This window comes from Hungatella effluvii, from assembly GCF_003201875.1.
Taxonomy (GTDB): domain Bacteria; phylum Bacillota; class Clostridia; order Lachnospirales; family Lachnospiraceae; genus Hungatella; species Hungatella effluvii.
In genome coordinates, this window is sequence record NZ_QJKD01000003.1 from 1 (window position 1) to 57,671 (window position 57,671).

General features: G+C 50.7%; 47 protein-coding genes (1 of these 47 running past the window's edge). 7 read left to right on the plus strand and 40 right to left on the minus strand.

Annotation, left to right across the window (positions count from 1 at the left end; all coding sequences use genetic code 11):
- The first annotated feature begins 188 nt into the window (after positions 1-188).
- Complete coding sequence (locus DFR60_RS05940) at positions 189-650, plus strand: helix-turn-helix domain-containing protein (protein WP_110322083.1); 462 nt, start codon at positions 189-191, stop codon at positions 648-650.
- A 166-nt stretch (positions 651-816) separates the two neighbouring features.
- Here DFR60_RS05940 and DFR60_RS05945 read toward each other — a convergent pair whose 3' ends face one another.
- Positions 817-1,587, minus strand: coding sequence for a DUF975 family protein (locus DFR60_RS05945; protein ID WP_110322084.1), 771 nt, complete (start codon positions 1,585-1,587; stop codon positions 817-819).
- 1,129 nt (positions 1,588-2,716) lie between these two features.
- On the opposite strand from DFR60_RS05945, the gene DFR60_RS05955 reads away from it, so the two are divergent.
- Positions 2,717-3,460 carry a CD3324 family protein gene (locus DFR60_RS05955; RefSeq protein WP_110322086.1) on the plus strand — a complete coding sequence of 248 codons (744 nt, stop codon included), beginning with the start codon at positions 2,717-2,719 and terminating at the stop codon, positions 3,458-3,460.
- Between the two features lie 126 nt (positions 3,461-3,586).
- On the opposite strand, the gene DFR60_RS05960 is transcribed toward DFR60_RS05955, so the two are convergent.
- The 5 genes from DFR60_RS05960 to DFR60_RS05980 form a co-directional block, all read right to left on the minus strand.
- Positions 3,587-4,336 (minus strand): M15 family metallopeptidase, encoded by a 750-nt coding sequence (locus DFR60_RS05960; RefSeq protein WP_110322087.1) that lies wholly within the window; start codon positions 4,334-4,336, stop codon positions 3,587-3,589.
- Between the two features lie 153 nt (positions 4,337-4,489).
- Positions 4,490-4,912: a putative ABC transporter permease gene (locus DFR60_RS05965; RefSeq protein WP_110322088.1), complete on the minus strand. Its 423-nt coding sequence runs from the start codon at positions 4,910-4,912 to the stop codon at positions 4,490-4,492.
- A 54-nt stretch (positions 4,913-4,966) separates the two neighbouring features.
- Positions 4,967-5,557 carry an SOS response-associated peptidase gene (locus DFR60_RS05970; protein ID WP_110322089.1) on the minus strand — a complete coding sequence of 197 codons (591 nt, stop codon included), beginning with the start codon at positions 5,555-5,557 and terminating at the stop codon, positions 4,967-4,969.
- A gap of 326 nt (positions 5,558-5,883) precedes the next feature.
- Entirely contained in the window at positions 5,884-8,127 is a 2,244-nt protein-coding gene (locus DFR60_RS05975; protein WP_243004987.1) for a hypothetical protein, read from the minus strand.
- Positions 8,114-10,447: an efflux RND transporter permease subunit gene (locus DFR60_RS05980; RefSeq protein ID WP_110322091.1), complete on the minus strand. Its 2,334-nt coding sequence runs from the start codon at positions 10,445-10,447 to the stop codon at positions 8,114-8,116. Before DFR60_RS05980 ends, DFR60_RS05975 begins: the two co-directional genes overlap by 14 nt.
- Positions 10,448-10,639: 192 nt before the next feature.
- On the opposite strand from DFR60_RS05980, the gene DFR60_RS05985 reads away from it, so the two are divergent.
- Entirely contained in the window at positions 10,640-11,221 is a 582-nt protein-coding gene (locus DFR60_RS05985; RefSeq protein WP_002603254.1) for a TetR/AcrR family transcriptional regulator, read from the plus strand.
- Positions 11,222-11,289: 68 nt separating this feature from the next.
- Positions 11,290-12,447, plus strand: a complete 1,158-nt coding sequence (locus DFR60_RS31230; RefSeq protein ID WP_110322092.1) for a GNAT family N-acetyltransferase — start codon at positions 11,290-11,292, stop codon at positions 12,445-12,447.
- A gap of 225 nt (positions 12,448-12,672) precedes the next feature.
- Here the strand turns inward: DFR60_RS31230 and DFR60_RS05995 are convergent, their stop codons facing one another.
- The 13 genes from DFR60_RS05995 to DFR60_RS06055 form a co-directional block, all read right to left on the minus strand.
- A complete protein-coding gene (locus DFR60_RS05995; RefSeq protein ID WP_110322093.1) occupies positions 12,673-13,173 on the minus strand; it encodes a nucleotidyltransferase domain-containing protein in 501 nt (166 codons plus the stop codon).
- A gap of 72 nt (positions 13,174-13,245) precedes the next feature.
- Positions 13,246-13,839, minus strand: a complete 594-nt coding sequence (locus DFR60_RS06000) for a DNA-3-methyladenine glycosylase I (protein ID WP_110322094.1) — start codon at positions 13,837-13,839, stop codon at positions 13,246-13,248.
- A 5-nt stretch (positions 13,840-13,844) separates the two neighbouring features.
- Positions 13,845-14,450 carry a peptide chain release factor H gene (gene prfH / locus DFR60_RS06005; RefSeq protein ID WP_110322095.1) on the minus strand — a complete coding sequence of 202 codons (606 nt, stop codon included), beginning with the start codon at positions 14,448-14,450 and terminating at the stop codon, positions 13,845-13,847.
- Positions 14,451-14,460: 10 nt separating this feature from the next.
- Positions 14,461-15,534 (minus strand): RNA ligase RtcB family protein, encoded by a 1,074-nt coding sequence (locus DFR60_RS06010; RefSeq protein WP_110322519.1) that lies wholly within the window; start codon positions 15,532-15,534, stop codon positions 14,461-14,463.
- 405 nt (positions 15,535-15,939) lie between these two features.
- Positions 15,940-16,200 (minus strand): helix-turn-helix domain-containing protein, encoded by a 261-nt coding sequence (locus tag DFR60_RS06015; RefSeq protein WP_110322096.1) that lies wholly within the window; start codon positions 16,198-16,200, stop codon positions 15,940-15,942.
- Between the two features lie 8 nt (positions 16,201-16,208).
- The gene (locus DFR60_RS06020) at positions 16,209-17,108 is read right to left on the minus strand and encodes a hypothetical protein (protein WP_110322097.1); all 900 of its coding nucleotides are present in this window, start codon (positions 17,106-17,108) and stop codon (positions 16,209-16,211) included.
- A gap of 273 nt (positions 17,109-17,381) precedes the next feature.
- Positions 17,382-18,338, minus strand: coding sequence for a transketolase family protein (locus DFR60_RS06025; protein WP_207659503.1), 957 nt, complete (start codon positions 18,336-18,338; stop codon positions 17,382-17,384).
- Entirely contained in the window at positions 18,326-19,165 is an 840-nt protein-coding gene (locus tag DFR60_RS06030) for a transketolase (RefSeq protein WP_110322098.1), read from the minus strand. The genes DFR60_RS06025 and DFR60_RS06030 overlap by 13 nt, the downstream gene beginning before the upstream one ends.
- Before the next feature lie 15 nt (positions 19,166-19,180).
- Positions 19,181-19,834 (minus strand): fructose-6-phosphate aldolase, encoded by a 654-nt coding sequence (fsa, locus tag DFR60_RS06035; RefSeq protein WP_002603243.1) that lies wholly within the window; start codon positions 19,832-19,834, stop codon positions 19,181-19,183.
- A gap of 251 nt (positions 19,835-20,085) precedes the next feature.
- Positions 20,086-22,128, minus strand: coding sequence for a sensor histidine kinase (locus tag DFR60_RS06040; RefSeq protein ID WP_110322099.1), 2,043 nt, complete (start codon positions 22,126-22,128; stop codon positions 20,086-20,088).
- Positions 22,082-24,079: a hypothetical protein gene (locus DFR60_RS06045; RefSeq protein ID WP_146218580.1), complete on the minus strand. Its 1,998-nt coding sequence runs from the start codon at positions 24,077-24,079 to the stop codon at positions 22,082-22,084. Before DFR60_RS06045 ends, DFR60_RS06040 begins: the two co-directional genes overlap by 47 nt.
- Positions 24,063-24,770, minus strand: coding sequence for a response regulator transcription factor (locus DFR60_RS06050; RefSeq protein WP_167437528.1), 708 nt, complete (start codon positions 24,768-24,770; stop codon positions 24,063-24,065). Before DFR60_RS06050 ends, DFR60_RS06045 begins: the two co-directional genes overlap by 17 nt.
- 28 nt (positions 24,771-24,798) lie before the next feature.
- Positions 24,799-25,629: an MBL fold metallo-hydrolase gene (locus tag DFR60_RS06055; protein ID WP_167437529.1), complete on the minus strand. Its 831-nt coding sequence runs from the start codon at positions 25,627-25,629 to the stop codon at positions 24,799-24,801.
- A gap of 274 nt (positions 25,630-25,903) precedes the next feature.
- Here DFR60_RS06055 and DFR60_RS06060 point away from each other — a divergent pair, with 274 nt between their 5' ends.
- Complete coding sequence (locus DFR60_RS06060) at positions 25,904-26,647, plus strand: LytR/AlgR family response regulator transcription factor (RefSeq protein WP_110322103.1); 744 nt, start codon at positions 25,904-25,906, stop codon at positions 26,645-26,647.
- Positions 26,641-27,990: a sensor histidine kinase gene (locus DFR60_RS06065; protein ID WP_110322104.1), complete on the plus strand. Its 1,350-nt coding sequence runs from the start codon at positions 26,641-26,643 to the stop codon at positions 27,988-27,990. Before DFR60_RS06060 ends, DFR60_RS06065 begins: the two co-directional genes overlap by 7 nt.
- Positions 27,991-28,049: 59 nt before the next feature.
- On the opposite strand, the gene DFR60_RS06070 is transcribed toward DFR60_RS06065, so the two are convergent.
- The 21 genes from DFR60_RS06070 to DFR60_RS06170 all read right to left on the minus strand — a co-directional run bounded on the left by DFR60_RS06070 (position 28,050) and on the right by DFR60_RS06170 (position 57,142).
- Positions 28,050-29,573, minus strand: a complete 1,524-nt coding sequence (locus DFR60_RS06070; protein ID WP_110322105.1) for a hypothetical protein — start codon at positions 29,571-29,573, stop codon at positions 28,050-28,052.
- On the minus strand, positions 29,563-31,602 hold the full coding sequence (locus DFR60_RS06075) for a FecR domain-containing protein (RefSeq protein ID WP_110322106.1): 2,040 nt from the start codon (positions 31,600-31,602) through the stop codon (positions 29,563-29,565). Before DFR60_RS06075 ends, DFR60_RS06070 begins: the two co-directional genes overlap by 11 nt.
- Complete coding sequence (locus DFR60_RS06080; protein ID WP_110322107.1) at positions 31,592-33,418, minus strand: CHASE2 domain-containing protein; 1,827 nt, start codon at positions 33,416-33,418, stop codon at positions 31,592-31,594. The genes DFR60_RS06075 and DFR60_RS06080 overlap by 11 nt, the downstream gene beginning before the upstream one ends.
- 11 nt (positions 33,419-33,429) lie before the next feature.
- A complete protein-coding gene (locus tag DFR60_RS06085; RefSeq protein ID WP_110322108.1) occupies positions 33,430-34,434 on the minus strand; it encodes an NHL repeat-containing protein in 1,005 nt (334 codons plus the stop codon).
- Between the two features lie 4 nt (positions 34,435-34,438).
- A complete protein-coding gene (locus tag DFR60_RS06090; RefSeq protein WP_110322109.1) occupies positions 34,439-35,320 on the minus strand; it encodes a CPBP family intramembrane glutamic endopeptidase in 882 nt (293 codons plus the stop codon).
- Between the two features lie 40 nt (positions 35,321-35,360).
- Complete coding sequence (locus tag DFR60_RS06095) at positions 35,361-35,633, minus strand: STAS domain-containing protein (RefSeq protein WP_110322110.1); 273 nt, start codon at positions 35,631-35,633, stop codon at positions 35,361-35,363.
- A 36-nt stretch (positions 35,634-35,669) separates the two neighbouring features.
- Positions 35,670-37,268, minus strand: a complete 1,599-nt coding sequence (locus DFR60_RS06100) for a SpoIIE family protein phosphatase (RefSeq protein WP_110322111.1) — start codon at positions 37,266-37,268, stop codon at positions 35,670-35,672.
- A 9-nt stretch (positions 37,269-37,277) separates the two neighbouring features.
- Positions 37,278-38,090 (minus strand): hypothetical protein, encoded by an 813-nt coding sequence (locus tag DFR60_RS06105; protein ID WP_243004988.1) that lies wholly within the window; start codon positions 38,088-38,090, stop codon positions 37,278-37,280.
- A gap of 39 nt (positions 38,091-38,129) precedes the next feature.
- Complete coding sequence (locus DFR60_RS06110) at positions 38,130-39,221, minus strand: hypothetical protein (RefSeq protein ID WP_110322112.1); 1,092 nt, start codon at positions 39,219-39,221, stop codon at positions 38,130-38,132.
- A gap of 27 nt (positions 39,222-39,248) precedes the next feature.
- The gene (locus tag DFR60_RS06115; RefSeq protein WP_110322113.1) at positions 39,249-41,414 is read right to left on the minus strand and encodes a hypothetical protein; all 2,166 of its coding nucleotides are present in this window, start codon (positions 41,412-41,414) and stop codon (positions 39,249-39,251) included.
- A 128-nt stretch (positions 41,415-41,542) separates the two neighbouring features.
- Entirely contained in the window at positions 41,543-41,860 is a 318-nt protein-coding gene (locus DFR60_RS06120) for an Mbov_0395 family pilin-like conjugal transfer protein (protein ID WP_110322114.1), read from the minus strand.
- A gap of 82 nt (positions 41,861-41,942) precedes the next feature.
- Positions 41,943-42,974, minus strand: a complete 1,032-nt coding sequence (locus DFR60_RS06125) for a hypothetical protein (protein ID WP_110322115.1) — start codon at positions 42,972-42,974, stop codon at positions 41,943-41,945.
- 5 nt (positions 42,975-42,979) lie between these two features.
- Positions 42,980-43,288, minus strand: a complete 309-nt coding sequence (locus tag DFR60_RS06130) for a hypothetical protein (RefSeq protein ID WP_110322116.1) — start codon at positions 43,286-43,288, stop codon at positions 42,980-42,982.
- A gap of 11 nt (positions 43,289-43,299) precedes the next feature.
- Complete coding sequence (locus tag DFR60_RS06135; RefSeq protein WP_110322117.1) at positions 43,300-44,028, minus strand: type 2 periplasmic-binding domain-containing protein; 729 nt, start codon at positions 44,026-44,028, stop codon at positions 43,300-43,302.
- Positions 44,029-44,041: 13 nt separating this feature from the next.
- Positions 44,042-46,747 carry a VirB4 family type IV secretion system protein gene (locus DFR60_RS06140; protein WP_207659504.1) on the minus strand — a complete coding sequence of 902 codons (2,706 nt, stop codon included), beginning with the start codon at positions 46,745-46,747 and terminating at the stop codon, positions 44,042-44,044.
- On the minus strand, positions 46,744-48,672 hold the full coding sequence (locus DFR60_RS06145; protein ID WP_110322118.1) for an Mbov_0396 family ICE element transmembrane protein: 1,929 nt from the start codon (positions 48,670-48,672) through the stop codon (positions 46,744-46,746). Before DFR60_RS06145 ends, DFR60_RS06140 begins: the two co-directional genes overlap by 4 nt.
- A gap of 20 nt (positions 48,673-48,692) precedes the next feature.
- Positions 48,693-50,678 carry an Mbov_0396 family ICE element transmembrane protein gene (locus DFR60_RS06150; protein WP_110322119.1) on the minus strand — a complete coding sequence of 662 codons (1,986 nt, stop codon included), beginning with the start codon at positions 50,676-50,678 and terminating at the stop codon, positions 48,693-48,695.
- A gap of 17 nt (positions 50,679-50,695) precedes the next feature.
- Positions 50,696-52,261, minus strand: coding sequence for a hypothetical protein (locus tag DFR60_RS06155; RefSeq protein WP_110322120.1), 1,566 nt, complete (start codon positions 52,259-52,261; stop codon positions 50,696-50,698).
- Positions 52,262-52,279: 18 nt separating this feature from the next.
- Complete coding sequence (locus tag DFR60_RS06160) at positions 52,280-54,337, minus strand: type IV secretory system conjugative DNA transfer family protein (RefSeq protein WP_110322121.1); 2,058 nt, start codon at positions 54,335-54,337, stop codon at positions 52,280-52,282.
- Between the two features lie 134 nt (positions 54,338-54,471).
- Complete coding sequence (locus DFR60_RS06165; RefSeq protein ID WP_110322122.1) at positions 54,472-56,376, minus strand: sensor histidine kinase; 1,905 nt, start codon at positions 56,374-56,376, stop codon at positions 54,472-54,474.
- Position 56,377: 1 nt separating this feature from the next.
- A complete protein-coding gene (locus tag DFR60_RS06170; RefSeq protein WP_243004989.1) occupies positions 56,378-57,142 on the minus strand; it encodes a LytR/AlgR family response regulator transcription factor in 765 nt (254 codons plus the stop codon).
- Between the two features lie 220 nt (positions 57,143-57,362).
- Here DFR60_RS06170 and DFR60_RS06175 point away from each other — a divergent pair, with 220 nt between their 5' ends.
- Positions 57,363-57,671: the beginning of a CvpA family protein gene (locus tag DFR60_RS06175; RefSeq protein ID WP_110322123.1), read on the plus strand. 408 nt of this gene lie beyond the right edge of the window; only the first 309 of its 717 coding nucleotides appear in the window; the start codon lies at positions 57,363-57,365; the stop codon falls past the right edge of the window.

A 57,671-nucleotide genomic window follows, 5' to 3' on the forward strand; every position in this document is an offset into this window, starting at 1 on the left:
TTCTGCCGGGTTTCTAGACACAGCCACAAAATACGCTATTTCTTAAATTTTAAATTTCGTCACTTTGCCGATACTGATTTATGATACCTCTGAACAGTAACGATTTTTCAGATAATCGAGCCTTTCCTTCGACATTTATTTACATTTTTTTCCATTTCTGCTATAATCCAATAGGGAGGGCTGTACAAATGGTAAACAATAAAATAATAATGTATATGAAGCTAAAGGATATAAATAAAACACAGTTGTCAGCTTTAACAGGTATACCAGCTACCACTCTTAATCGTATTATTAATGGAACTGTCATTAATGTAAAAACCACTTACATGGAAAATATTGCAAAGGCGCTGGGAACAACGATCTACAATCTCTTTGATTTGCCAGAACTTAATCAGCCTCTCATTACTGCATTGAGACCTGAAGAAGCCGGAACCGTGGTTGAAAAGCTGTTATCCGAAGAAGAATCCCTGTTACTCTACTGGTTTCAAAACTCATCCCAGGATTCACGTGCCTCTATTTTAATGAAGGCCAGAAATGAATATTACGTTACCCAGAGAGAAATTAACGAAAAGTTATCAGTCGGCAAAACTTTTGTATCCGATACCGAAGATTATAATCAAATTGAATTTAATTTTAAGCATCCGAATTAAGCGGATGCTTTTTATTTTCCATCTTTTGTAATCTGCACAGGACAGACAGTTGCATATCCGGCAAAAAACCGCCTGATTGTACAAAAAGGGCGGGAAAGGAATTTTCTACCTCCCCGCCTCATTCGGAACAGAACAAATCCATCATGGCTTTCAAGCTATAATTCATTTACATTTCCCGGTAATACGCGTCGGCATATACATTCTGATCCGTCGGCTCCGAAGGCTGCGGCCCCATCACCTGATCCCGCAGAACCCAGTAAAGTTCCACAAATGTCATCTCATAGTACGGATTCACAAAAATACCGCCGATACAGCAAACCAGCATTCCCAGCAAATACCAGCCGATAAAGGACAGTTCCAGCACAAATGTATGAAACTTATTGCCAGCCATCATCTCTTTGCTGAGCTGGAACGCTTCGTGCCATTCCATCTCCGGATTATCCGCCAGCAGATAGGGAATCATGTAATATTCATAATGCTTATAGATACCGGGGATTACAAGCAAAAGCGTCCACAAACTTTCAAAAAGTCCCCTCAAAAACATGGTCTTCATAACATTCAGATAGTGCCCTCCGCCAAACGCGAAGAAAATACGTCCGACTCCGGCCGACTGCTGCATAATAGCGCTGTCCATGAAATAGCGCAGTTTACCGACCATTACGAGGTTGCTCACAAATATGCCGATCACAATGGCAATAGCCATTACAACGAGAATAACCCCTAAAATTATCAAAAAAATTGTCATGCTGTGCTCATCCCATACGCCGCTGCCCGAGTAGGAATTCTGGCTCGACCGGCTGCCTGCGCTGATACTGCCGCCTCCGCCGGAGCTTCCCGCTCCCAGTATTCCCGCAATGAAACAAACCAGAACACCGTACCAGTAAAACGGCTTCATATCCTGCTTTGCCCTGTCCTTTAACTCTGCTCTTGTCCACATACTCCATTCCTCCTCTGATCGCTGTCACTTTCTTCCAGATACCACTATCCTACCATACTTTTTAAGGAATTACCATTTCTGTTTCTTTACGATTCTCTGAACGGACTTCGACCGGCACATGAAGGACCATATGTTGGAAACTGCAAATCACACTCGAACGATCAGACAGAATACGCTCCATTATACTCATCTTATCCGGTAACCGCAGCAAAATCGATATGATACAGGAAATAGACATTTCTGCATTTTGACAGGCTTCTCCACTCACCGCCCTCACTTTTGGTATCCATTTCGCTCATTGTGTGTTAAAATCGTTTTAATCAGTACGATACCTGTCTTATCCGGTAATATACTGGAAAAAAAGTGAAAGGTGGGTCTCCGTATGTTTGGAGCTTATTTAAGCGTACAATTGGTTGGCGTCATTGCAGTTCGGAGTGAAGGCACTCATATGGCCTTAGGTTTACGCCTATAGAATGGAGAAGATAATATTGCCTGCATGCCGTGAAAGCATGTAAATTCCAATAAGGAGATCTTATGAAATCACAACTTACCTACCATTGTCACATGAAAGAATGGGAATTATTGAAACGCTTCTCTTCTCCGCAGACAGCACGTATGGACTCCTGGTACATAATCTGCCGTTACCACAATAAAAATTCAATTCCCGGAATCAGAACGATAAAAACTATAGAGAACGGAATCAATCGGTTTCACTGCACATTTCGTGTAGACTGCTCCGACTCTCTGATTGAATTAACCTATATAAGGGACAGGTTTTTAACGTTCATTCACGCGCTTATCCTTATAATCCTGGCCGGTATTTCATGTATTGGCATCTTCAGTTTTACGCTTCCCGGCTTTTTGGGCGGGCTATGCGGTCTAGCGGTTTGTGTCCTGCTGATTTTTCTTCAGAAGCAGTTGATAAAGCAGGCTTTTTTTAATATGGATAAATATATACAAACGTTTGTATTATCAGAGAAATCCTGACTTACCTTCCGGCAGCTTATCCTGCTCTTTATGCGTGCTGCCTCCCCTCGCAAGACCATAGGTAAAAAACACCTATACAAATTCGTTCTATATCAAATACAGCAATATTCCGATAGAATACTCTTGAAAGGAGATGATAGAATTGAAATACGATAACGGCAGAGATATCTTTCCCGAACGGCTATTAAAGCAAATACAGAAGTACGTATCCGGCAAGCTGGTCTATATCCCATCGAGTGACAAAAAACGTGCATGGGGTGAGACGTCGGGATATAAACAGTATCTCATCGAACGCAATCGTGACATCAAGTCAAAATTTAATGCGGGCGCCAGCGTTGAACAGTTAGCTGATGAATACTATCTTTCCTGTGAATCTATCAAGAAGATTATTTATTCCAAAAAGGAGGTATTCACTATGGAATACGAATGTACACTGTCGTCAGCGCAGAGTTTTGCAAAGAATGGCAAGCTTGAGGAGTGGGTTCATACCTATCTGTTATCCGACGGCCATAACAAGGATTTTTCAGACGGCTTAAAGCTTTTCGACAGATATTTTCTTGGACCTGTCAAAATGCCCTTATCGCTCTTGACCCGCTGCTGCGGCCCTGAAGAAAACATGAAATGGCGGATTAATGAGGAGTGGTTTGAGAAGCATGTAAACGAGCTTTCGGAGGTTCTTAAGAAAGAAACGGATATGCCCCCGTTAATCGTCCACTATCTGATCGAGGACGGCAAAACCGAGGGGGAATTCGAGTTAAATGACGGCAATCATCGACTCGAAGCCTATTCCCGCCTTGGAATCGAAGAATACTACGTGATTATCTGGATTACAGAGAAAAATGAGTATGACTTATTTCTGTCTGCATACTCCCAGTTTTTTAAATGACACCAGGAATCACTTTATAAACGGAAAAGCCAGGGAACATCTGAGTGTAATCACTCTCCTGTCCCATGATCTTTTACCTTTTAAAGGCGGCAGTTTCAAAAAACCTGCCGCCTCTCCCCCGGCTTCTCAGCCGCGGAGTGCTCCCCTTTCGTCTGTCTCCAGCGTAATCTTCCCGGTAGCCATTGCCCCGGTTCCATCAAAATAGTATGCGTTGTTATCGACCACCTGAAGGCCTGTAACCATGGCATTGTCCTCGCCTAAATAATACCATTTCTCTTTACTCAGCACCCACTGGCTGCGGTAGGCGTATCCCGATTCATTGAACCAGTACCATTTACCGTCGATCTTTTCCCAGTCATTTTTCGTATAGCTTCCGTCGTCATGGCGGTACCAGCGGCCGTACACATCTTCGATCCATCCTGTCGCAGCCTTTCCCGTAACCCATGTTTTCATAAATTCAGCGGGGTCTTTGTACAGCCGTTTGATCCCCTCCGTGGAGCTGCCCCAATCGGCCAGCTGAAAATGCGGCTTGTCCACAATCGATTTCCAGTTTCCGCCCCATATGAGGCCCAGCGATACACCTACCGCGCCGGCTTTTTCAAAAAAACCGCCGGACTCGTTATAGGCTCCCTGCCCGTCATTTCGATAGATGTCGAAGGCGGTTCCCCACTGATGAAACGAACTGTAAGAGCTTCCCGGCGCATTGGTCACTATACTGCCCGGTTTTGTGCGGCCCTGTGCGTAAAGCGCATCCTGCTCTGCTCTGGTGCGCAGCGTCTCGCCTATTTTAACTGCCAGTCCCTGTTTTCTGCACTCTTCCACCATGCTGGCGGCCAATACCTGCAGACGGGGATGGCACAATGTGATATCTTTCATCTGATTATCTCCTTTCCTCATGTTTCCGGCCAAAGGGAGGCAGACGTCTTCCACTGTTGAAAGCCGCCCCTTCCATGCGCAAACATAAGCGTTTCTAAGATATCATATGACAGTTCGCGGACAGTCGTGCCCCGGCTCACGTTAGCGGTCGTCTCATACAAGTCTGTAACGGGGCCGCGCCTCTCCGAAGAGCCAGTATCTCAGCCAGTCATCCAGAACAATCCCGGCAAGGCTGATCCAGAGCCATAAGAAGGAAAACTGCGGGCAGATCTGCCCAAGGATGTTACCGGGCAGTCCGCTGTAATCCCAGATATTCCACCCCAGCCAGATGTTGACGATACACCCCGTAATCAATTCAAAATATGTAATGATTGCCGCCCCCAGAAGCATCTGCTTCCACAGGGGCAGCGTCCACGGAAGCAGTTCATTGATCAAACCAAGGCAGATAAAACAGACGCCGCCCAGTATGAACATGGTCCAGTGACTCCAGCCCCGCAGTAAAATCTCTATGATATTATATAGAAGGCCCCCTGTTACAAACAGGAGCAGATATTTGCCCGTCTGTTTCACCAGCATGCCTCTCCGCCTCAGACTCTTTATAAAGGATATGCTTCTTTCTGCCGTAAATTGCTATAGAAATTTCAGCTCCTGCTGATCGTATTCCTGTTTCGTCTCCAGCAGCACCGGGGTCTGTTTCAGCATTCCGCTGAACTTTGCGTCATCCAGTACCCAGTCTTTCATCTGATCCGGCTCGACGATGAGCGGCATCCGGTCATGGGTGCTGACCATCGACTGGTTGGCTTCCGTCGTTAAAACCGTAAATCTCTTTTCGTCTCCAAACACATTGTAAAAACCGGCCAGGAAGATCACCGGAGCATCCTCCCTGTAAAATGTCACTTTCTCCTTTTTCCGGTTCCACTCATAGAACCAGGTACAGGGAATGATGATTCTCCGATGCAGAATGCTCTCGCGAAACATCTTCTTTTCCAGCACCGTTTCAGACCTGGCGTTAAAGATCACGCCCTTCCCCTGAAAATTAGGAAAGCCCCAGTGCTGCCATTCCAGCTTCATTTCCCGGTCCCCCGCCACCAGAACCGGCGCCTCATCTGTGGGATGAATATCCTTTCTCAACCGCTCCAGGCGAAGCTTGTCATTGACTGTTTCCACTAATTTTTCGATCTCCCGCGCCGTCTCGTCATCCACATAATATCGTCCGCACATATGATTCTCCCGTCCTTTTGCCCTGTTTTTACTGGTAGTATTCCATGTTTTCCTTAAAATACACTTCGAGGCCGCTGGTTGGGCCGCCACGCAGGATTGCCGCTTCATACGTGGTCTGGTCCTCCGAAACTGTATCGTATTTTTCCAAAAATAGTTCTCATCGTTTCCTGTTAATATATAAGTATGCTTTATATTTTATCAATTTTAATGCTTCAGTACACATCTGTCAAATGCAATGTCATACTATCCTTTCTGCCAGACTTAAACAATCATACAGAAAAGGCCCCGGCCGCTTTTAACAGCTCCGGAACCTTTTCTCACAACTTTTATTTATGAAACAGCGACGTAATCATATTCCAGATCCGCGTAAAGATACTGGCGATGCGATGGAACACATTTCCCTCCGGGTGGTAGCTCTCATCCACCTCTGCAGTGTTGCTCTTATCCTTTTCCTTGATTTCACCGGTGCGCAGAATGATCTGCACGGTGCGCGGGGACGGGTTCTTCTCCGATGTCAGGGATACCGGCTTTGCGTCCATATCGATATTCAAAATGGTGGTATCCTTTGTCGTATACTCATCCCATTTATCGTCGATCAGCGTTTTGATGGTATCCTTTGCATTTTTAAGCACGTCTGTCTGGTCCAGTCCGTCTCCCATTCCCTCCAGGGTTCCTGCAAGACCGTTTAGTGTTTTCTGGGTGCTGGCGTTTAAGGAATCACCCACCGTTTTCATCTGGTTTTCAAAGGAGGTGCAGAACACGGTCAGGGATTTTAAGCTCCTGGCAGCGGTGTCTGTCATTTTCCCCAGATCCCTCAGAGTATCCAGCGTATCCTCGTGATAGTAGTTGACCGTCTTGGTCAGGCTGTCTGCATCGGAAATGATATCGTCCAGCGTGTTGCACATACTGGCAGCCAAATGGGCCATATCCGCCGTATTCTGCAGCAATCCCACCGCATTTCCCTTCTGGGAGGCGGCTGCCTGCAAAAGGACTTCTGTCTGTCCGATCATGGTCTGTATATCCGTAATCAGCCCGGTGTTTCCCGCAGTGCCATGGAAGCCTTCGACGATCGCACCAACCGCAGCGGCGATATTACCCGTGTTTGGCTGGGAGGCAGTAGCGGTCTCATATAGTGCCTGAGACGCATATCTCATGAGCGCATCGATCTCATCGGTGGCCATACCAACCTCATTTCTTAAATAGGAAGCGACCTCATCCTCATCTCCCAGATTCACGCCTGCGCTCTCCATCTCGCCGATTAAATCTTCCAGGCTGTCCTCACTGAAATATTCCGCTTTTTTACCGCTCAGCCCGCCGGTCGATGCGGCCAGTCCGGCAAGTGCAGGCGCCAGTGCGCTCACGCCGCCATCCAGCTTTGCCTGCGACTGTTTGAAGGTCTCTAAATCTGCCTTTGTCTTTTCCATCAGCTGCAGAAATGCCTGTGCTCCCAAATCCACCTGGGGGCTGTTTAACATGGAACTGATTCCCCGTAAATCATCTCTTAAATCCCGCATGGTGGCCTTCATGTCCTCCAGATCCGGCGACAGATCGTCGAGATGGCCGGTCAGCTCATTTACATGGGAATTCATGGTATCGAGGAATTTTTCTGCCTCCTTCATATGCCCGGAAAATGGTTCAAACTGCTGGGACAATTCATTTAGGCCAGCCAGAGCCTCGTCAGCGTCGGCGTATACCTTACCCTTGGAGTCTGCGAAAAGCTGGCGGCTGTGATCGAGACCGCGCAGGCCGTCGGCCGTATCTTCCACACTCTTCTGCATGCCGTCAAATGTATCAAACACTGTGTCCAGGCTGTCGCTGATGGCATCCGCAGAGTCCTCAAGAGTCGTCTTCGCCTCACGCAGATCCCCCACCTTATCGAGCTGGGCTGCGGTCAGCGGAACAATGGTAAACACGACACCGCTGAAAGAGAAATCATTCGTTCCAATGCGGATAGAGTAGTGCTGCTCTTCTCCCGGAAGCGCGAAAAATATAACCGCGTTTAAATTGCCCATCGATTGGACCTGAGCGCCTTCCGCTTCCAGACTCATGTTTTTATCCATATCCACAACGGTTCCAGCCATGAGAACCATGTTATTGCGGTAATAATCCGATACCTGCTTATTCGGTGTCAGATCCACATTCACTTCCACCAGGCCAGCCGCGCCGTAAAGCTCTTCCGCCTTCTTCTCCAGTCCGTTTAAGCGGTAGCTCACCTGGATATTCCAGGGGAGCTCTTCCCTGGTGGTATCCGTGCCGCCTTCAAAATAGAAGCGATCCTCCGAATTTTCCAGGTTGAAAGTAAGCTTACCCTCCGAGTCCGTCACCGGTTCGGCGTGATCTGTCATATTGGTAATTCTGTTGTACGTGCCGTAATCGACAATCTGGCTGCTTCCATTCGTGGTGTAGCTCTTTACGACACTGCTCTCTTTTATCTCCCCATAGGGGTCCATGGTGATATAAAGCGTCTCATCGCAGACCGGGGTGTCTGCCGCTGCTCCCGCCTCCATGGTCGGGCCGCATGCAAGCACTGCTGCTAAAACAAACGCTGAAATCCGTTTACTCTTCCTCATGGCTGTCATCTCCCTTTTCCTTCTGATCTGACTCTCCGTTCTGCGCTGGAGTTATGTTTTCCTCTGGACTGCCTTTTCCCGCCGCGGGAGCCGGACGCTCTGCTGGTGTCAGGTTCTTCTCCGGCACCTCACTCTTCTTCGACGTCACATTCCTCGCCCCCGCCAGATTTTTCGCCGCCGCCAGACGTTTCCGCCTTCTCTCTTTCCGCGCATCCGCTTTCTCCTGCTGCCGCTTGATCTGCTTATCAAATGCGGACAGGAGGGCCGGAAGCAGGGACAGAACCAGTGTCACGCTCAAAAATGCCCCGCGCCCTACCAGACGCCCTACCTGGGAGATCGCCTGTATGGACGAAGTAAAGTACAAAAGGTATCCAACCACCATCAGAATACCGCCCGATGTCATGATGGACAGTGTGCTCTTGTTGACAGCGGCGACCGCAGCCTCCCGGCGGCCTTTTTCCTTACGAAATGCCAGATAGTTGTTTGTCATCAGAATCGAGTAATCGATGGTGGCCCCCAGCTGCAGGCAGCTGACGATAATGTAGCCGATATAGATCATGCTGTCCCCTATCACGTAGGGCAGCGTCATATTCAAATAGATGGCAACTTCGATGGGTACGATCACGAGAATCGGAACCAGGATCGACCGGAAGGTAATGAATACTACCAGCGCCACACCGGCCAGAGACAGCAGAGATACATGATTATAATCTTCCGTCAGAATATCCCTGATATCGATGGTTGTAGGCGTCATTCCAATTACGTAGGAATGATCGGGATAATACTTATGTACGACCTCCTCCAGTCTGGCACTGCACTCGAATGCATAGTCGCTCTCCTGCAGCGTATCCATGGAGATCAGCATTCTGGCGTAATCCTCATTGCGAAGCTGGCTGGTTAAATCCTCGGGAAGAAAGCTTTCCGGAATTCCGTTCGGCATGGTGCCCGACATGGAGATCACATAGTTGACGAAATCCAGATTCTCCAGTTCCTTCGCCAGTTCTTTTTCCGTCACACTGGAACCGTTCGGCACGATACAGATTGTCATATTGGACTTTTTAAACAGGCTGTTAATCTCCTGCGTGTCCTCATAGACCCGCGTTCCCGGCCCCGCGCCGATGGCGTCGTCTCCGTACAGGAACTTATTCATACTCTGGCCGAAATAACAGGGAACCGCTAACAGGGCCGCTAACAGGAACACCGGAACCCGGATCTTGTACATGGCCCGTGCAAATCCATCAAATGAGGCAATGAGCGGCTTATGCGCCGTCTTCACGATCTTGTCGTCAAACCGGAGAATAAGCGTCGGCATCAGCAGAAGTACGGTAAGAAGGCTGCATATGATGCCCTTTGCCAGGACGAATCCGACGTCCTTGCCAATGGTAAAACGCATAAATGCAATGACGATGAATCCCACGATCGTCGTCGCTCCGCTGGCGAGAATGGAACTGCAGGATTCCCTGATCGCCTCCACCATGGCCTCATGAATCTCCATGCCTCTGTTTTTCAGGGCCGTAAAGGTATGCAGCAGGAAAATGGAGTAGTCCATCGACACCGCCAGCTGCAGAATAGCCGCCGTGGAGAAAGTAAAGAAGGATATCGTTCCGAAGACGATGTTCGATCCCATATTCAAAACGATCGCCACGATCATTACGAAGATAAAGAGGAACGGCTCCATCCACGACGTGGTCGTCAGCGTCAGGATCAGCCATATGATAACGATTGACATGGCAATCGCCATGGTGATCTCCCTGGTGATCGAGGCCTCACGCTCCTTGCTGGACACTGCGCTTCCGGCAAAACAGCCCCGGTCCTTTCCGACGATCCGGTAGATCTCTTCGATGGCCGCATTGGTGCGCGGTTCTCCGTCTTTATCTTCAAAGACGATGTCCATCAGGGCATTCCCATCTTTATAGTAATCATCGATTGCCAGCAGATCGACGCCGATGAACTCCGTCATGCTTTCATTAAGGAACGGCGCTCCCATATAGACGTCGGTCGAGACGTCGGAGCCCAGTACCAGGTCCACCCCATCGACCGCGGATATCTCTTCCCGGATGCGTTTCGCCTCCTGTAAAGATACGTCCTTAACCATGATCCGTGCCATGCCGGGGTAACCAAACTCCGCTTCCATCACATCCAGCGCCTGTTTGGTCGGTGCAAAATCCGGCAGATATTTGCTCAGATCATAATTCACCCCTACAAACGGGAAACAAATGGCACAGAGAATCGTGGTTACCAGGAAAACCTTCTCAATGATCTTCCCGTGATACACAATAAACCGAATCACCTGATTGAAAATATCGCTGTTTCTTTTCATTATTGCCCACCTTTTGATTATTGTACAATCATTGACTTTTGAACATATGTGTATTATAATTCACTTGTCGGTATATTTCAATAAGCAACGATTCGCTGCTTTGTACGTTAAGCATCACTTATTTGCATTTGTGTTTAATATCAATCGAAACTGATAAATTTTGTTTTTAAACAGGATTGTGAGGAGAAGAATATGGAATCACAGAAAGAGGACCGGAGAATCCGCAGGACCCAGAAAATGTTAAAAGACAGCCTGATTGAGCTGATGACCGAGAGAGATTTTAAAAATATTTCCGTCAAGGACATCACGGAACGGGCGGATCTAAACAGGGGAACCTTCTACAATCATTACACCGATACTTACGATCTGCTGCAGAAGATGGAATCCGACGTGCTGGCTGATTTTCAGGATATGATTGATAATTTCCTGTGCAGTCCAAAGAACGGATCGCTGATGCCCATCCTGCTGCCTGTAATACAATATATTGAAGAAAACGTAAAAATTGCCAGAATTCTGTTTGAAAACAGTGCGTCCAGTGATTTCGTCAACCGCTTCCACCAGCTCATTTCTGACAACGGAACCGCCGTTTTCAAGAAACAGTATCCCGGAATCGACGATGTGACACTCTCCTATTTCATTGAGTTCATCACCTTCGGCCTGACCGGGGTCCTGCGCTGCTGGATCAACAACGGCATGAAAGAGTCCAAAGAAATGATCGCGGAAATCGCAGATAAATCCGCCGTACAAGTGGCGCAGAATCTCTGGGGGCATTAGGGCGTTAAGACGGGGTTAAAAAAAATTCACCCTTACACGACTAAAAACAGTAGAAAAAGGAGACACACATGGATAATACTCCTGTCATTGAAACCGAACGCCTGCGGCTGCGCCGATTTACAGAGCGTGACGCCGATGCGCTGTTCGCCATACTCAGCGATCCCGAAGTCAATCAGTTTCTGCCCATGTTCCCGCTGACATCGCTGGAGGAGGCCGGGCAGTATCTCAAAGAACACTATTTAAGTACTTACGGGCAGCCCAGCGGTTACCACTACGCGGTCTGCCTCAAAACAGATGATATCCCCATCGGATATATCAACGTCAGCGATGACGACAGCCACGACCTGGGATACGGTCTGAAAAAAGAGTTCTGGAAGAAGGGAATCATGACCGAAGCCGGCCGGGCGCTGATCCGGAAACTAAAAACCACAGATTTACCCTACATTACCGCCACTCATGACCGTGAGAATCCGGGAAGCGGCCGGGTCATGGAGAAGATCGGCATGATCTATCAGTACTCTTATGAGGAGCAGTGGCAGCCCAAAGATATTCTGGTGTTATTTCGGATGTACCAGCTTAATTTTGACGGAGACCAGGACCATGTCTACCAAAAATACTGGAACAAGTATCCGGTCCACTTCATCGAGAAGCTGGAAGACGGTGGCATGCCTGAGACATTGACAGTCAATCAGAAGGAATACCGGGTTATCCGCCTCCTGGGAAAGGGAAAAGGCGGCTACTCCTATCTCGTCACAGACGGCGCTCGTTCCTTCGTATTAAAGCAGATTCATCACGAGCCCTGCGACTACTACCAGTTCGGCGACAAGCTGGAATCGGAGCTGCGCGATTACAAAAGGCTTTTCGATATCGGAATCCCGATTCCGGAACTGTATGATGTCGATCGGAAAAATGAAAGGATTTTGAAGGAGTACATAGAGGGAAATACCATCTACGATCTGGTTCTGTGCGATCAGGTTAAGCCTTCTTATTTCCGCCAGATCGAGGATATGTGCGGCAGGCTCTACCCGGCAAACACGAATATCGATTACTTTCCTGCCAATTTTGTGGTTCAGAACGACGCACTTTATTATATTGATTATGAGTGCAACAATTATATGGAAGAATGGAATTTTGAAAACTGGGGTATCCGTTACTGGAGCCGGACTAAGGAATTTCTGGAATATGAACAGAGCCAAATATCACGCCGCAGGCAACGGGGTATTTGACCCTCGCGGCAGTCGTCAGATGGACTCGCAAGCGCGCCCACCAGACTGGTTGCCCGCGGGAATAAACAGAGGTGAATTTCCGCCCGCCTGCGGCAAGACCTTGGGCGGTTGCATTTTGTCCGTTGTGCCGTACATCTGCATCATAACGAAACAGCAGGCGAACGACGATCGATATTGTCGCTCCCTGCTGTTTTTTATCCTTTAAATTGCGGCATCAAGCCCGCTTTACGAGACATCGCTCATCAGTTCTTCAATATTTTTCATATCATGTTTATCCACTTCCCGCGGCTCATAGCCGGTATGAAAAATCTTTTGCCCTTTCACTGAGATGCACGGTATCTTTCTTCCATCTAAGACAGCACCGCCAAAATAATCGGCTTCAAATTCATACCAGCCGCCTTCTAAGTCGGCCTGTTTTGCTGTTCCGTCTTCCTTTAAAACGAATGGGTGAATATCGATATAACTCAATTGGGGATGGTACAGCTCTATACGGACAGGGCTCCAGTCTGTTACTACTTCATACCCCTTTTCTTCCAGCTTCTGCCGTAATTTTTCGGTACACGCAGCATCGAAATCGATGTCCACATCCCTGTGTTCTCTCGTCTGCCTGCCAACAAGCGCATCTACGCCCCAGCCGCCATCCAGCCAGTAACGAATTCCCAGCTGTTCTATCATATCAAGGACTTCAAATAAATCTTCCTGCGTTACAGTTTCCTTTTTTGCCATTCCAGCACCTCGCTTTTCATTTTCATTTTCATTCTATCGGTCTGTATCCCCAAAAACCTTCTGCCGTCTCTCTTACCGATACTCCCATTCCGTCTCTTTCAGCAGTTCTTCATACCTAAAACAGTCCGGATGGTGGTCATTGATGATGCCGCAGGCCTGCAGATGTGAAAAGACCGTGATGGACCCCATATACTTAAAACCCCGCTTTTTCAAATCTGTGCTCACCTGATCCGATAATTCGTTCCTCGCTTCCGCCTCGCCTTCCTGGTGCCTGCGGTAAACGTACGTCTTATAATTCGTAAAGCCCCAAAGATACCGGTCGAAGCTGCCGAATTCCACCACCACCTTCATAAATTGTCTGGCATTGTGTATGACTGCCGTGATTTTTCTTCTGGAACGGATCATGCCGGGGACGAGAAGGATTTCGGCGATCTCCTCCTCGCCAAACTCTGCAATCCGCTTAAAATCATAGTCACAGAAGCATTTCCTGAATATTTCCCTCTTCTGTATCATCATGTTCCAGTTAAGCCCGCACTGCATGACCTCCATAAGCATAAACTCAAAATGCTTTCTGTCATCATGAGACGGTACGCCCCATTCGCTGTCATGATACTGGATCATCGGTTCATTGATCAGGCACCAGCCGCATCTTGTCTCCTGTTCCATCTGTCTTATCCCCCATTTCTCTCCGTCTTAAGCCGGAACGCTCTTCCCTCGTATACTCGAACCGGATTTCCCCGCTCCAGTCTGGCATGTTCCATCCAGGCAAGGTTCTTTTCCCTTCGTCCGCTTTCCAGATTCATTTCCGCCAGAATTTCACACAGGCGGTTTAAGGCTATCTGCTTATTCATATGCTGGCTCCGGGCCTCCGTGGATACCACTGCGGTTCCTGTAGGAATGTGGATGGCGCGGACACCAGTCTCCACCTTATTCACATTCTGGCCGCCTTTTCCGCCGCTTCGGAAGGTCTCAAAACGAACCAGTTTCTCCTCCGTCACCCGGGGCACCGCCTCTAAAATACTCACATCCACATACCAGTTTTTCCGTTTATGCTCCGGACGGTACGGGCTCCTGCAAATCCACAGTACACTGCCCTCCAGGCTGGTAAAATCGTGTTCTGTCTCAAACACAATCGAGGAAAATCCCCCCCTTTTCTTTCCCTGTGTGAAGGAAAGCAGCCGGATATCGGGAGCCTCTTTCTTTAATTCCTCATAGAACAGGCCTGCCGCCAGTTCACATTCTGCCGGCCCCTGGCCGGAACTTATCTGTATTCTCATGCGCAGCCCCCTAACCCTTAAATGTGATAAGCGGCCGCAGCGTCGCAACAACAGTAATCAGTCCGTAATCCTCAAGGGAAGCGATCACCTGTTCCACATTTTTATAGGCCTCCGGCGCCTCGGCAAACAGTAAATTGGTATCATGGCAGACTACACGGCTCTTGAGCTTTGTGCTTCTGATGGAATCCCTGTCGTATTTCTGGTCTATCCTGCTCCTGCAAATACTTCTGGCCCATTTTCTGCCCGCGCCATGGGACACAGAGTCCAGGGAAACGGACGAGTCCGCAGCCGGTACACATACATAGGTCAGACTTCCCCTGGATCCCGGAATGACCACGGCTCTCTGCTTCGTCGATACACTTCCCTTCCGGTGAAGCCATCCATCCTCCGTCCGTTCCAGATAGTTATGACAGCTCTCCAAAAGCGGGGTTACATCCCTCTCCACACCCAGCCAGGCCAGCAGCTTTTTCGCAGTCACTATGCGATTCCTCCCGGCCCACAGAATCGCCGAGTCGTGTTCCTTCAAATAGTCCTCCGCCTCCTTCGAGCCTTCCGCCAGTCCTTCCGGCGAATAATACCGGTTTAATATCTCCTGCCCATATCCCCGGGAACCGCTGTGGATCAGTAACATAAGGCGTCCATGAAGCAGTCCCAGGCGATTGGCCTCCTCTTCTCTGTAAACGTGTTCCAGACACTGAAACTCTGCAAAATGGTTTCCTGTGCCGATGGTTCCCAAATCCCTGATGGGGCAAACTTCTTCATAAGGGTTGTCGCACGGAATATCGCTCAGCTCCCGAACCTGGTTAAGCCTCGATTCCCATTTATCCATACGGAATTTTTTCAGCTTCACTCCTGTGGAAAACAGACTCATCCCGCATCCGATATCATTGCCGATTAAATGGGGATAGAACCGCTCCCTGCTTAACACCGCCATTCCTACAGGAGTCTTTCCCGGATGCAGATCCGGCAGTCCTACCGTCTTCACCACACCCGGCAGATTCGCGACTCCATGAAGCTGGTCGATCGCCGCCTGTTCAATCCAGTTTTTACCGTTGCTGATCAATATGCAATTTTCTCTTTCCAAATCATAATCTCCTTTATGAGCCGACAGGACCATACGTCCCATTTCCCCAGAACCCCGAAAAATGGTACAAAAAAAACACGACAACAAGCCGTGCGTAGCAAAATAAAGCTATTATACGCCAGTCCCTGTCTATTCTATCGTTATCTTGTTTTCACCCTTTTCACTTCGTTTGCCAACATAACAACCACTCCTTTGCTCATAAAGGACTGTACGCCCTCTTTATTCTATGGATACTATAAAACGGATTTTCGGAAATGTCAATGACTATTTCCTTAATTTTTTTACTTAGGCTTACTGCTGGTTACCGTTTATTATCTGCACAGGAAATCCCGCACAGGTATTTGCGCAATGCAGTACTGGTACAGCATTCCTGAGTCGTTTCTGTGCGGGATCTGCGCGTTTTCGTCATGTATTCTTTACCAAATTTTTAATCTCCGGTATCGTCTTTCCGTTTTCCTTTAGCTTTCTGATTCGTTCTATCCGTTCCACAGTCTCGACCCGGAGATAGCGCCTTGTGAGATTCTCTTCCTCTTGCTCAAAAGGAAGCATGCCCTCTTCTGTATAATACTTCAGTGTACTGTACCGGCATCCGGTAAGCCTGGACAGCTCTCCGATCGACACATACTCAGAGCTGCTGATCTTTTCCATGCTTCTCTGTCTTGACATTCCATCACCTACCTGTAAACCGGAACCAGATTCGCCCCCTGTACCGGTATTTTGTAATAGACCCTTGTCATTGGGAATACGCGGTAATAATAGTTATCTACCTTTAAGAGCGTTTCTGAGCCATTCTTGACTTCTTCCACATAGTGGCCCTTTTCCGAGAGATAGGTCATCATCGCCAGACGCCTGTTCGCCACATTCGTTCCAAGAACAACGAAATCGATGAAAACAGCCTGCCTTCTGTCCAAAAATGGAAATAAGAGATTGACGCCCTCCATATACGGGTTTTTAAAGAAGTTCTTTTTTGCTCTCAGCAGCTTCTGCGACAGTTTTTCCGTCCACCGGTAAATGTCTGAATCCCAGACCACTCTGACAACCGGATCCTGCTCTGCCAGTTCAATCATACGGGCAGACAGTCTCTCCTGCTCTTGAACGGAAAATATATCATGGATACATCCGCTCTCGCGGAACAGCCACACCAGACATGCGCATTCCAGGGTCACCGCGCCGTCCTCCAGGATTTCAGCACGAATGCCCTCAACGATACGCTGGTATTCCGTTCCGTCGCTGCGGTAGGTTCTGAGGTCCATATTCATGCTGCTGTAGTTAATATCGCACGCCAGGATATCCGGTATCTCATCGAGGACGCCCTTGGCCTTCAATACTTCCGTCATCTCAGTCTCCCAACCGTGGGCTTCCTTCCTGCCGATGCCGCGAATCTCTTTAAATTCTGCTTCCAGTTCCTCTTTTACAGCCTCTAAATCCAGATTATCCGATAATATAAGCCTCTCCAGATGCTTTGCAGCCGCGATTCCGCGACAGACTGCACTCTTGGCCGTGGTTGTATGTATGGAATCCTGGCCATCCAGACCAACCAGAGCGTATTGCTGTGATAATGTATAGTCATTCATAGGGTATCTCCTTTCAGCTTACTACTTACTACTTATTACTTACTACTTATGTTATACCATTTTATTGTCATGATTTCAATGCATACCGTTTTATATTTTTCTTACAAATATATGAACTATACCCACTATATAGAAAAAGTCGTCTGGCTGGATCGTTTTTGCGAAAAAACTTCACTTTACTTTTACGCAAAAAGGCCGTGATACGGGAACCAACTCTTCCGTATCACGGCCTGCTGCTCATTTCCTATTGCTGTTCTTGTTCTGCTATTACTTTTAATACCACTTACTCTTAATCTGCTTATATATTCCCTCTGCATCCAACTCATACTTATGAATCAGCTCCGCAGCCGGGCCGGACTCGCCGAATACGTCACGTACGCCGATCTTAAAGACCGGTACCGGAGCATTCTCGGACAGGGCGTCGCAGACAGCGCTTCCAAGTCCGCCTATGATGGAATGTTCTTCCACAGTCACCACGCGTCCTGTTTTCTTCGCGGATTTAACGATAAACTCTTCGTCCAGAGGCTTAATGGTATGAATGTTGATCACTTCGGCGTCAATTCCGTCTGCGGCCAGAAGCTTTGCAGCTTCCAGTGCGTGGCCAACTTCCAGACCGGTAGCCACGATGGTCAAGTCGCTGCCCTCTTTTAAGACTACGCCCTTTCCGATCTTAAATTCATACTCCGGATTATCATTGATCACAGGCACAGCCAGACGGCCGAACCTCATATAAACCGGGCCCTCATACTCGGCCGCGGCCTTGACGGCGGCTCTCGCTTCCACGTCATCGGCCGGGCAGATCACTACCATGCCGGGGATCGTTCTCATCAGAGCGATGTCCTCGTTGCACTGATGTGTCGCGCCGTCCTCACCGACAGAGATTCCTGCATGAGTCGCACCAATCTTTACATTTAAATGCGGGTATCCGATGGAGTTTCTAACCTGTTCGAACGCTCTGCCGGCTGCGAACATGGCGAAGGTGCTTGCAAATGGAACCATGCCTGTTGCAGCAAGGCCGGCGGCAATGCCCATCATGTTGCATTCCGCAATACCACAGTCGATATGGCGTTCCGGAAATACCTTCTTGAAAACTCCCGTCTTTGTCGCGGCTGCCAGATCGGCATCCAGGACCACAATTTTGTCATTAAGCTTTCCCAGCTCCGCAAGAGCGCTGCCATAGCTTTCTCTCGTAGCGATCTTCTTTACGGATTGTTCTTTCATCTCTGGCATAACGCTTCACCTGCTTTCTCCAAATCTGCCATTGCTACCTGATATTGCTCATCGTTTGGAGCGGCACCATGCCAGGCTACAGCTCCTTCCATGAAGGAAACTCCCTTGCCCTTTAAGGTTTTTGCGATAATGGCGGTCGGCATTCCCTTTGTATTTCTTGCCTCTGCAAACGCCCGCTCGATCTGGGCAAAGTCATGGCCGTCGATGCAGATTACATGGAAATTAAATGCCTCGAATTTCTTATCAATAGGATAGGGGGAGCAAACCTCATCCACCGGGCCGTCGATCTGAAGTCCGTTGTTATCCACAATCACGACCAGATTATCCAGCTTTCTGTGACCTGCGAACATCGCAGCTTCCCAGACCTGTCCTTCCTCGATCTCCCCGTCGCCAAGGAGTGTATAAACACGGTAATCTTTCTTCTGCAGTTTCGCAGAGAGTGCCATTCCGACCGCAGCGGAGATTCCCTGTCCCAGAGAACCGCTGGACATATCCACGCCTGGAATATGCTTTCTGTCCGGATGTCCCTGTAAATAGGAACCGGTATGACGCAGTGTCTTCAAATCCTCTACCGGAAAGAATCCACGGTATGCCAGTGTGGAGTAGTATCCGGGCGCCACATGGCCCTTCGATAATACAAAACGGTCACGGTCGTCCTTTAAAGGCTGTTCCGGATCGATGTTCATTTCTTTATAATAGAGCCAGGTAAATAAGTCCGCTGCCGACAGTGATCCGCCCGGATGGCCGGACTTTGCGCTGTGAACCGCCGTCACGATGCCTTTTCGTATCTCATTGGCTGTTTTTTCTAGTTCCAGATAGTCGCTCAATCCCGTGTCCTCCTCTTACTCTCCGAATACTGCCTTATAATCAGCCTGGAATTTTGCGATTCCCTGATCTGTCAGCGGATGCTTTGTCATCTGCTCAATTACGCTGTAAGGAACGGTGGCGATATCGGCTCCGGCAAGGGCACAGTCAATGACATGGATGGGATTGCGGACACTTGCTGCGATGATCTCGGTTGTGATTCCCGCCACGTTGAACATTTCTGCAATGGTTTCAATTAAATCGATGCCTGGCATGGAAATATCATCGAGACGTCCTAAGAATGGAGATACATAGGACGCACCGGCTCTGGCTGCCAGCAGTGCCTGGTTCGCGCTGAATACGAGCGTTACGTTTGTCTTAATGCCTTCCGCGGTCAGCACCTTAACGGCCTTTAAGCCTTCTACTGTCATCGGAATTTTAACTACCATGTTCGGATGGATCGCAGCAATCTCACGTCCCTCTTTAATCATGCCTTCTGCGTCTGTCGTGGTAGCCTTCACTTCGCCGCTGATCGGTCCGTCTACGATGGAAGCGATCTCTCTGATAACCTCGTTAAAGTCTCTTCCTTCTTTTGCAATCAGAGATGGGTTTGTGGTTACTCCACAGATAACTCCCATATCATTTGCCTTTCTGATATCCTCCACTTTCGCTGTGTCAACAAAAAATTTCATCGCTGTTCTCCTCTTCTTTTTTTATTTTTGATTTAATTTCTTCCTTCGGTTTATGTATTAATTCAATTAATTAATATTTCTAGTTAAACAATACCACATTTTGGGAAAATGTCAACAGGAAATAAAAAAACATGCGGCGATTTGTTAACGTCGTTTTTTAATATCTGATACCAAAGACAGGTACTACACAATAAATCACAGTATGGATCCGCTGCAATTGAATGGATCTCTTTGTTAATACTAATAAAATATTACGTCTGATACTTCAGCACCACACGCACCCGAAAGCTGTCCTCCGAGCGGCTGATGGACACGCGGCCCTCGTACCGCGACGCTGCCTCCCTGATATGGGGCAGCCCGAAACCATGCGCTGTTTTATCTGCTTTGCCTGTAGCTCCCTCTGCCGGTGCGGCAGCTTCCTTACCACCGTAAGCGGCGGCGTTAGTACAGATTATCTCCAGCAAATCATCTGTCTGATCTATTTGCAGATGAATCCACCGCTCCTCCGGCGAGAGCTCACAGCAGCTCTCCCGCGCATTGTCCAGCAGGTTCATGAGTATCATCGTCAGATCATCATCCGCCACGGGAAGTGTCTTCGGCAGATCGCAAAGCTCCAGTTCCACGTATATTCCCGCCTGGTCCGCCTGGATTAAATGCGTAGTCAGAAGCGCGTCAATCAACGTATTAGCCGTATACTCCCGGGAATTCAAGTGACTCATGGTTTCCGTAAGACCGTTTAAATAGGCCGCCAACTGACCTAAGTCCCCTGTGTCGAGATAGTGGCGGATAAGCGTCAGACGGTGACGGCTTTCATGAAGAAGCTTTCTGGTATTTCTCACATACTCCTGCTGAGACGCCGCCTGCTCCGCCCTGGCCTCAAGCTGGATCTCAGCCAGCGCCTGTTTTGAACGAAGTTCTACGCTTTCTTTGTACAGATGTATCGTATCATACCACAGAATACCGGCCATCAGCACAAGGATGAACAGACCTGCAAATTCCACAAACCAGCCGGTATACACCGGTTCATAGACGGGCAGAAGCTTTCCCATTACCAGAAAACTGGCCAGAATACAGCTTCCTCCCATCATGGGGCCCGCATACTGCCTTTTCCGGCACAGAGACCAGATACCCGTCACAAGCAGCCAGGCAGCCGTCAGCCATTTCCAGGCAGCAAGAAGGTGCGAATAGTTCATATAAGACGCAGCTCTTGATACAGGAACCAGCGGCTGAATCAGTATGGATATCTGTACCGCTATTCCCACGGTACACAGCGGCCATACTGCCCTTTTTGGCAGGCGGCAGATCCTGCCCTGAATCCAGATAATCAGCAGAAATATTCCGTAATAGCAGAATCTCTCCAGAAGATACCATACATCTCCTGTAAGACGCAGCGCCTGAAACACCGGCCAGGCGGTACAGCCCGCCACACAGAGACAGAGTACTGCCACGGCTCCATACGGCCTGCGAAAATGGCAGCCCAGCCCCAACAGCAGACACAAAACTGCCATAGCGACAGCAACCGCCATCACGCCGCCGTGGATCAAAAGCCTCGCCGAGAAAACCGCCTCCACCCGCTCAGGGCTCCCGAAAGCCGGCGGATAGACCATACCACTGTAAAAATGAGACTCATCCGCCACCGCTGCTACAATCTCAATCCGGTCTTTTGCCCGAAATGTAACCAGGCTGCCGGCCGGCTCCGGTCTCTCCCTGTCCGCAGATATATCAAATGGATTCCATGCTTCCGAAGCATTTTTTGTGCCTTCCTTACCAGCGGCAGGAAACTTATCTTCTTTTGCAGCGCCGCCTCTGTCTGCATCTGTCTGATCGAATCTTACACTCTGCATCAGACGGCCGTTAATCCACAGGTTCCATTCGGAATAGATCTGGGTCAGCTCCAGAGCATATTCCCGTTCTTTTGAATCTGTGACTATTTCCATGCGGTAGATCCCAGTCCCGTGCGGGTCAGCATCAGGATCCCCCAGATCGAAGCCGCCATACTGCCCCAGATAGAGGCTGCAGTCCGGCATTTGGCCGGGTGATAGCGTCCTTCCGCGGTAAAACTCCCAGCCTTCCACCAGGAAAAAAAACGGTTCGTCTTCATACCAGTCCATATTCAGGTTTATAACGCCTTTTCCCGCAGCCGGACGAGGATACGTATATTTATTATCATAACGGTAACACCAGAGGGATACCAGGATGCCAAGCAATGTGACCCCGGTCAGAAAGAGCGGTAATGCTATCTTCTTTTTATTCCATTTTATCTCTCTTCCCTTTTCCAAACCTGCAGGAAACAAACATTGCACCTCCCCCTGTCAATACGACACCTGCTGCCAGAAACAGAAGACCCCGGACGCCTTCTTCCCGTACCACTCCAGCACTCCGGTTATCGGTATCTGTGCTGTCCGCCTCCATGATCTCCCCGGTCTCCTGTCCGGCGGCGGTTTCTTCAAGGATTTGAATGGCTTCCTTTTTTCTGTATCGAATGCTGCTTCCAGCTTCGCCATGCTCTCTGTTTCTATCAGCCGTGTTGTCTGTATTTTCACTGTTTTCTGTAACACTGATATTTTCCGTGTTATCTATATTTTCCGTTACATCGGTATTTCCTGTAACATCTGTATTTCCCGCTACATCGGTATTTTCTGTAAAACATGTATTTTCTATTTCGCCTATACTGCCACTATCGCCCGTGTTCCCCGTACCACCTGCACCGTTTATAGTTTCGTCATCCCCTTCACTTCCCCCAGTTATCTGGTCCGTACTGTTCCCGGGCGGCGGAATAATCTCCCCCCTGGGCGGATCTTCTCCCTGGTCATTGCGGTCGTCATGATCCCTGTCCCCGCCTCCATTTACGGAATCAAAGGCCGGCCGATACATCAAAACATTGGATACCCCCTCCATGGGGCCGCTTATCACAGTCATGCGGAACCAGTAGCACTTCTCAATATCCAGTTCCCCCAGTACCGCCTTCTTCGTCTCCAGTTTGTATTCTTTAAATTCCGATGCCGGCTGCCACGAATCCCCGCCATCTGTGGAATACTCGATCATAATCTGACTGACATCCTGTATTTCATTAAAAAACTCCAGACTTACATAGGCTCCCATCTCTCTGGCGCACTCTAAAAATGGTTTATCCTGATCGACAATGTGAATCGGCACCTTCTGCACCGGCAGTTCAATAGGAAACCAATCCGGAACCACAGGTGACAGACGGGCAGAATACCTGCCTGATTCTGATAAGTCAGACGGCAGCCCCGACCAGACGGCCGGAGCGTGATAGGTGAAGCTCTCAAAAGAGTCATCTGAAGCGATCAGACTAAAATTCAAACCACCCCTGTATATCTTAAGGTCCTCCAGCACTTTCCTGCTGCTGCCCGTCTCAATGCAGACGCCGTTCTCTTCCAGCCGGTCAAAGCTATACGCTTTTCTCTCAATGACCGCTGCCCTGGAAGGCATGGGATGAACTCTGCTGCCGTCTGCGGTAACCGGACCTTCCCCGGCTACGGCCTCCCCCTCCGCCTCTACCGAGCACAGCTTAAGGATAAGGGGCGCCCCGCACAGTATTCCCACCGACGCGTCTCCTTTTGCCTGAATTGCGGCGGAAAAAAGCTCCAGCGGCTCCTCTCCGGCATATACGATCGCGGCCGCCTTCTCCCCCTCTGCCGAGATTACCGTTTCCCATAGATCTAATTCGCTTCCGCGTTCCAGTTTTAAAGCTATGGTTTCCCTGCCCTTCGCTTCTATCCGAACTCCCTGGCGGACATCTAAAAAGCCCTCCACATGAATCAGCGGCCGGCCGCCGCCATTTCCACGCAGTGTGATCGAACCGCCGAAACCGGCGCAGCTGCCCTCTGGAATAAACAGGTTAAAATCACCCATCACAACCGTTACCGGCTGGATCGCCTCCACCCAATACTCCCCTTCCCACACAATATCAGACAGAAGCACAATGGGATTTCCGCTTCCCTCTTCGATGGCCCGGATCAGTTCTTCCCTGCTGCTGACTCCGTTCTTCTTATGGGCAATAGAAGGCGTGGCAGTATTATCTTCAGACGCCGTACCATTGGAAGGAGACGCAGGTTCTGCGGTTTGCCCTGCAGCCGTGCCGATTGGTTCCTCCGCCGCCATTGCCGCGCCGGCTCCTCCCGCTGCCTGAGACACCAGGCAGCGGGAGGCTGCAAGAGCCAGAGCAAATACCATTATGGCAGACGCTATAGCCGTCATCTTCACCTCAATCGTCCCCCTCATTGGAGACCACCAGACGGTAGCCTTTATTTTTAAATCCTTCAATGACAATCGGACAGCAGTTGTAAGTCTGTCTCATCTTTGACCGTATGTTGGAAATATGGACAAAAACGGTCCGCACATCCTCATTGGACTCCATTCCCCAGATCTCCCCATACAGTTCTGCCGCTCCGGTATACCGGTTTCTGTTGCGCATCAGGAATTCCAAAAGCCGGTATTCCTTTGGCTTCAGCATCAGATCCCATTCATTAATATAAGCCCGCTGTGTTTTCGCATCCAGAAACAGACAGCAGCCTTCCGCCGTCATCCTGCTTCCGGCCATCATCTCCAGGCGGCGCAGACTGGCCTCGATTCTGGCCTGCAGCTCCTCCACCCGGTAAGGCTTTACCATGTAGTCATCCCCGCCTGCCCGCAGTCCCTTAACGATCTGTTCACTTTCTCCCAGGCCGCTAAGGAACAGGATCGGCAGCGATGACGCTGCTTCCCGTATCTCTCTGCACAGATCCACTCCCGAACCATCCGGAAGCATGATATCGAGCACCAGCAAATCCGGCTTAAAGAGCTCCAGCTTTTTCCTGGCCTCATCGAGGCATCCGGCAGTCTCCACACTGTATCCGGACTTTTCCAGTTCCGTTCTGTTATAGGCAGCAATTTCCTCAGAATCTTCCACCAGCAAAATACGATATTTTTTCACAACTGCATTCTCCCCACTTTCAATATCTCTATAATCGGATTTCCATCCCTTCCTTGGCACACGAAGCGCGGGGCAGAACCTTCTTTAACTTGTTTTCCAGCGTCCTCAAATCTTCATCGCAGTACTCCCACGCGTAATGGGACAGCCAGACTTCCCTTACATTGCACTGTGCGGCAAGCCCGGCCCACTGCGGCCAGGCAGAATGGCCCCAGCCACGGTGGACTTCATAATCCTCCTGGCTGTACTGCGCGTCGCAGATCAGCAAATCAGCGTCTGCCGCAAAGAACAGCAGTTCGCGCTCCGTTTCCTGATCCAGTTCACAGTCCAGGGCGTATACGATCTTTTTTCCGTTTATAAAAATTACGTATGACACGGTTTGATCCGGATGGTTTGCCTTCACAGCCCTCACGGAAATATCGCCCGGCAGTTCAATACCCGTGCCGGCCATAATTCCCCGGCTTCCCGCGTACGCCGGACAGTCCCGCAGCCGTACCGGCCAGTAAGGCGGCCCAAACACGGCTTCCAACTGTTCCTCCAGTATTCCTCCGGTCCGTCCTCCCCCGTAGATCCATACCCGGTACTCAGGCCGGTAAATCGGTTTAAAGGAAGGAAGGCCGATGATATGATCGAGATGAAGATGACCGAACAGCAGGCAGATTTCTTTCCTTAACTCCGTCCTTCTCCCAATTAGCGCATCGCCAAAGGGAACAATCCCGCTTCCCGCATCCAGAATCAAAATTACGCTCTCTGTCTCTATTACAAAACAGGAGGTGTTGCCCCCATACTCCATTCGGTTGGTGTGAGGAGCCGCACAGGAGCCTCTGCTCCCCCAACAGGTCACATTTACATATTTTTCCATCACTGTCACTCCCAGAGTATATAAAACAGGAATCTCCTGATGAAAATCCTGTAAAAATTTACAGTTGCAGGCTGCATCTTTCTCATTTAAAATAATAGGTATCAAATTCCGCCGCATCCGGTTACGCTTATTGTATCATTTTTTCTTGTTTGGATAAGCGTGACTTCCGAAAACGTCGTTTTTACTTCCTAAAAAGACATGATTGATTCGTAAACCACACCAGTAAAAAAGGTATTCCCAAGCCTTGCCAACACGAAAAAAGGAGAGAACCCACATGATACGTCTTGCCGTCTGTGATGACGATCCCATATTCTTATCCCAGGCGGGAGAATTGGCCCGGTGCTTTCTTGATGCGCAGAAGATCCCCGCATCGGTTAGCTGCTATCCGGACGCCGAAAGCCTTTTGGAGGCTCGTACCCACTGTGATATTTACTTATTGGATATCCTCATGCCCGGGCTGGACGGCATTGCTCTTGTGAAAGAGCTGGAGAGGAAGGATCGGGATTTCTGCGTGATTTACTTAACGACATCGGCGGAATATGCCCTGGAGGCATTTTCCGTGGATGCGCTGCAATACCTTGTCAAGCCGGTAACAGAGCCGGCCCTTTTCGGAGCGCTTCAGAAGGCCCTTGCCCTCCTGAACGGCAGGAAAACGGATCTGCCGCCTCTTCTCGTCTCCACGCCGGATGGGGAAACGGCGATTGCTCTGTCGTCTCTCTGTTACGTGGAGCATCTGGACAAAGTGCTGTACTTTCATCGGACAGACGGAACCGTACTTCGCTCTTCCACCGGATCAATGAAGATTTCTGATCTCACAGGAAAGCTTTCCGGCCGCCAGAATTTCCTGAGTCCTCACCGGGGGTATCTGGTCAATATGGACTATATCCGCACCTTCTCCGCCTCTGGAATCCACATGGAAAACGGGGAAGTGATTCCGGTCGCCCGGGCCGGAGGCAGCGCAGTGCGGCGGCAGTACATGGATTATCTGCTTGGTCAAAAGGGAGGCGGGTTATGTTAAATGCATTTCTTCAATCGGCGCTGACTCTGCCGATCATGTGTTACCTGATGTGTTCTATGCTGGAGCTGCGGTATTCTTTAAAAAAGTCGGCAGCCGTGATGGTTCTTTTCATGGCTTTTATCACGCTCTGCGATGTGCTGTTAGCTTCCGGAAGCTTAAGCTATGCGGAGATTGTAGACTATTACCTGTTCACAACCACGCTGCCGGCGCTGATCTGCTTTTTTATTCTCTCGAAAAACCGGGGATTTTACTTCTTTTTCGCTTATTTAACAGCCTGCATCTTTGCTCAGATTTCCAATATTCTGGCTGCGATGGGAAGCTGGTTTCTTACAGGCGGAAGTGACACTGCAGCGCTGGTTATCCGTATCTTCTGTCTGCTCGGCATGGCCTGCATTGTGCGGAGGACTCTGCGCGGACCGTTTTTATTCGCCTCTCATTATTACACGAAAAAATGGGCCGTCTATATCGTGCTGCCGCTGCTTTTAATGGCCGGACAGGGCCTCTACACGGCCAGACCGGAACCGGCGGACACCAGCGGCATGGTTAAGCTGCCCTATCTGTCCTGGATCTTCCCTTCCGAGTTCGGCTATACCACACTTTTTCTCCTCGCGGTGCTGGCGGGATACCTTTTAATCGGCCGCACTTTTTATGAGGAACACAGATTCTATGTGGAGCGGCAGCAGCAGGAATCCTTCCGGTTTCAGGCGGCGGCTCTCGCCAAACGGTGCGACACCTACCGCAGGGCGCAGGAGAACACCCGAAGGCTCCGCCACGATATCCGCCACCACATCCAGATTCTCTCCGGTTTGCTGGCGGATGACAGAACCGAAGAGGCAAAGGACTATTTGGCACGTCTTTCTGATACGGCGGACGATTTAACAATCCGCCAGTACTGCAAAAATCCGGTGGTAAACTCTGTGCTGTCCGTGTTTGATGAACAGGCGCAGGCAGACGGGATCGTCACTGATTTTCAGGTGGAATTCCCGGAAAAAACGCCGGTCGACCCGCTGGAGCTTGGTGTAGTTCTGTCAAATGCCCTCGAAAACGCAATCCACGCCTGCCGGGAAGTAAGCCAGACAGACCGCGAGGTGAAGCTTGTCTTCCGTTATTTCGGGGACCGGCTGATCTTTCAGGTGACGAATCCCTACGCCGGAGATATTGTCTTTGATAAGAACGGAATCCCCATCACAAGGAAGGCCGGCCATGGAGACGGCTGCCAGAGCATCGCGGCATTTACAAAGAAATACCATTCCACCGTGGACTATCGGGCAGAAAACGGGATGTTTACCCTCTGCATCCTGGTAGATGACCTGTCTCAAGATACCGGACGGCAGCCTTTATAGTCTCCAAATAAACAGGCAGAAAGCCGGCCTTCTCCACTGGAGAGGCCGGTCACATAATGTTATTTTCCCGGTATACCCCTGGATCTGTCTTTCGTCTCCGTTTTGGATGTCTCCCGGTGGCCGCTGATCCCCCGCTCTCCGCTGAGTTTCGGGTGACTCTGTAATGGTTTCGGGGCGGAAGCGCTCTTCCAAGCCGCCTGCTTTCCTCCCTTCTCCAATTCGGACAGGGATATCCCCTTTTTAGCCGCCGCTTCCTTTTCTTCTCTTTTTCCGGCGGCCGGCGTATCTTTTGCGGATTCATTGAATTTCGCCAGCTTTTCGTTGAGACGCCGCTCACTCTCCCGCGTTAACGGTTCCCGGCCAGCCAGATTTTTCTCCATTCTGTCGATCATATCCGCTCTTGTCCGGATTCGGCCCGGTCCCCAGTCCAGCATCCGGTGAAGCCTTCCATGCTCCGTCTGCTTCTCCAGCCTGTCGTATGCGTGAAGATCCGGGTGAACCGGTGTCGTCACGGCCGTCAGCTTACCGGCCGCGTCCCTGTCGATATTTACCACGTCAATATGGGTTTTTCCGCTCATGACAGCCCCCATAATCTCCGCTTTCATCATTCTCTCCTGCTCTGCATCAGGCAGGCCCTTATACTTTTCTCCGAACAGCTCACCGGCACTTTTTCCGTTGATGTGAATCAGATCGAACTGATTGGCCCCGGCCGCCTCCAGCCGTTCCTGATAGTCGCCGTCGTTGTAGATGGCTCCCAGCGAGGAGTTAAACATATCGACTGCGTTCATCTTTATTTCCGGGGACACGTTTCCTGCTGCCAGCTGCTTATCCAGCCCATACAGGTTTGCCTGGTCCGGCGACAGGGAGAAAGTGATTTTCCTGTCCGGCGCACTGTGTTCCAGACCGGTTACGTAATTGTCGTACCGCTGGGCTGCGACACTGGCGGCTTTTGCGTTATCCGTGCTGGAGAGTATGGGATAAGGGACGACGCTGTCCAGCGTCTGATTAAAGCCGTTAAGCATCAGAACCTGTGTCATATACATGGTGGCTCCAACGGTGGCATACCGGTGCTTCATTTCAACCGCTTCCCGCGCCGCCGGACTCTGGTACCGGCCTGCGGCATAGTCCGGATTCTCCCTCAATTTCATGGGAATCGCCTGACCCCGGCGGAAATCCTCCACCAGCTTCATGAAATCCCGCTCGCTTCCGGTCAGCTTCCCCGGTTCCCTGCGCTCCCCATCCCTGCCGCTCATACAGCTCAAATCCAGTTTTCTGGGATCATAGGCATCCGCCTTGTTAAAAAGTTGGTCCAGGCTTTTCTTTTTTCGTTCCGGATCGCCGCTTTCCAGATCCAGAATAAATTCGCGTACGTAAGCCTTTTCTTCCTCCGGCGTTTTTCCCGGTTCTAAGTGTATCATCTCCGTTAAGTCACGCCGGTCGGATTTTCCCTCCGGATGGGGAATGGTCTGCTCAAATTCATCCAGATACCGTTCCAGCCTGATCTCAGACTCCCGGTACTGCCTCAACGCTGTCTTTAACTCGTCAGAAAATTCAAACAGTTGAAAATCATACTTATGATCCATTGCATTCCTCCTGTCTCTGGTTTCGCAAAGCTGATGACGGGGTCGCCCCGGGAATTCTATCCTCCGGCAAAGCCGCTGTTGACGGGGTCGCCATGCCCATTTGACGCTGCTGCTTTTCTTCCGCCTTCTTTTCCGCACCGGTAAACACGTCAATTGCCCATCCGTCCTCAGTCTCCACTCCATTAAGAATTCCCTCCGGCAGATTTTCCATATCATACACATGGGATTCTCCATTGACGTTCAGTTCCAGGCTGCCTGTTCCTGTGACAAACCTGGCAGAACCATCGTCTGTCCTTAAAACATCAGCTGCCAGATACAATTCGCTGCTGCTTAAGTTCACTGCGGCTGCGCCGCCGGCCCCGTACACGATTCCCCCAAGAAGGCGGATCCGGCTTTCTGATTCTCCTGTGATTCCATATCCGTCCGCACCCGCCGATACGGTGCCGCCCGTCATCTCAATCCGGCTCGCCCTCGCAATGATACCGCTTTCATAGGTTCCGCCGGATATCCTTAAGTCAACAGAGTCTAAACAGACCTCCCCGCCCACAGTCATCGTTTCATCCAGCAGGTACAGGGACTGTCCTTCTCCTGTCTGATCCTCTGCGCTGTCTCCGGAACCGGATGGCGACCGGTAAATAGTGAGCTGATCCTCTATCTCAATCCGGCCGCCCTGGCTGGTAAATTCCCCATCTTCCAGGCTCAGCATTCCGCCTACACGGATTGCTCCTGTGTTTTCCAGTTTTCCCCGGATCACCAGATCATGGTTCACCTCCAGCGTATTGGAGCTCCTGTTATAGAGAACGCCCTCACAGTAAAGGCTTCCTCCGGCCTTTAAAGCTCCGTCTACGGTAAGCGTTGTTCCCGGTTCCATGCGGAGCAGCACCGCTTCGCTTATCTCCAGTACGCCTCCGGCCGGAACCGTAATATTACTGTCACCCGGCAGCTCTGTCCCGTCATCTCCCGGACGGTATGGGATATTTATGATTACATCTGAATCCTGAAGCAGCTCGTTCAAACGGCTGGCCGGGACGATCTGATCCAGAATAACCGTATTCCTTACGGAATCTGTCCCTTCCTCCTGGCCGCTGCCCGAATCGCCTCCCCCGGAATCTCCATATACGTAATCCCGGTACGTTTTCTGACGGCTTTCTTCTGCTTCCTTCACTCTCTTAAGCTGCTTGGCAGCCTCAGCCTCATCTTCCGCCAGCCGCTCTGCGGCATGATCTGCCATCCACTGCGTATCCCAGCCAGCCGCCTCAAGCCTGGCGGCCAGCGCTGGATCGTCTGCAGCCTCGGTCAGAATATATCCCGGGATATCCGTGACGCCAAATGTATTCAGAAGTATGACCGGGGGGAGCGCACTCCCGTTTTCACTCCCTGCTGCACTTCCCTCTGCGCCTTCCGCCATAACCACGGCGCACTGGCCCGCAGAAATTTCCATGCGCTCCGTATCCCCTGTTACGCTGTTTCTGCCCAGCACCGATGCGCTTCCCTCCAGCATGTAAACCATGGTGGTGTACTCGTCTATCACCTTCACATACAGTACGGTGCCCCGTATTCCCGTTATCATCGTGGAGGTCCTGATCTGAAGCGTCTCATCCGCCTCCAGCGGCTGCTTTACGTCACAGAAAAGACTTCCCTCGTTTAACAGAAGCTCCAGCTTTTTTCCCTGCTTCCTGACCTGAGCGCTGCTTAAGGCGTCGAGCTTTGCAGCCTTTTCACTGTCCAGGGAGATTCCCGCATAGCTCTTTTCCCCGGTCTTCACGGTATAGCCGCTGTGAAGCTTCATTTCCTCCAGAATACCCAGTTCTTTCCCGCCTGCGGTTACTGTCACCTCGCCTTCAGTTCCCGCGAGCCGTATAGTGGATGCGCTTACACTGTCCTTTTTTGTCCCACCGGCTCCCGAAGCTGCAGTCTCGGCAAACGCCAGACTGGCAGAATTGCGGATGGCGGCAGATGGAATAAGCGGCCCGATTACCATGGCGGCGGCCAGAACAGCCGCTGTCCTTCTCATTTTCTTACCAGTCATGTGTCTTATCCTCCTCCATGATTCTCTCCAGACGGAGCACCTCGAAGCCCTCCGCTTTTCCCTTAAGTTTTATCCCGCCGCCCAGAGAGACGGCGGTAATCCGTCCCTTAAGTGCATTGGCAACGGCTCTCGAGATGTAGATCTCGCCTCCCGGAGCTTTGGATTCCAGCCTGGAAGCCGTATTGACCGTGTCGCCGATGGCCGTGTAGTCCATGCGGGTGCTTGCCCCGATGTTGCCTACGACCGCAGGTCCCGCATGAATCCCGATTCCGAAGGAAACCGTTCTTCCAAACCGTTCCTCCAGCTCCCTGCTCAATTCTTTTGCTCCCTCCGCCATGTCGAGCGCCGCTTTCACCGCATTCATAACGTAGTCCTCCTGCGGCAGAGGCGCCCCCCAGAAGGCCATAGCCGCATCCCCGATAAATTTATCCAGCGTTCCGTTCCATTTCATGATGCAGGAAGCGGTCAGAGTCAGGTAGCGGTTCAGGATCTCCACCACCTGCGGCGGGGTTAATACCTCCGACATGGCGGTAAAACCCCGTATATCCACGAAAAGGACTGCAATCTCGCATAGTCTGCCGCCCAGCTCCATCTTTTCCATTCCCTGCCTGACAATCTCGTCGACAATCTCCGGCGCCACGTACCGCTTAAAGGTGGACATCACCCTGCGTTTTTCTGACGAGGTCCGGACGTAATTGGCTGCCACTGATGCGATAAAAAACAGGGACGCCCCTATGGGAAAATAGGATACATGCAGTACGATTTTACATTCCCAGGCCGCTTTGGCCAGAATCAGAAAACCGCCTGTCACTGACAGCCAGACCGCGGCGGCAGGTATGACCTTTCTTCCCCGGAACCAGACAGCCAGTCCTGACAGGGTGAAAAAGAGAAGCGCCAGCTGGACGCCTTCTCCTGCCTCTCTCTTATAATCCGATTCCAGAAGGCAGTGGATGGCGTTGGCCTGGATTTCCACCCCGTACATGGGTACCGCGTGATCGGACGCCGTCATGTAATTATCTGCCAGTCCGGCGGCATACGGCCCCACCAGGACGATCTTTCCTGAAAAATACTCTGCGGGCACGGTTTCCGACAGCAAGTCGGCCACAGAGATATACTCGCAGTAATCTCCCGGCCTGCCGGAGAATTTTAAATACCAGAATCCCCTGGAATCGACAGGCGGCTCTTCCACCCGGATTCCCTTCCCCTCCCATTCCCGGTATTTCCGGGCGATAGCCAGGGCAAAGGAGGGAATCAGACGGCCGTCGGGCGACTCCACATAAAGAAGGCCATGGCGCACAATCCCATCCCTGTCATACATGGCGTTGATATGGCCCTGTCCGGTGACGCGAAAAAGCGCATCGTAGGACTGGTCAAAGGACTTAACTGAAAAATTGTCAAGGTAAAGCGTTCCATCCCCGCTCTCCGACATCTGAGAACCGAACGTGGCGGCTGCGGCCGTCACCACATTGCCCCAGACCCCGGCGGCTTCGGCCAGCCTTTCATCCCCGGCCTCCCCCGTCTCGCCGGAAAAGAGTACGTCAAGGCCGATGACGGCGGGCTTTTCCTCCGGCTGGTTTAAGTATTCCACCACCCGGGCCATCACGCCGCGCCCCCATGTCTGAAAGGGTCCGATCGTCTGCAGCGCTTCCTCGTCGATTCCCACGATAACGATTCTCTCATCCGTGGCCTCCGGTCTTTGGTAAAAGGAATCCGATAGGGCCATATCTGTCTGATAGAAGACGCCAAAGCCTGCGGCCGCGGTAAATACCGCGGCCGCCAGCACCCATGGCAGGTACGGTTTATACCATTTTTTCATCGCATATCTCCTCACCGGGGCAGAATGTATATTTTCCTCATAAAGCTGTCGCAGATGTACAGGCTCTCATCCTTTACCAGCAGTCCCGCAGGGGATACCATAGATGAATCCTGCCCTCCAAGAGTCGTGACGACTCCCCCGTCTGTACCCGGGTCCAGTTTTCTCACCACTCCATTTCCCGTATCCGACACGTACAGAGTGCCGTCCGGGGCGGCGGCCAGCTGTACCGGGGTCTGAAAGGAGGCCTCGCTGTATGAGCCGTTTAAATAACCGGCGGCTCCGTTTCCTGCCAGGACGGTGACTTCTCCATCCTGGATCTTCACGATCCTGTGATTGCCGGTGTCCGCCGCATAGAGGGCGCCGCCGTAATACACAAGGCCGGTAGGGCCGCTCAGCCCCCTGGCACAGGTCGATACCTGTCCGTTCGGTGTCATGACGCGGATTGCGTCATTTCCCGTGTCGGCAATATAGAGATTTCCTTCCGGGTCCGCGGCCAAACCGGAAGGCATGGAAAATAATGCGTGATTCGCCATCTGATCCAGAAAGCCTTCCTGCCCGGCGCCTGCCAGCGTCTTTGCTCCCTCCGGCGTCAAGTAACGCACCACATGATTTTCACTGTCCGATACGGCGTATCCATCCCGGTACGGAATGATGTCCCACGGGCTCTTCATCTCCATCGAGGACAACCGGCCATCCGCGTATCCGCCCGCCGGTTCCCCATAGAGTCCCTCCAGGCCGGAAGCTCCGGCATAGCGCAGAGTCTTTCCCTCTTTCTCCAGCCAGATTGCCTTATGGTATTGGTCGGCAATCATAAGACCGCCGTCTGCCGCTTCGGCAATCCCAAAGGGGAACGCGGCTGCCGTCTCTTTCCTGGCGTCCGGACCATATTTTGCACCAGCCGCCGGAGCTGACGCCGCTTTCGCTTCTGCCGCCGCACCCCATCCGGCGCTCAAAGCCGCCAGAACGATTCCCGCGGCCGCCGCACAGGCGGCTATGCTTCTGATTCTCTTTTTCACGTTTTCACTCCTTCTTTCTCCCGGCCCGCGGCAGATAGGAAAGCAGCTTTTCCAGGGAAAGCGGATACTTCCGCAGACACAGGGCAGCCGCACAGATTCCCACAGTCCCGTAACAGACAACCAGCACAGGCGAAGCAAATACCACCGCCGAGACCTCCGGACTCCTGTTGGCAAGCCAGATCGGAAGCGAGGTCACATTGTAGCCAAAATGCAGGGCGATCGCATATGCGATATTCTCCTCCTCAATGGATACGTGGCTCATTAATAGCCCCATAAACAGAGCATATAGAATCCAAAGAGGCGTGCCGTGGCAGACTGCGAACAGAATCGTGGACGCCAGGACGGCCGTCTTGGGATTGTCATACCCCTCCAGCATCCGGTTCAGCACGTAGCCGCGGAAAACCAGTTCCTCGACTACAGGAGCCAGAATGATCATGGAAACCACCGTAAACACCGTATCCAGCCTGTCATATACCTGTGAAGAAAGCTCATGGTAAGGTCCTTTCAAAAACTGCGGGAGCGGAACCACGGTCAAAACAGCGGACATAAACAGGGAAAAACCGATCCCTGTTACAGTCAGAAGCGCAAACTTTCTCCAATTAATCTGCTTCCAGTACAGGTTCGTCTCATCCCAGATGGTTATCTCCCTCTTTTTGCAGCCTCGCCGAAGGAGGTAAAAGGTCAGGAGAATCCCCATAGTCCGGCTGAACTGGCCGTTATTCCACCGAAAGGACTCCGGGTCCATCGTTTTCCCCATAAAAAGTGCCACAACACAGGAAAACAGTGCCGGAACCACCAGATAGAGGAGGAGGGGCTGGCAGGCATGGGCCGTCACCGTAATTACCTTCCATATTTTCTCCTGCCGGGTTAAAGTCTCATCTTTCATCGCTTTTCTCCGAATCTTACGTAATATTATCCTGCCTCCGCTACACTATATAAAAAACCCCCGCAAAACCGGTTACTTCGAAAATCTCCAGAATCTGCGGGCGGACTCCGGTAAAGAGAAGCTCTTTTCCCGTCTGGTTCGCCTTCTTCTGCGCGGATGCCAGCGCCCTCAGCCCCACTGAGCTGATATAGGTGGTATCCTCCATGTTGATAGTGATCGTCTCTTCATCCGTCTCCAAAAGCGCTTTCAGCTCAGCGTCTAACTCTCCCGCCTGTGCCATGCTGATCTTGACCGCTGTTTTCAGTTCTGTCATAACAACCTCGATTCCGCCGCCTTACACGGCTTTTAGTCATGAATGGATTTTCTTTCTTACGGTAAGAATATTACAGCCATCTCTGTATTCATATTCTACCTCGTCCGCAAATTTCTTGACCATATAGATCCCCAGACCTCCAATGGGCCTCTCGTCAAAGGGAATAGTCAGATCAGGGTCCCTCTTCTTTACTGGATCAAAGGGGATTCCCCAGTCCTTAAACTGCATTGTGAACTCTCCGGATCCCTGCTCCAGACAGCAGCCAAGAGACAGCTCGCCGCACTCCTTTTCATAGGCGTAGCTGGTGATATTGGTGAATATCTCCTCCAGCGAGATCTCCAGCTCCGTCATGACCTCTGGCGGACACTCCCCTTCCCTTAAGTATCTGTCCAGCTCCTCAATCAGGCCGTCCATATAATCCAGACTCGCCGGCACGGTCCGCAAAAGTATTTTCCTTGCCGGGGCTGTAAGACAGAGCATCGTAATATCATCCGTCTGGCCTGCGTTTCCCACAAACCTTTCCAGATCCCCGTAAACTCCGCCGGAAAATCTCTCTGCGTCCATTTCCAGCAGGCGCCGGTTTAACGTCTCGCAGAGCCTGTCATCCCCGAACATGGCCTCCGTCTCGTCTTCCGCCTCCGTCACCCCGTCGGTATATAAAAAAAGCCACGACCCTCTCTTAAATTCCACCGTCTGTTCCCGATACTTCTGTTCCTCCCATAAACCGAACACCAGATCCGAACAGCAGGCCAGCTGCTTGAATGGACCATTCTCCTGCGCCAGATACGGCCGGTTATGGCCGGCGTTTACAAAGGCCATGACTTCCCGATCCATGTCAATGATTCCCACGAATGCGGTGACAAACATTTCCTCGGGATTGTCCTCGCACAGACGGTTATTGACGCGGTACATCAGTTCAGGAAGAGCCATGTCAAGCATCCCGTAATTCTTGATGTGGGTCTTCGCCATGGCCATGAACATGGCTGCCGGCACTCCTTTTCCCGACACGTCGGCCATTACCACGCAGGCCCGGCGCTCCGAGATCAGGAACACGTCGTAGAAATCTCCCCCGACCTCCTTGGCCGGTTTCATGAACGCTGAAATCCGCACTCCCAGTTTTTTCTCGATTTCCGTAAAATCATGGCGCAGAAGCCCGGTCTGTATCCGCGCCGCGATCTCCAGCTCCGAATGGAGACGGGCCTGCTCCTCCACCAGACCGGTGGTCTTTTTATATGCCAGATTCAATAGCGCGCCGTAGAGCTTTTTATTCTCTCTGGCAGCCTCCTCAAACTGATCCTTCGACAGGTGGGCGCAGACTACCTCTGTCACCGCTTTTACCGTGGCGCCCCTCGGTTCATCCCGGATGAGGGCCATCTCCCCCACGATACTTCCGGACGTCATTGGAACGTTGATCGGTTTTCCGCCGCTGTCCAGGACATCGGCTTTCCCCTCTAAAATGAGATACATCCCGTCATCTCCCGGCTCCCCGCAGCGCATCAGCTCTTCCCCCGGCCGGAAGGAGACCTCCTCCATAGCTGACAGAAGCTGACGGCCGCCTTCCGTCAGCTTCCCATCTTCACCGGAAGAAAATATCGCGCGAACCGCTTCCATCTCAATCAGCTTCTCTGTCTCCATACGATCTCCTTAAGAATGGGGGCGGATAAAGTATTTGCCGTATCCGTCGCCCGCTTCAAACTTCACCTCGCAGTCCCCCACAGCCACATATGCAGTCCGGGAGACGCCATACGTGTTCTGGTCCTGCCAGCTGCTCACAATCGCCTCCGCCAGCTGATCCGGCGAGGAGCTGACGGATGAAAGGAGCGCCGCAAAAACCGCATAGTCGTAGGTGGCTGCCCGTTTTTCGTCTATGCTGTCCGGCTCCAGCCGGACACGGATGTCCAGCCGGTAGCCATTCGTCCCATAGTCCTTATAAAGTCCCAAGTACGTTGTTTTGCTCTTTCCCGCCTCTGTCTGCCGCTCCCGGTATTCCACTCCGTCATTCCCAATGGCCAGAAGGCGTTCCTTCCCGAATGCGGCTTCAAGCTTCCCCTTCAGTGATGCGAGCGCGTCTTTGGAGGCCGTCCACCCGTTACCGGAGACTCCCGCCGGGACAAACCTGGCAGGAACGGAAAATGTCACTCCCAGAATTTCTTTTTTCACCTCATACCAGGCGCCATTTTCGTCCACACGGTATCCATCCGGGGTCACTTCCCCCATGGCGCAGTGGCCGTCCTCGTATAAGTAATAGTATTTTCCCGAAACCTCAATCCAGCCTGTCTTGAAAGCCCCGTCAGCACCGCAGTAATACCACCGGCTGTCTGCCCCCAGGACCCAGGAGCCTTCCGTCTGCATCTGGTCTGGTCCCGCTCCACAGGCCGCTGCCGGTGAAAGGAGGCTGAGGGCCAGACACAGGACCGGTATCTTAAGCATACTGCCAAATCCTTTTGCAAACATCATTTACACCCTCTCTCTTTCTGAGCTTTCCCGAAGATTCTCCTACCGGCTCATGCCCGGCGCTTTCTTTTCTTCTTTTTTCTTCGGTTCCTGCTTCTTCTTTGACTCGGCTTTTTTCTTTGCTGCCTCCCCTTTCTTCTTTGCGGCCGCCTCCTGCTTCTTTGATACCCCTTTTTTCCCCATCTCCGGATTCTCTTTATCAAAGTTTTTTTTCACGGCCTTAAACTCCCTGCCCGACAGCTTTGTCAGAGGAATCTCTTTTCTTCCCACTACATTATTTAACGGCGCCTTACCTTCAATATAACCTTTGACTTCTTTATTTAAATCATTCAAATCCTTAACCAGGTTCATGGCTTTTTTGCTGTCTCCCGGTATCTGCTTCGCATTGCTGTTTAATTCGTACCGCGCGCACGCTTTTGTAAGCTCCTGATGCACCGACGCGACCTCCGGTGACTGCATATCTGCATTGCTGCCAGTGATATATACCATCTTGCCAAGAGAGGACACAACATTTTTATAATCCGCTGACGGGTTCTGCGGCGCGGCTTTGCTCATTTTCTCATACTGATCTCTGTACCTGCGTGCAGTGTCCCCTTTCACCGCGTTCCAGTCCGGTTTGGGAGTAAAATTCTTGCTTTTTTCTACGATCTCCTTAAACTCAGGATCGTCCTCCAGCTGTATTTCTTTCGAATTCTCTAAATTAACCTCATGCGCATGGGCAAAATTTACGCCTTTCTTTTCAGAGCCGGGCTTATCGAAAAAACGAATCGGCGCAATTTTCCCCCACATGACAGGGTCTCTTCCGTATATCTCCTGCGCCTTATTCGACGCTTCACTGTTTCGCTCCAGATTGACGCCGTGAAGATCCTGTATCATATTGAACCGTTCTTTTCCTCTGTCCGTCTTCCGCTCGCCCTCATGACTCTTTAAATACGTTTCACACGACTTGTTCAGCATTTCCTGAGCTGCCAGCATCTGCGGGGAAATTGCGCTAAAATCCTGATCCTGCAGCGCTACAACCTGCCTTAATGCCTCATATACATCTTTATACTCCTTTGACGACCGGTGAAATACACTTTTCATTCCCGTCATGTCAGCTAATGCACTGGAATATCTTTCCTCATATTTGTTCATGCCTTATTTCTCCTTTTCCTTATTTTCTCATTCCTCGTTTGGCGTTTCTATCGGTACCTTATGGATTGGCGAACTTTTCTTAATCTCATTTACGTCAAATGTATAGACTCTGGCCATGGCGATATCCATGGATTCATAGACCGTATCTGTCCGGTCAAAGCCGATGGCCGCCACCTTATTCTCTGAAACAGGCCATGCCTGGTAGATGGGCCAGTCGGATATCTGCCAGACGGTTCCCGGCGTTCCTGCGCCGCCGCTGTTTATGAAGTCCACTGGCTGATACAGCTGCATTCCATTGTGAAACGAGGTAAACAAAAATGATTCCGCCCCCGGTGTGCCCATCACAACAACATTCTCGCCGGTATAAATGCTGGGATTATCCTGTAACTCATATTCAGAAAAATCAAACTGCGCCGCATCCTGGCTGCCAACCTTCTTCATCTCCTCAAGCAGCGTCTCATCCTTTTTTCCTGTCCGGTATCTGGAAGCCAGATCAGCCGCGTTAAGCACCGCAGTCTGGTAATCGTATCGGGAACGATTGCCGGCCGATTTTAAATAGATCCGGTTATAGGCGAGATCGGACGCCATTACACAGGCTCCCGAATATACGGTATTTAAAAGACAGATATCATAGTCAGAACCGTCCTCAGATGCCGGAAAGGTAAGGGTGTCCTCTTCTTTGGGCCTCTCGGGGTCGATCCCCAGAATGCACTTGTTTTCGACACTGTATCCAAACAGGAAGGAACCATCCCATTTAACCGGACTTTTTATTATATCGGTTCCAATTGAAGGGGCCTTCACTGCATATACGTTAATAAAAGCGCCTTCCTCAAGTGTAAACTTTTGCTTCCAGTTGGCCTCCACGGAATCTGATGCTGTTTTCATGACTTCCGTTGTATACTCGTTCCCTTCGGAATCGGTCTCCGTAATGGTTTCCGAATATATATAGATGCGTTCCACCGTCTTTGCCGCCATAAGCTGGCTTTTTACCTCTCCAATCAGATCATATTGGGCCGTGGGGGAATCTTTCACAAAAATAACATTTTCCAGAGTTTCTCCCACACGGAGCGACTCTAAGCGTTTCACGCTGTCCGCATCCGGGTGTGTAGTTGGCACTCCTGTCTCACTATCAGTAAAGACCTCTTTGTCCGTGTCAACCCACTGCTTTAAATAGCCTTCATTTGTAATCATTTCCCCGCGCAGCGTTCCCAGATAGAAATCTCCCCACCGGTCAGGATACAGGGAAAGCACTTCCTCCCAGTCCTCCTGTGGGTCTCTTAAGCCCCCCCTCGCAGCCAGCTGTCTATAATATCTCTGCTGATTATCCCAGTTTAAATTATCCCGGCAAATCATCTGCGTCCCAGTGTCGACGGTAAGATATAGATAACTGAATAAGTAGGAATCCATGGTAATATCCTGTTCCGCGTCCTCAGCCTGCATATAGTCTTCTTTGATTAACGTAACAGGGATATAAAAACCATAGTCCCCATCCGTTATCACATCGGTTACCTCTGCATCATAGTACTCCCCTCCCACATCGAACACCTTATGGATGGTATCCAGCATATTTTTACCGCCGGCATCGTCGGTGAAGGAGAACAGCTTCTTCCCCTGGTTGTCGAGCAGAATCAGATTACCGTCCTCGTAGACACAAATCCTGTACTCTCTTCCCCTCTTAAACAGCTGGGCATGGAACGCCTTATTCCCGGTATCATCCGCGTCCGCCTTTATCTTCCGCTCCAGCAGCAGTTTAGCCTCGTGATTCTTGTAATTGTATCTGGCTACCGCATGAATCTGTGTATCGCTGTCCTCAGGCTGTGTTACGTAGGAATAGTAAAAGGTCCCGTTTATCAGCCCCAGTACATGAAACTGCTTCAGCGAATCCCGGTCCGCCGGATGCCCCTCAGGGAACCAGAAAGCACGCGGTCCGCTTACACCATCAAATCTGGCATCACGCGCTCCCTCTATTTTCTCGTTTAAGCTGTCCTTCGACAGCTGCGATTCCAGAACCACGGTTTCCTCCGGGATATCGTCTATCGTCAGGATATCCTCCGAGACCTCTCCCTCATTATAGACCGGAACATCAGTAAGCCCTTCCAAATCCTTCCCGCTGTTGCATCCTGTGAAAAAAACAGTAAGCGAACAGAGAATGAGAATACGGAACAGCTTTCCGGCACTTATTATCCTTTTCACAAGACGAAACCTCCTTCCGGCAAGTGAGCAGTCCCGAATACTCACTTGAATCCATCTGCGCAGCTGATGATCCGCTGCCTGAACACAGAAAGATTCCGGGACTGCTCTTAATTTTAGATACGATGCAATCAGCTGAGCGTAATATTGCTTTCCATCCAGGTTGTCATAACTCCCATTCCAAGCTTTAATGCAACAATCAGAACAAAGATGAGCACGAAACCGATGAGGGCGTTCTTTAAACTGTTTTTCGCCTTTTCCCTCTCCTGAGGCTCCTCTGCTTTCGCCAGTTTAGCCCCGAGAATAATGCAGTATATGCTGCCCAGCGCTCCCACAACAGCCAGCGCGGGATTGACCGCCATTGACAGCAGACTGACGATAGGGTCTACTACCTGCATAAATGGATTGCCCGCACCTCCCGATGCCATTAAAAACCAGTTAGTATACATGTTGTATTCTCCTTTCTCTTTCTCTTTCCCTTTCTTTTTTTGACTTTTTTCTTGGCGATCGTTTCGCCGTTTGCTGCTTTTATCATAAAAACCTCATATGGCGCCTCTGATAGATCAGAAAGCCAAGCACGCCGGCTACGCCTATGATGGTCAGTATAATTGTTTTTCTCTCAGGCCCTTTAACCCGGCCCTTCATCCTTAAAATGTAATATCTCGAATTCCCCGCTGCGTCCGAGACATAAAACTCATAGCGGCCCTCGGTACTGATTACATTAGAAACCAGAACTCCCTCGCTGCCGTTATAAAACGCCTGGATCGAAGCCCCCGGTTCGCTTACGGAAATCATGATCGGTTCCTTTACTACGTCCGTCTCCTGCTCCGGTGTAATAAAAAGGAATGGTGCTGTCGTATCCCTGGTAAACGACGCCTCACACGGAATCGTCCCTGTCTCCTGATCCAGCATCCTAACCGTGTAGGATCCGTCTCTGTGAATAAATTCCCACTCCGGATTTTCCGGAGCCCGATCCTCTCCGTCAAAGGTAATCCCGGTTATGTAAAATCCTTCCGGCGGAACGTACAGCGTCAGGCTGGAAACCACATCCGGAAGAATCTGAAACTCAAACGGAACACGGTAAGAATTCATGTCAGTCCCCTGGTATTCTTCAGGAAATACCATCATGCTGAATACGTAATTCCCAGGACTCGTGTAGACGCCGTCTTCTGACACCTTCTCCATCATTCCATTCCTGGTCACTGTGACATAAGCGCTTTTCATGGGGAGAAATGTTACTGGCCCGTCGGTCATTGCGCCATCAGGCACGCTGGCCCTGAAGTTCATTTGATTCGGCAGGGTGTAGGTAAACCGTCTGTCGCCTTCCTGATACGTTCTCTCCAGCCGCGGATTTTCGATGGTCTTCGCATTTTTCAGCCGCTCCAGCAGGTCACCGACCGATTCGTCAGACGGCAGACTTTCCAGCCCCCATTTTTCTTCCAAGAAAAACTCTTCATCTTCGGAAGGCAATGACTCCGCCTCCGCCGCATAAGCGTTTTTACAGGGCAGGAATAGGAGTATGAGCAGAACTGTGTATAAATACCGCTTTCCCACGCCAGTCATACGCTTCACCGCTCCTTCACCGGAGATTTCTTCTGAAGCGGAGAGACTGCCTTTTGAGTGCTCTTTGACAGCTCCCGCTCTCTCCTCCTGTCCGGATTTTCCTTCCTTATCCTTCCCGCCTCCATGGCCTCTTCCTTCTCCAGCTGCTGCAGTGTCACCGGTCTGCGGCGGCTGGCCTCAGCTTCCCTTGAGGTTCTGGCCTTTTCCCTTGTGTCCCTCTGTTTTCCGGCAGCGAAATCGGCCTTTTCTTTCCTGAGCTTCCCCAATTCCACTTCCCATATGGCCCTGTTCTTCGGGCTGTCAAAATATGCCATACCTACCTACCTCAATTCATCAGTTCGTCAGTCAGAAACCGGTTAATCACATTTAAAAGCTTATGGCCCTCGCGGTCCGCAAGGAACACATATCCCTCTCTTGGAGCTCCTCCTAAGTCTTTTGCAAGGAATTTTCCTTCCTTTAACATCTCTCTGGCTTCCTGCTCGTAGCAGACGTATCCTCCCGCCTTGCCTTCCAGCATGAGGCGCGCTGCCTCTTTGGCGGAATCCACTTCTTCCAGGCCGCCCATCGCGCCGGAATAGACATATGTCTTTACAATACCGGAAAGCTCCGGCGACACAGCGATTTTCTTCTCCTCCTGTGATTGTGGTTCTCCATACGGTGCATCAACTGCTTTTGCCTTCACTTCCACTAAATATACGCCCTTTAATCCGTATGAAATCGAACAGTTTTCCACTCCCTGCTCCTCTGCCGCGACGAAGCCGGCCGCAACATCCGCTTTCCGTTCCTGCACCGCTGTCTGAAGCTCTGAGGAGGGCATTTCCAACAGTACCAGTTCTACACCCAGCTCTTCTGCCAAAAAACGGATGGTTTTATCTTCTAAAAGAGCGGCCTCCCGTCTCTCCCCGGTCTCATCCGTTTCCGGAACCGCCACGGTTAAGACATTCTTTTCTTTAATCCTGGCTTCCGCATCTTTTATATCCGCCCGGCAGCCGGGCACCGTGCAGACCACGGCAGCACAGCCCGCCGCGCATATCCATCTGAATGCTGTTCTCATACCGCGGCCTCCGTCACATTTTAAACAGCTGCTCGATATCCTTTGGAACCCTGATATCGATGCTGCTCCTGTTCGTCGGCGAGGTTACCACAAACGCACGGCCCCGGCCATTGCTGATGATCTCCTCCTGCTCCATCTCGTTGATGGCGCCTGCCTTCTCATAAAGCTTGCATAAATCATGCATGTCGTTGGGCGCCAGCGGAAAGATGAAAGAATACTGGCAGGCATTGATGATTGCCGTGGATTTTCTCGCCAGTTCCTCCGTTCCCACAAAATCCTTGATATTCTGTGTAATGATAATCTGCATCCCGTTGTACTTACGGATTCTCTTTGCCAGCTGGAACATGAAATCCAGCGCAATCGGGTACTTGGCGTCGATAAATACATGGGCCTCGTCTATGACAACGATTATTTTCCTGGAAGCGCCATAGCGCATGTTGTATTCACGGTTCTTGATAATCTCATTATCCAGCCATTTCAGCACCAGCAGCATCTGGGCGTTGGCGATCGTATTGTTCTTATTCGCCAGCAGGGACTGGAAGTTGAAGACGATAAAATTCTCCTGGGTGCTGATAGACGCCTCCCCGTTCCACAGGTTCGAGTTCCTGCCTCCTGAAGCGAATTTCGAAATATAATTGAGCAGTACCGTCAGGTTCGTTTTGCTGTAGTTTCCGGTGGACATCTGAAAATCATTTAAAATCTTTTCATACAGATCGTCAAAGGTGGGATAGTCCGACGGCTTCAGCTTACTCAAATCCGTGTCCCCATCGATTCCCTTCCCCTCGTACATCCGGATCGTAATGTTGTTTAAATACTCCAGAGCGTCCGGTTCGATTCCGGGAAGTATCTGCCTGTAGAACTCCTCCAGAAACTGTAAATGGAGGTTAAAGCTGACCTTCATATCCACATCATTGTCCATACCGTCCGGACTTTCATCGTCGTCATCCGTCAGGCCGGTGATGATATGGAACGGATTTAACCGTCCCTGGGTGGCGCTGCCCACATCGATAATCTTTCCGTTCAGCGACTTTGCCAGGGCCGTGTACTCATTTTCCGGGTCCAGAATAAAGATCTTGCTGTTCTCCGCCGCCAGGTTGGTAAGGATCATCTTGGTGGCGTAGGACTTACCGGAACCGGATTTACCGATTACCACCATGTTGCTGTTGACCCTCTCCCTGTTTCTCAGGAAGAAGTCCACGAATACAGGACTTCCCGCATGGACGCCGAGGCAGATGCCGTTGGGGTCCATCATGATCTTGTAGACGTAGGGGAAGGCCGCCGCAATGGATCCTGTGTGGATTCCCCGCCCCTCCGAGCGGAAGGCGTCAAAGGCGGAGATATGGGAGGAGGCGTATGCCTCAAACTGCTGAAGATAGAGGTCCGTGGACCTAAAGCCCTGTTCGGACAGTTCTCTCCTGATCTTCCGCTTCAGCCCTATTCCCTCATCCTTTTTCTTAACCTCCGGATGCCTTAACCGTTCCATCATCTCATAGTCATAGGCCGTAATATAGATATTGACATCCATCAGGGCCTCGTTATCGCCCTGTAAGAGCAGAAGGACCTCGGCCAGCGTGTCAATATGGCTGTTTAACTCCATCAGTTTACTGGTCTTTCCGGTGGTATTGCCCTGCTCCCGCAGTTCATCAATCGCCCGGTCGATCTGCCTGACCCCCTTATACCGGTCTACCGGCTTCATCTTTAATACCACCCTGGTGTCAGGGCGGTTGAACATGGCCGCCCCCCAGGCGTTGCCTACCGCGACAGGATAATCGGTGACCCGGATATTATGGGTAATCATGCCGTCATAGGACACGGTCCTCGAGTTCACCGTAATCTTATCCGGCAGTATCCAGTCCATGTATTCCTCCGGTTTTAACCCCCACGCCTCCCTCTCATCAAAGAATATCGTATAATTATACTTTAGGAAGACTGCCAGTTCCTGCTCTTTTAAGATTTTGCAGTCCATATCGTAGACTGCCATAGACCGCAGCATATCTCCCGCCTGCGTCTCCAGATGATTCTTGTCTTTTCCGAAAAACACCAGATAGTGAAACGGCAGAAACACCATTTCCTTTTCATTGTAGACTCTCAGCTGGTTAATCCGGTCGTGAAGGATTCCCATGCGGACCGTCAGTTCCTCATCTGTGAGCAGTCCGTGTATGTATGCCTCCTTGAGCTCATCCATCTTTTTCTCTTCGCTCTTAATAAATGAATCATAGAGGATGGGCCGGTCCAGCTTCACCATGGCCGCCGTCTCCGACTCAGACACAGTTCTTAAAATCGAGCCGTAGACCTGATCGATCAGCTGATCCTGGCGGCTCTCTGTGAAAAATCGGAACTCAATAGCCGGAATCTCGACCACTATGCCATAGTAAGCCCCGCCGTATTCGATGAATTTGCCGGATATCCCCGTAAACGGGGTGATACTCTCCACCGGCAGCACGCCCTTTTTGGATGGTTTCTTCTCAAATGTCTTGTAGCTGATTAAGTACTTCACCGCGTGGTAAGCGCTCTTATATCCCTTTTCGTCCTCTACGGGAACGATGGCCGCTGCCGATAAGATAAACAGGATCAGCGCCCCTCCCCAGCGAAAGGGGAGGTTGGAAAGAAGAACGGACAACGTCAGGGTAATGCCCACTCCCGCGATGATAATATCCGCCAGTTCAATGCCTTTAAAGAATTCCATAGACACCCTGGTCTTCTTGGGTATAATTCTCATTTCTTATCCCCCCTGTTGTTTTCCGATCCCTTTATGCGCCGATCCGCAAGCTTTTCTTTTAAATCAGCGGCAGGGTCAGATACCCTGGACTTAGCCTTATATCTTAAACCGCCTCCAGACACACTTCCGGTTTCGGCGCCGGTTCCATCGCCCGCCTCACTCGCTGAAGCGCTGCCAGAAGTATCTCCAGTAGCCCTGTCGGCGTCATAGCCGCTTCCATATCCCTGTGATATCGGCGGAATGTCTGTCTTATTGCCAGTTCCTCCGGTGCCGGTTTCCCCGGTACCATCCGTTTTTTCCGCCTCCTTTTTCCGCAGTTCGTCCGCCCTCTTTAATTTCCTTTTAAAGCGCCACATAATCAGTTTTGAGTAGACCCCTCTTTGAGATGAAGACGAAGTATTCTTATCTCCAGGCTTTTTCGTCTCCCCGCTATAGCCGGATTGAAGGGGTTTTTGTGATACCTGGCCAGAGCCGGATTTCGACATCCAGTTCTGAACCCCATTCTTCGTCTCACCCTTCAGCTTGCTGAGCGGTTCATCGACGAATTTCGACTCCATTTTCCCTCTGATTCTCGCAGATACGTTCTGTACCGGCCTTATGCTTACCGCAGCTAAAGCGCCGGCTCCGGCCGCCATGCTCTGCTCCTCGCTCCTGCCCGCAGATACATTAATCAGGCTCGTTAAAAGGCTCGATGATTTATAAACCGTCCATGCGCCGCCTATGGCAAACACATAATACAGGATGTCTCCCGCTGTCACACTGCTGTTCGGGAGTTCAATTCCCCCCCGCATAAACACGGGCATCAGCATCAGATAAACCTTTAGCGCCACCAGCGAACCGTATCCGGTAAACAGCTTCCCCAAAAACATGCTGAACCACTGTTTAAACTTCTCCCCGTCATCAAGCGGCATGATTGCCACAAAGTATGGCGATACCATATAGAGGATCAGAAGCTCTAAAAGGCGTTTGATCAGGCTGATCATGCAGATCAGCAGAATCACCATCACGAAAATCCCAGTATATAATCCAAGATAGTCGAACTTGCCGGGGTTGAAATACTTCCATACCATCAACGAGTTCCTGTAGTTGTAAAGCTTATCATTTGCCAGGAACTTATCTCTTGGATCCCCCATCAAATCAAAATCCGGATTGATTTCATCGTATACCTCCAGCTTAATCCCGTGCCCCGTCCCCTGTATCACCCTCTTGGAACGGTTTTTCGTACCGTCCCACGCCGCGTTTGACGTACACATGACAAACAGCGAGCTGCCCAGGGTACTGTTCTCCATTGCCTCACTCTGGCTGTTACCCACATTGATGGTGGTATCCAGAGTCTTAAGCATCACGTTTGCCAGATTAATCACCATAAATATCATAAACGGGATCAGAAACGTGCCTACCACCGCTTTAAAGAGTTGGCTCATCACGTGGCTGACTGGTTTCTTATTTTCAAAATCCAGATCAAGGGCCGACCGGGCCACTCCATAGATACTCAGGAGCAGCGCTATCCCGATTCCGGATAACGCGATCAGCCAGAACGCGTTCTGCACAGTCGGAAAGCTGAATAAAGTCTCCAGCAGCGTTTTGTCCGTAACTGCCATCCCGGCTGTCCCGTTTGGATAGTAGATGACATTATCCAGCCCGATAAATACATCAAACGCCCGCTCCACTGTATCGAGAATGGAAAAACACGGTTTCACGAGTATCTCGTAGGATGCGGTTCCAAATAGGAAACCACAGGCAAGTATATACTTATCAAAAGCAATCTCCAGGATGGGAATGAGGAACGATCCCAGCAGGTCATTGAAGATAAAGGCAAGGCTCACATTCAGGATGCTGATTACAAAATTAAACACAGGCATAAATATCCTGTCTAAAACCTGATTAAAAATCTGATCGAACAGCCCCAGATAGACCATTTCCATATCGGGTGTCCCCCTTTCCTTTAAGAATCGTCACTGCCTTTTGAAACAGCGTTTTTAGCCTCTCCTGCCGCTGATTTCGCGGCGCTCCCCGCTGTTTTTATCGCGGAACCCGCCGCTTTCGCCGCGGCAGCCGCGCCCTTTGCCGCCATGCCGGCTCCCTCGGCCCCGGCTGCGGCCACGCCTCCGACGCCTCCCGTGACAGCGCCTACCGCCACAGTCCCGCCTATTTTGACGCCTTTCTTTGCCACATCCGCTCCCGTGGACACTATTTTCTTCGCCGCTGCAAAAGCCAGTAAGGTGGTCTGTCTGGTGTTTTCTGACGTCTCCGGATGGAGAATATCCATAACCATTACCTGACTCTTATAGACAGCCCATGTCCCGCCGATCAGGAAGATCAGCCGCAGCACGGAATTCACAAAGGCGGCTGCATCCGTAGGCGAGTTCCTGTCTTTCAGCCCAGATGACCTCAGCAGCGTTTCATACAGGTTATTGTCCCCGACTCCCATTTCCTCGGCATACTTCGTTGCCTCTTTTATCGCTTCATCCAGGGCATTGGCCTCCTCTATAAGCTCCCCGGTATTTCCGGTGCCTGCGCCCCCTGCTATCTGATCCACAATATGGTCCGTCATTGCACCGGATCCCTGCTCGATGCCTTCTATGACCGTGGAACCAATGTTCGGCATATCTCCAATGATTTTGGTTCCCAAATCCAGATTATCGCTGAATATAAGAGGAAGCAGCAGCAAATATAATTTAAGGGCAAACAGCACCGAAAACCCGGATAAAAATTTTGCTATGAAGCTCTCCCTCCATTTTTTAAACATTTCCCCATCATCCAACGGAATCGCTGCCGCAAAGAACGGAGCCGTCAAATACAGCACAACCAGCTCCAGCATTCTTCTGATAAACTGAATTGTCAGGCCCATAAAGACAAGAGCGATGAAGCCGGCCGACAAAAATCCCACAAGATAGTCAATCTTGAAAACGCTGAAGTCCACGCCGGAATGCATCATATTCTTATAGTCCTTTTCCCCGCTCAAATAGGACTGCCGCAAAGGATCCGACATGCTGGGTTTCAGATACGGGTACGTTGAGTCAATAATATTCAGACTTTCCTGTCTGATGGCATCGACGGTATCCTCAATCTTCTTTTTCGTATTCAGGATATCCTCCGAAGCCGTCGTCGTATCAATCTTATTAAGAGCCATGGTCAGGTTTCCAAGCCGGAAATCATCCTCCAGAAACCCCTGTTCAGCCGTTCCATTAGAGATCGCGGTCAATTCATCGATTGCATCCGTGATTTCATCGCTGATTGCTCCCAGTGATGCGATATTATCATCGATCAGAGCGGTCTTATAGCCTTCTAAGGTTCCCATGGTATCGGACAGCAGATCAGACCAGATCACCTTCTTTCCCGCCCGGATGCTGGCCGTCAAAAATATATACTCACCCGTCGATGGCACTCTGTCGACTCCTAAATGGGCCGTCATGGCGGTCTGGGCCTGACTGACCACAATGTTGCTCATGGAAAGCATAAACAGGCACATGAGTGGTACCATGATAAACGCCATGCAGGCCTTCGCGGTACTCTTAAGCACATAGGTAATCGGATTTCTGTTCCCTAAAGTCATGGATGACATGGATTTTGCCACAGCCACAATGGTCAGGACAAAGCAGATACATACGGCCGCCACCGTGATGTACAGAAAAGCATTGTTCACGGTCTTCATCTGAAATATGGCCTCCATCAGCGTCCTGCCGTCCGTCTTGCTGACCGGAACCGTTCCGATAAAGAGATTCAGGATATTTTCCAGGCTGTCTATAATTCCACAGAGCATAATCAAAATTGTATAAGCCCCGTAGGCAAAGTACATTTTAACCGGAGTGAACAGCACTGTGAAAAGCAGACTCATGACCTCGCTCATGGCAGGTACAAAGACCTCGTTGAAAAGCGCCCGGAACATGAGCTCCATTGTCCCGAGAAAGGTATCAATTACTTTCCCCATTCTATCCCCTCCTTACTCTACCGTACTCCCAAATTCCGTTTCTTGCGTGTCAGAAACACGACTCCTCCCGCAATACCCGCCACAATCAGCAAAATCGCAGTCACTGCGTACGCGTTTAAATGATAGCGCAGCGTAAATTCCTGGCTTGATTCGTTCCCTGCCCTGTCTGTGACAGTCAGGACATACCGTCCCGGCGCGGTGACCACTGTGGAGGAAAACGGCTTCGGCTCTTCCCCGCCCTTTTTCAGGGTGATCGCCGCCATATCGTCGGCCAGATAGGTGATTGCCGCCTTTTGGCGCTCCACGGCCACCGTAAACTCCGGCGGCGCCGTATCCCTATTTAATATGACTCTGTGCCGTTCTCCGTCCTCGCCCGTAAGGCTGATGGTATATTTTCCATCCTCCGTCATGGCGAAGGAATAACGGTCCGTAAGCCTTAACGTTTCATCATTAAATGTGATCCCGGTAACCTCAGTGCCCACAGGCGCTTTGAATTCGCTTCGATTTACATAAGTATTCGTAATCTCGAACCGGAATTCCTCTTCCCCTGACACCAGGCGGTACTGCCCATACTCTGTCAGTACGGTGTCCGCTTCCCAGGGAACCTCTTCCTCTCCGCGGTAAAGCTGACAGGATGAGTCTTTATCCAGCGTAAGCCGCACCGCAGAACTGGTAATCATGTTCTCCGGTACATTGGAAGAAAACGCAAATCCATTGGAAAAGACAATCCGATATAAGTTTTTCGTCTTGTCATAGGTCTGAACTCTTGTCGTTTGGCTCTCCTCCGTCAGCGCGCCGCCGGTCTCATCAGGTTTCGTCTCCTCTTCCCGTGTTTCGGGTTCTGTTTCCCCGTCAGGCGCTTCCGATTCTGTTTCTCCGGCCGCCGGTTCGCTTTCCCCTTCTGAACCGGCGGTTTCCCCGTTGGGTCCTATGATATCTCCTTCTTCCACAGAAGCCCAATTGGCCCCTAATCCATCCGGCAGCCCCGCTCCCCCGTTTCCTCCCTCTTCTGCAGCCGCCGCGGGAGCCTTATCATCAATGCGGAAACGGAACACCGAGCGGTACTCCTCCTGCTCCGACAGCGGAACATTCTTGTCGTAAATGGCAGTGATGCGCAGCACATACGTCCCCTTTTCTCCCACCCTTTGTTTGGAGGAATAGGCCATGGGAACGCCGTCCTTTTCCATGGTAAAGATTAAATCGGCTGGAATATCCACGTAAACCGGCTGGTCCGTAATCCCGCCATTCTCTACATTAGAATAGAGAAAATACTGGTTATTCAGGGACTGCTCATACAGCCCGAATTCTTCGTGGTACTTCTCCCCCATCGTGACATCATGGATTTTCGGTCCCGTCTCTCCCTGGGATTCTTCTGCCACAGAAGCCGCCGCGGTAATTCCGGGCCCATGGCCCTCGTCCTCCGTCCCGCGAACCGTGTAACCGTCCTCCTCATCAAGCTTTCTCTCTGAAAAGTAATCCGCTGCAGATATCGCCGAATCAACGGCCCCGAAGGCAGACACCGAGAGACTCCATACAAAAAAACCGCAAAGGAATAGAAATTCTGTTTTTCTTTTTTTTATCATTGCGTTCTCACCTTTTTCTTATGCCCTGTTCTCCAGACTTACCCCGGGATCATCGTCAGATTCGGTGCCGGGCTCATATTCAGAGGCCTCATCCTCGTCTGCCTCCTGTTGACTCGCCACAATATAGTTGCGTTCCTCGAGGTCATAGAAAACCTCGTCGCCGAAAAATGCATTCATCCGCACTTCCGATAAGTCCATGGTCTTCATCTCGTAGAGCGGACACTTGTAGCTGGGCGTAAACTGGGTCTTCAGCGGATAATTACCAAATGTCACGATTATGGCGTTGCCCGTGGAGGTCTTGTTATTTAGCTTCTGCAAATCCGAAGGATAGATGAGCGGCCTCGTCTGGACCTGGGTGGAAACATTGATATTGCCGGTTTTATCCCCCAGACTGGAGGACACGCTCTGGGTGGAAACCGTCTTATTCCCGCAGAGCTTGGAAAATTCCTCGCACGTCTCGATATCATTGGAACCGATAAACATCTTCATGCCGCAGTTGCTCTTGATGATGTTGGCAATTGTCTGACTGTACACGTTGTCTAACTGGGCGTAGGACTGGACCACCATGTTAAACCAGATCTTCCGGCTCCGGCCTACGGTAATCATCTTGTCGAATTTATCGATCTTCGGCATATTGCCGAACTCATCGAGAATGAAGTAGACATTCCTCGGCAGGCTTAAATCCTCCCTGGCGGACGCCACCTTGATTAACGCCTTGTAGATACAGAGGACAAACACAGCTGCCAGCGCGTGCCTCGTGTCTTTCTCATCCGGAATCTTTAAAAACAGGGCCGTCGGCTCATTGGCAAACTGCTCCGGATTGATGTCTGTGGCCGACGTCAGGGAACAGAGGCCCTCGTCATTAAACATGGACAGCTTGTCAAAGGCAATGGACATGTAACTGGCCAGGGTTGTGTCCGCGGCTGACAGCACCTGTCTCGACAGCCCGACCGCCTTGGACAGCTTCGGCCGTCCGGTAAAGTACTCCTTTAACGCTGCGAATTCTTCCTCGGAATTGCTGATGGCTTTGTTAATATTGTAGAAACAGAACTTTTCCTTCGTCATCTCCAGTTCAGGATACTCGCTGTCCTCCAGCATGGCCAGACAGACCGCCATAATGATGGAACGGGCTCCTTTCTCCCAGACCGGATCATCCTTGGACTCGATGGGGCAGATTACGCTGATTAAATCATTCAGATCCTCGTACACCTCATCGTATATCTTCTGCTTCTGTACCTTCACGACGGTCAGCAGCTCTCTCCTGTGCGCATAGGCCTTTCCCCGAAACTCATACCAGATCTCCCCATACTCCTCCGCCTTGTTCACCAGCTCCAGGCCGCTCTCCGTCACACTGCCGTCACACTCAAAGATTCCCTCGCCGGCCTTTAAATAAAGCTGATACCGGTCGTATAAGTCTCCCAGCGGATTCCAGCGGAAGGAACTGTAGGGGTCTCTTAAGTCCAGGACCATTACCTTATAGCCCCGCTCCGTCAGCATCCCGCTGTGAAGCTGGAACAGCTCTCCCTTGGGATCCGTGCAGATCATGGAAGAGCCTGCAGAGGAATTTCCCAGTATCTGGATCATGGGATTGATAAAGGTAGTTGTCTTACCGCTTCCGGTGGCGCCGATCACCAGGCCGTGCATGGGGCTTGCCAGATTAATGTCCAGTTCTTTTTTCTTTTTATTGTAAACGGCATACACGGGGATTCCGTCCTTTTTTACTTCATTCAGCTTTGTAAACCGCCGCGGCGCGAAGTTGGCATCCCTCTCCTTATCTGTCATAAAACGGGAATTCTCCAGAGAGCTTTCCACGCTGTCTTCCCTGGACTTAAGGACCCGCTTCGCCCGTTTTACCGTGTCCACACGGAATACGAGATACAGCATGTAGAGCATGACGGTTACGACTGCCCCGTAGAGCCACGTGGATGGTTTTAACATCAGCGCCGGATCCCATAAACTCAGCCAGTCTTTCTTCATAATCGCCGGAACCAAGTTATTAAGAACGGTTCCGGCAAAATATCCGGCTACAGTGACTGCCAGCAGACAGGCCGCACCATATTTTAATATTCTCTTCATCCTTATTCCCCCCTCGTTTATTTTTCTGATTTTATCTTAATTTAAACTTGAAACGGTTACAATAACCCCAAACCCAAAGTCATTTTTTCTGCGCGAAACTCACATGCCTGCTCCCCCCCTTTACCGGAGAGCGGTTATTTTCTCTCACCGGGAATAACGATGGATACCTTAAACCTCCCGTCTTCCGGCTCAAAAAAGGCAGTTCCCCCATACCGTTTCACAATTGCCTTTACGGATTCCACCCCGATGCCTACGCCGTTTCGCTTCGAGGAACAGAAGTATCCCTGACTGTACCGGACGTTTCCCTCATAGCTGTTATCCATCACAATCAGAAGGCGGCCTTCTTCCTGGCTGCTTCGCAGGAAGAGATAACGCCTTGCGTCCTCTTCCTGACGCTCGCACGCCTCAATGGCATTTTCCAGGAGATTGCCGAATATGACGCAGATGTCTTCCTCAGGAAGCATCGGTGCCGGGGGCAGGCTGAGACTGACATCCGTCTCAATCCCTGACCTGCGCGCCCTGGCCAGATAGTGGCTTAAGACTGCATTCAAGGCGTAGTTTCCAGTATAAATAAGGGGATTGCCCTCCTCTGCGGCGGGAACCACCTGGCGCAGGAAACGCCTGATCTCCCCCACGTTTCCCTCATCCGCCATGGTGCTCAGCATACGGAGATAGTGACGCATATCGTGGCGCAGCCGGCGCGTCTCCTCCATCGACTCGTTGATATGCCTGTAATGCTCTTTCTGCATGGACAGCTGACGCGTCATCCGCTCATTCTCTTCCAGAAAAATAACCCGGTTGCGAAAGGCGTCCACCATGTCCCTCCATAGGATGCAGAACATTCCGATCAGCAGCGCCGCATACCCGACCATGATAAAGGAAACTCCGTACACCGGTTCATAATATGGCAGAAGCTGTTCCATAAAGAGCGCTGTTGTAAACACCGCTGCCATGATCAGCAGGGTCATGGAGCGCTCCATTTTCTTCATCAGGGCAATTTCTGATACAATGATCAGATAAAACGCAATACCGTATTTATACCACTCTGTCATATAGAAGAAGCCTTTAGCGAGTACCGGCGGGCTGTACTGTACAAAGCTGCTGTAAGCCACCGCCAGCACAAGAAAGCCGCCGATGATGACCGACAGCTTTTCAGCCTGGATACGGTATAAATCATTTTCAAGCACCACCATCAGCCATAATCCGGCGTAAAAAGAGAAAACGGTAATGGTATAAGCCGGCTGAACGCCCAAGACGAATCCAGTTCGGATAAGCGAACAGATACCGAGACCCACGAAGCAGGTACAGAATAAGAAAAAGAGGTATCCTCTCCACCAGCGGATGGCAATGGCCATATAAAGAAAGAGCGCGGCTCCAATCCCGGCCACTCCCAGAAATGCCATGCGCATCATACGGTTTATATCATGAATCCGGGCAATATTGCCGTACGTTCCCAACAGGGGAGGCGTAAACATATGGGAATGCAGTGCGGATAAGTCTGCCGCCTGAATTACTAATTCTACGTCCCCCGTTTCCTGCACAGGGATAACGCAGCTTCCGGTTCCCGCCTTTTCCTCCTCCGGCCGTCCCATGGCAAGAACACTGCGGCCCCCGATGTAGATCCGGCTGGCGGAAGGGATCTCCATGATCTGAAGCCCGTACGTCTCCTGGATCTCGGGAAGACGGATTGTCAAGCGGAATGTCCCCTTCACCCACCCCGGACGTCCGTCGCGGTTCATAGTTCCGAATCTGCCCACAGAGACGTAATACGGTTCTCCTGCCGCAGAAGCGGAGCCGTCTTCCGCAAAATCTCCCGGCTTCAGAAGCTGATCGGGATAGAATTCCCAGCCTCTCACCAGGCTGTGGACCGGATGCAGCTTAAGCGCCTCCTCCGTAATCTCCAGCACGCCTTCCGATGCCTGGGGACTGCCCGTCGTATACCGGTTGTCATAGTAGTACATCACCAAAAAGAAGCTGACCGCAGCCATTGCGATAAGTACCATTTTCAGTGCCAGCTTCAGTCCGCGAAAATTATCCACTTTAGTTTCCCTCCCGTAGTTCTTCCAGCGTGTAGCGCAGATACTTCTGCCTTACCTCCCCTCTGCCGTGAATCCGGACCGGAAGCTGCTCTCCGCTTTTCAAAATGATATCCTGGGTTTTCATTTCACGGATCCAGTCCATATTCACATAGATTCCACGGTTGCAGCAGAGGAATCTTGCCTCCTGTTCCAGCCTCGATGCGATCTCCGTAAACTTATCAGCCGCCTCCGTGACACCTTTTTCCGTATGGATCCGGCCCGTCCGCCTGACGCAGTCCACATAGATAATATCCCGAAGCAGTACCGGCCTGCGCAGCCCTCCCTTAAGCGTAAGCAGCAGGCAGGCTGAATCCCTGGCTGCGGTTCTGATAAAGCTGTCCAGTGCGAGACAGAGCTTATCATACTTCAGAGGCTTTACCAAATACCAGGCAGCATGCACGGAATACCCCTCTACCGCGTAATCCGGAGTGGTTGTAAAAAAGATCAGCCGGCACTGCTTATCTCTCCGGTAGACTTCCCTTGCCGTATCCATTCCCGTCAGTTCCTTCATATAGATATCGAAAAATATAATATCGTACCGTCCCGGCTGAAATGCCTCCAAAAATTCCTCACCAGAGCCAAATTCCTCAATGTTCAGCTGGATATCAGACTCTCTCCGCTGCTCCCTTTCTTCAAAATAGCGGTTCAGCATCCCCCTCAGCGCACTCCTGTCTGCCGCCGTATCATCCACTGCCGCTATATAAAAATTCTTCTGTTCTTCCCTCAAAGGTCTCCCTCCCTGATAATAATTCCGTGTCAGCCCATAGTGACTGGTGACGATTCATTTTATCATGGATAAAAGGCGATTCCGAAACATTAACAAAATTTAAAGTTGGGACTTCTTCTAAAGGTTTTCCGAATTGTGGTAAGATGAAGGTAGAGAGAAACCGGAGTTTCCGAGAGTGCTCTGAGATCAAATTGGGAGGAGAAGGGAGGGAATCGGCTTTATGAAACCAGGTTTTATCATAGATTTATGTCTCATGCTTATCCTGTTCATGGCTGCAGGAGCAGGCGCCAGAAGAGGACTTATCATGACTGCCTCAAAGCTGGTGTCCTTAACCGCTGGATATATCGGTGCCTGGGGAGCTGCACTGGCGCTGTCTAAACCAATCGGAAACCGTTTTTTTCTACCCTGGGTAAACGATTCCATCGCAAAGGCGGCTGCAGAAAGCTATAATCCGGTAAACGATGTCTTAAACCAGGCAGCAGATCTTGGGGCGGGGGCGGAAGCCGCTGTCATGGAGGCATTAAGCGGT

Excerpts from the sequence above, each read along its gene's own strand:
- DFR60_RS05940 (WP_110322083.1), top strand. The coding sequence starts at position 189 with ATGGTAAACAATAAAATAATAATGTATATGAAGCTAAAGGATATAAAT.
- DFR60_RS05945 (WP_110322084.1), bottom strand. The coding sequence starts at position 1,587 with ATGTGGACAAGAGCAGAGTTAAAGGACAGGGCAAAGCAGGATATGAAG.
- DFR60_RS05960 (WP_110322087.1), bottom strand. The coding sequence starts at position 4,336 with ATGAAAGATATCACATTGTGCCATCCCCGTCTGCAGGTATTGGCCGCC.
- DFR60_RS05965 (WP_110322088.1), bottom strand. The coding sequence starts at position 4,912 with ATGCTGGTGAAACAGACGGGCAAATATCTGCTCCTGTTTGTAACAGGG.
- DFR60_RS05970 (WP_110322089.1), bottom strand. The coding sequence starts at position 5,557 with ATGTGCGGACGATATTATGTGGATGACGAGACGGCGCGGGAGATCGAA.
- DFR60_RS05975 (WP_243004987.1), bottom strand. The coding sequence starts at position 8,127 with ATGAGGAAGAGTAAACGGATTTCAGCGTTTGTTTTAGCAGCAGTGCTT.
- DFR60_RS05980 (WP_110322091.1), bottom strand. The coding sequence starts at position 10,447 with ATGAAAAGAAACAGCGATATTTTCAATCAGGTGATTCGGTTTATTGTG.
- DFR60_RS05985 (WP_002603254.1), top strand. The coding sequence starts at position 10,640 with ATGGAATCACAGAAAGAGGACCGGAGAATCCGCAGGACCCAGAAAATG.
- DFR60_RS31230 (WP_110322092.1), top strand. The coding sequence starts at position 11,290 with ATGGATAATACTCCTGTCATTGAAACCGAACGCCTGCGGCTGCGCCGA.
- DFR60_RS05995 (WP_110322093.1), bottom strand. The coding sequence starts at position 13,173 with ATGGCAAAAAAGGAAACTGTAACGCAGGAAGATTTATTTGAAGTCCTT.
- DFR60_RS06000 (WP_110322094.1), bottom strand. The coding sequence starts at position 13,839 with ATGGAACAGGAGACAAGATGCGGCTGGTGCCTGATCAATGAACCGATG.
- prfH (WP_110322095.1), bottom strand. The coding sequence starts at position 14,450 with ATGAGAATACAGATAAGTTCCGGCCAGGGGCCGGCAGAATGTGAACTG.
- DFR60_RS06015 (WP_110322096.1), bottom strand. The coding sequence starts at position 16,200 with ATGTCAAGACAGAGAAGCATGGAAAAGATCAGCAGCTCTGAGTATGTG.
- DFR60_RS06020 (WP_110322097.1), bottom strand. The coding sequence starts at position 17,108 with ATGAATGACTATACATTATCACAGCAATACGCTCTGGTTGGTCTGGAT.
- DFR60_RS06025 (WP_207659503.1), bottom strand. The coding sequence starts at position 18,338 with ATGCCAGAGATGAAAGAACAATCCGTAAAGAAGATCGCTACGAGAGAA.
- fsa (WP_002603243.1), bottom strand. The coding sequence starts at position 19,834 with ATGAAATTTTTTGTTGACACAGCGAAAGTGGAGGATATCAGAAAGGCA.
- DFR60_RS06045 (WP_146218580.1), bottom strand. The coding sequence starts at position 24,079 with ATGAGGGGGACGATTGAGGTGAAGATGACGGCTATAGCGTCTGCCATA.
- DFR60_RS06055 (WP_167437529.1), bottom strand. The coding sequence starts at position 25,629 with ATGGAAAAATATGTAAATGTGACCTGTTGGGGGAGCAGAGGCTCCTGT.
- DFR60_RS06060 (WP_110322103.1), top strand. The coding sequence starts at position 25,904 with ATGATACGTCTTGCCGTCTGTGATGACGATCCCATATTCTTATCCCAG.
- DFR60_RS06065 (WP_110322104.1), top strand. The coding sequence starts at position 26,641 with ATGTTAAATGCATTTCTTCAATCGGCGCTGACTCTGCCGATCATGTGT.
- DFR60_RS06070 (WP_110322105.1), bottom strand. The coding sequence starts at position 29,573 with ATGGATCATAAGTATGATTTTCAACTGTTTGAATTTTCTGACGAGTTA.
- DFR60_RS06075 (WP_110322106.1), bottom strand. The coding sequence starts at position 31,602 with ATGACTGGTAAGAAAATGAGAAGGACAGCGGCTGTTCTGGCCGCCGCC.
- DFR60_RS06080 (WP_110322107.1), bottom strand. The coding sequence starts at position 33,418 with ATGAAAAAATGGTATAAACCGTACCTGCCATGGGTGCTGGCGGCCGCG.
- DFR60_RS06090 (WP_110322109.1), bottom strand. The coding sequence starts at position 35,320 with ATGAAAGATGAGACTTTAACCCGGCAGGAGAAAATATGGAAGGTAATT.
- DFR60_RS06095 (WP_110322110.1), bottom strand. The coding sequence starts at position 35,633 with ATGACAGAACTGAAAACAGCGGTCAAGATCAGCATGGCACAGGCGGGA.
- DFR60_RS06100 (WP_110322111.1), bottom strand. The coding sequence starts at position 37,268 with ATGGAGACAGAGAAGCTGATTGAGATGGAAGCGGTTCGCGCGATATTT.
- DFR60_RS06105 (WP_243004988.1), bottom strand. The coding sequence starts at position 38,090 with ATGATGTTTGCAAAAGGATTTGGCAGTATGCTTAAGATACCGGTCCTG.
- DFR60_RS06110 (WP_110322112.1), bottom strand. The coding sequence starts at position 39,221 with ATGAACAAATATGAGGAAAGATATTCCAGTGCATTAGCTGACATGACG.
- DFR60_RS06120 (WP_110322114.1), bottom strand. The coding sequence starts at position 41,860 with ATGTATACTAACTGGTTTTTAATGGCATCGGGAGGTGCGGGCAATCCA.
- DFR60_RS06125 (WP_110322115.1), bottom strand. The coding sequence starts at position 42,974 with ATGACTGGCGTGGGAAAGCGGTATTTATACACAGTTCTGCTCATACTC.
- DFR60_RS06130 (WP_110322116.1), bottom strand. The coding sequence starts at position 43,288 with ATGGCATATTTTGACAGCCCGAAGAACAGGGCCATATGGGAAGTGGAA.
- DFR60_RS06135 (WP_110322117.1), bottom strand. The coding sequence starts at position 44,028 with ATGAGAACAGCATTCAGATGGATATGCGCGGCGGGCTGTGCTGCCGTG.
- DFR60_RS06140 (WP_207659504.1), bottom strand. The coding sequence starts at position 46,747 with ATGAGAATTATACCCAAGAAGACCAGGGTGTCTATGGAATTCTTTAAA.
- DFR60_RS06145 (WP_110322118.1), bottom strand. The coding sequence starts at position 48,672 with ATGGAAATGGTCTATCTGGGGCTGTTCGATCAGATTTTTAATCAGGTT.
- DFR60_RS06150 (WP_110322119.1), bottom strand. The coding sequence starts at position 50,678 with ATGGGGAAAGTAATTGATACCTTTCTCGGGACAATGGAGCTCATGTTC.
- DFR60_RS06155 (WP_110322120.1), bottom strand. The coding sequence starts at position 52,261 with ATGATAAAAAAAAGAAAAACAGAATTTCTATTCCTTTGCGGTTTTTTT.
- DFR60_RS06160 (WP_110322121.1), bottom strand. The coding sequence starts at position 54,337 with ATGAAGAGAATATTAAAATATGGTGCGGCCTGTCTGCTGGCAGTCACT.